The 57671-nt window shown below is 56.2% G+C and carries 35 protein-coding genes (2 of these 35 only partly in view); 14 read left to right on the plus strand and 21 right to left on the minus strand.

Annotated elements, in window-relative coordinates:
- The 4 genes from J5069_RS16310 to J5069_RS16325 form a co-directional block, all read right to left on the minus strand.
- Positions 1-404 carry the 5' portion of a DUF1987 domain-containing protein gene (locus tag J5069_RS16310; protein WP_264644877.1) on the minus strand. Its footprint begins 16 nt before the window's first position, so the window shows 404 of its 420 coding nt (coding positions 1-404); its start codon is at positions 402-404; the stop codon falls past the left edge of the window.
- Position 405: 1 nt separating this feature from the next.
- Positions 406-1014, minus strand: a complete 609-nt coding sequence (locus J5069_RS16315) for a SiaB family protein kinase (RefSeq protein ID WP_264644878.1) — start codon at positions 1012-1014, stop codon at positions 406-408.
- A 22-nt stretch (positions 1015-1036) separates the two neighbouring features.
- The gene (locus J5069_RS16320; protein WP_264644879.1) at positions 1037-2260 is read right to left on the minus strand and encodes a SpoIIE family protein phosphatase; all 1224 of its coding nucleotides are present in this window, start codon (positions 2258-2260) and stop codon (positions 1037-1039) included.
- Between the two features lie 97 nt (positions 2261-2357).
- Positions 2358-3575, minus strand: a complete 1218-nt coding sequence (locus J5069_RS16325; RefSeq protein ID WP_413542250.1) for an alpha/beta hydrolase — start codon at positions 3573-3575, stop codon at positions 2358-2360.
- Between the two features lie 307 nt (positions 3576-3882).
- Between J5069_RS16325 and J5069_RS16330 the strand changes: the two genes are divergently transcribed.
- The gene (locus J5069_RS16330; RefSeq protein ID WP_264644880.1) at positions 3883-4614 is read left to right on the plus strand and encodes an FCD domain-containing protein; all 732 of its coding nucleotides are present in this window, start codon (positions 3883-3885) and stop codon (positions 4612-4614) included.
- A gap of 119 nt (positions 4615-4733) precedes the next feature.
- On the opposite strand, the gene J5069_RS16335 is transcribed toward J5069_RS16330, so the two are convergent.
- Positions 4734-6218, minus strand: a complete 1485-nt coding sequence (locus J5069_RS16335; protein WP_264644881.1) for a mannitol dehydrogenase family protein — start codon at positions 6216-6218, stop codon at positions 4734-4736.
- 402 nt (positions 6219-6620) lie between these two features.
- Here J5069_RS16335 and uxuA point away from each other — a divergent pair, with 402 nt between their 5' ends.
- Complete coding sequence (uxuA, locus tag J5069_RS16340; RefSeq protein WP_264644882.1) at positions 6621-7811, plus strand: mannonate dehydratase; 1191 nt, start codon at positions 6621-6623, stop codon at positions 7809-7811.
- 136 nt (positions 7812-7947) lie between these two features.
- Here uxuA and J5069_RS16345 read toward each other — a convergent pair whose 3' ends face one another.
- From J5069_RS16345 to J5069_RS16360, 4 genes are all read right to left on the minus strand, one after another.
- Entirely contained in the window at positions 7948-9105 is a 1158-nt protein-coding gene (locus tag J5069_RS16345) for an HlyD family efflux transporter periplasmic adaptor subunit (RefSeq protein ID WP_264644883.1), read from the minus strand.
- 11 nt (positions 9106-9116) lie between these two features.
- On the minus strand, positions 9117-11255 hold the full coding sequence (locus J5069_RS16350; RefSeq protein ID WP_264644884.1) for a type I secretion system permease/ATPase: 2139 nt from the start codon (positions 11253-11255) through the stop codon (positions 9117-9119).
- A 77-nt stretch (positions 11256-11332) separates the two neighbouring features.
- Entirely contained in the window at positions 11333-12736 is a 1404-nt protein-coding gene (locus tag J5069_RS16355) for a TolC family outer membrane protein (protein ID WP_264644885.1), read from the minus strand.
- A gap of 70 nt (positions 12737-12806) precedes the next feature.
- Positions 12807-27425, minus strand: coding sequence for an Ig-like domain-containing protein (locus J5069_RS16360; RefSeq protein ID WP_264644886.1), 14619 nt, complete (start codon positions 27423-27425; stop codon positions 12807-12809).
- 744 nt (positions 27426-28169) lie between these two features.
- Here J5069_RS16360 and J5069_RS16365 point away from each other — a divergent pair.
- The 5 genes from J5069_RS16365 (at position 28170) to J5069_RS16385 (ending at position 34073) form a co-directional block, all read left to right on the plus strand.
- Positions 28170-29291 (plus strand): 5-methyltetrahydropteroyltriglutamate--homocysteine S-methyltransferase, encoded by a 1122-nt coding sequence (locus J5069_RS16365; protein WP_264644887.1) that lies wholly within the window; start codon positions 28170-28172, stop codon positions 29289-29291.
- Positions 29292-29611: 320 nt separating this feature from the next.
- Positions 29612-30661: a type II asparaginase gene (locus tag J5069_RS16370; RefSeq protein ID WP_264644889.1), complete on the plus strand. Its 1050-nt coding sequence runs from the start codon at positions 29612-29614 to the stop codon at positions 30659-30661.
- A 297-nt stretch (positions 30662-30958) separates the two neighbouring features.
- A complete protein-coding gene (gene aroL, locus J5069_RS16375; RefSeq protein ID WP_264644890.1) occupies positions 30959-31483 on the plus strand; it encodes a shikimate kinase AroL in 525 nt (174 codons plus the stop codon).
- Between the two features lie 55 nt (positions 31484-31538).
- The gene (gene ppnP / locus J5069_RS16380) at positions 31539-31823 is read left to right on the plus strand and encodes a pyrimidine/purine nucleoside phosphorylase (RefSeq protein WP_222158316.1); all 285 of its coding nucleotides are present in this window, start codon (positions 31539-31541) and stop codon (positions 31821-31823) included.
- Positions 31824-32282: 459 nt separating this feature from the next.
- Positions 32283-34073 carry a methyl-accepting chemotaxis protein gene (locus J5069_RS16385; RefSeq protein ID WP_264644891.1) on the plus strand — a complete coding sequence of 597 codons (1791 nt, stop codon included), beginning with the start codon at positions 32283-32285 and terminating at the stop codon, positions 34071-34073.
- A 45-nt stretch (positions 34074-34118) separates the two neighbouring features.
- Here the strand turns inward: J5069_RS16385 and mdtI are convergent, their stop codons facing one another.
- From mdtI to rdgC, 4 genes are all read right to left on the minus strand, one after another.
- Positions 34119-34448, minus strand: a complete 330-nt coding sequence (mdtI, locus tag J5069_RS16390; RefSeq protein ID WP_264628299.1) for a multidrug/spermidine efflux SMR transporter subunit MdtI — start codon at positions 34446-34448, stop codon at positions 34119-34121.
- On the minus strand, positions 34435-34803 hold the full coding sequence (gene mdtJ / locus J5069_RS16395) for a multidrug/spermidine efflux SMR transporter subunit MdtJ (protein WP_264644892.1): 369 nt from the start codon (positions 34801-34803) through the stop codon (positions 34435-34437). Before mdtJ ends, mdtI begins: the two co-directional genes overlap by 14 nt.
- Positions 34804-35285: 482 nt before the next feature.
- A complete protein-coding gene (locus J5069_RS16400) occupies positions 35286-35759 on the minus strand; it encodes an NUDIX hydrolase (RefSeq protein ID WP_264644893.1) in 474 nt (157 codons plus the stop codon).
- 24 nt (positions 35760-35783) lie between these two features.
- Positions 35784-36695, minus strand: a complete 912-nt coding sequence (gene rdgC / locus J5069_RS16405; RefSeq protein WP_264644894.1) for a recombination-associated protein RdgC — start codon at positions 36693-36695, stop codon at positions 35784-35786.
- 190 nt (positions 36696-36885) lie between these two features.
- Between rdgC and mak the strand changes: the two genes are divergently transcribed.
- Positions 36886-37794: a fructokinase gene (mak, locus tag J5069_RS16410; protein ID WP_264644895.1), complete on the plus strand. Its 909-nt coding sequence runs from the start codon at positions 36886-36888 to the stop codon at positions 37792-37794.
- Positions 37795-37824: 30 nt separating this feature from the next.
- Here mak and J5069_RS16415 read toward each other — a convergent pair whose 3' ends face one another.
- Positions 37825-41514, minus strand: coding sequence for an AAA family ATPase (locus J5069_RS16415; RefSeq protein WP_264644896.1), 3690 nt, complete (start codon positions 41512-41514; stop codon positions 37825-37827).
- A complete protein-coding gene (sbcD, locus tag J5069_RS16420; RefSeq protein WP_264644897.1) occupies positions 41511-42734 on the minus strand; it encodes an exonuclease subunit SbcD in 1224 nt (407 codons plus the stop codon). The genes J5069_RS16415 and sbcD overlap by 4 nt, the downstream gene beginning before the upstream one ends.
- Positions 42735-43008: 274 nt before the next feature.
- On the opposite strand from sbcD, the gene phoB reads away from it, so the two are divergent.
- The 6 genes from phoB to proY all read left to right on the plus strand — a co-directional run bounded on the left by phoB (position 43009) and on the right by proY (position 50777).
- Positions 43009-43698 (plus strand): phosphate response regulator transcription factor PhoB, encoded by a 690-nt coding sequence (gene phoB / locus J5069_RS16425; RefSeq protein WP_195315276.1) that lies wholly within the window; start codon positions 43009-43011, stop codon positions 43696-43698.
- A 66-nt stretch (positions 43699-43764) separates the two neighbouring features.
- The gene (gene phoR, locus J5069_RS16430) at positions 43765-45087 is read left to right on the plus strand and encodes a phosphate regulon sensor histidine kinase PhoR (protein WP_264644898.1); all 1323 of its coding nucleotides are present in this window, start codon (positions 43765-43767) and stop codon (positions 45085-45087) included.
- 14 nt (positions 45088-45101) lie between these two features.
- Positions 45102-46046, plus strand: coding sequence for a PstS family phosphate ABC transporter substrate-binding protein (locus J5069_RS16435; protein ID WP_264644899.1), 945 nt, complete (start codon positions 45102-45104; stop codon positions 46044-46046).
- A gap of 383 nt (positions 46047-46429) precedes the next feature.
- Entirely contained in the window at positions 46430-47542 is a 1113-nt protein-coding gene (locus J5069_RS16440) for a cobalamin-independent methionine synthase II family protein (RefSeq protein ID WP_264644900.1), read from the plus strand.
- Between the two features lie 464 nt (positions 47543-48006).
- Positions 48007-49326, plus strand: a complete 1320-nt coding sequence (gene brnQ, locus J5069_RS16445) for a branched-chain amino acid transport system II carrier protein (RefSeq protein ID WP_264644901.1) — start codon at positions 48007-48009, stop codon at positions 49324-49326.
- Between the two features lie 74 nt (positions 49327-49400).
- Positions 49401-50777, plus strand: a complete 1377-nt coding sequence (gene proY / locus J5069_RS16450) for a proline-specific permease ProY (protein ID WP_264644902.1) — start codon at positions 49401-49403, stop codon at positions 50775-50777.
- Between the two features lie 113 nt (positions 50778-50890).
- Here proY and J5069_RS16455 read toward each other — a convergent pair whose 3' ends face one another.
- The 6 genes in view from J5069_RS16455 to J5069_RS16480 are tightly spaced (at most 32 nt apart) and all read right to left on the minus strand, a layout consistent with a single transcriptional unit that may run on beyond the window.
- Positions 50891-52456, minus strand: a complete 1566-nt coding sequence (locus J5069_RS16455) for an ABC transporter ATP-binding protein (protein WP_264644903.1) — start codon at positions 52454-52456, stop codon at positions 50891-50893.
- Positions 52457-52488: 32 nt separating this feature from the next.
- Positions 52489-53550: an ABC transporter permease gene (locus J5069_RS16460; protein WP_264644904.1), complete on the minus strand. Its 1062-nt coding sequence runs from the start codon at positions 53548-53550 to the stop codon at positions 52489-52491.
- Positions 53547-54611, minus strand: coding sequence for a microcin C ABC transporter permease YejB (locus tag J5069_RS16465; RefSeq protein WP_264644905.1), 1065 nt, complete (start codon positions 54609-54611; stop codon positions 53547-53549). Before J5069_RS16465 ends, J5069_RS16460 begins: the two co-directional genes overlap by 4 nt.
- A complete protein-coding gene (locus J5069_RS16470; protein WP_264644906.1) occupies positions 54611-56494 on the minus strand; it encodes an extracellular solute-binding protein in 1884 nt (627 codons plus the stop codon). The genes J5069_RS16465 and J5069_RS16470 overlap by 1 nt, the downstream gene beginning before the upstream one ends.
- Positions 56481-56888, minus strand: a complete 408-nt coding sequence (locus tag J5069_RS16475; protein ID WP_264628538.1) for an ExbD/TolR family protein — start codon at positions 56886-56888, stop codon at positions 56481-56483. Before J5069_RS16475 ends, J5069_RS16470 begins: the two co-directional genes overlap by 14 nt.
- Positions 56888-57671: the 3' portion of a MotA/TolQ/ExbB proton channel family protein gene (locus J5069_RS16480; protein ID WP_264644907.1), read on the minus strand. 59 nt of this gene lie beyond the right edge of the window; the window shows 784 of its 843 coding nt (coding positions 60-843); the start codon falls outside the window, past its right edge; the stop codon is at positions 56888-56890. Before J5069_RS16480 ends, J5069_RS16475 begins: the two co-directional genes overlap by 1 nt.

A 57671-nucleotide genomic window follows, 5' to 3' on the forward strand; every position in this document is an offset into this window, starting at 1 on the left:
CCGTGAAAATCCAATGCGGGGAAGTCGATATGCAACTCTTCGCCAAACTCCTGCGCGATATCATCCTCACAATCGTGATACCAGTGCAGGGCGATGGCGAGCGTGTCCTGCGCCGCCAGGTGCAGCACGTTGAGCAAGCTGAACAGCATCTTGGTGCTGGAACTGTTGAAATAGCTCAGCGAAATATGCACTTCGATTTCGGTTGCGGGCGCATCATCGCGGTGCGATAGCTCAGTCAGGTAGGCTTCTACCTTCTCGATCAGCGGCCGGTAAAACGCGGCGGCGTTCTCTGGGTAAGATTCGCCGGAAAGGGATAACCGATGTGTGTCAAAACAAAAATCAACGCTGGGGGTGGATGCTGTCCCGGCGAGATGAACATTATCGATGCGAGTTATGTTTATCATTTCAGATGATCGCCTTCAGATAAAACGTGGATAACCCCGTTGATTCATCTGATTGAAAGGTGAATTGCAACGGTTCGCTGGCGTCTCGCGCCACGGTTAACAGCCCGATATCCGCACCTTTGCTCCATGCGGGGGCTTCCTGACGCAGTGAGGCTTTGTAGGCCACTTTGATTTCGTCTGCCGTCATGGCCCGCAGCGGTTCCAGCCGAACCCGCAGTTTCTCCATATCCTCGGGATGCACCGGGTTGGCGCACCACAGGAAATACTTTCCATCTTCCCACCCAAGGCAGACGGAGCCTTGTCGCGCTTCCTGCTGCTGGTCGGGCGTGGTTAACGGTAATGCGGAGTAACGGGTGATGTTTTGGCCCATTTCAATAAAGCTGGAGAACAATTTGCGGCGCACTGGGGAGGGCACCTCGGTTTTCTCAAGCTGGAGGCGTAGCGTTTCTGCCAGCGAGCTGATGATGCTCTGCGAGAAGTAGCCGATATAGTAGAGCGAGATATCGCGCGCCACGCCGGTGTGAAACAGCGCGCCGTTTGGGGATGCATACTCTCCTGGCGTATTGCCGGGAAAGGTGGAAGGTGAGGTGCCGTGGTGTTGAATAGCCATGGTCAAGGTCGCCTGGTTGTAATCACTGTCTAAAGCCCCAAAAGGTCAGGTCGTCCCGTCGGGGCTGCTGACCCTGGTAGCGTTGATGCTCTTGTTGTAATTGTTGGGCCAGTGCGGGCATCGGCAACGCGCGGTGGTGCAGCAGTGCGGCCTGAAGCCGACGTTTGCCAAACATGATGCGCCGCTCACCGCCAACCTGATCGGTTAATCCATCCGTGGTGGTGAAAAATAGGTCTCGATCTGCCAGGGTTAAGCGATGGTTAGTCCAGACATAGTCGTAGGGGGTATCGGTGTAGCCGACACCCATGCGATCGGCAGCCAGTGGGCGCACCTCGTTATCATCCTGTGCCAGCATAAATGCCGCCATGCGCGCGCTGGCCCAGGTCAGGCCACGTGTGGCCGTGTTCATGTGCACCGCGATGATGTCGCAACCATCGTTTGAGCCGCTGTCTCCGTTCTGCTGCTGTCCCAGCGTGTTTTTGATATAGCGGTTGATAATTTGCAGCAGCTGCGCCGGATCGTCGGGGGGGCAGGTAACCAGCGCGTGTTCCAGCGCCGAGGCAAAGATTAAGGTCATAAACGCGCCGGGCACACCGTGACCAGTGCAATCGATCACCACCGCCAGCCAGCCATCCGCCGTGGTTTTAAACGCGTAGCAATCGCCCCCCACGCAGTCGCGCGGTTGCCATGCCAGACACCAGTCGCTCAGCGTGACAGACATGGTTTGCGACGAGGTGGACATCATCGCCTGTTGGATAATGCTGGCGTACTCGATACTTTGCATCACCTGCTGATGTTGTTGCAGATGCATGTCCGATACCGCTTTAATCAGATCGATACCCAACCCAATGCCCAGATAGGTGCCTTCGCGGGTGATGATAAAACCATCGGTAAGCGATTTATCTCCGGAAATAACCGTTTGATCGGCAACGGTATTCAGCGATGCGTTGGCATCGACAATCAGCGGATTTTTGTCCATAAATGCGATGCAGCTTTTTTTGTCATACAGCTCGCGATAAAACGGACGCGACATTTGCGACAAAAAAATATGGCGGTTGATAAGCCCGAATGGTCTGCCTTTTTCTACCACTGGCAAGCTGACCAATTCTTTGTATTTATTGAAAAGCTGCAAGACCGTGGCGTTATCCGTTTCGGGGCTGGCCTCCGGCGTAGCAATGCACAAGTCGGCGGCCGTGGGTGCGCCTCGGTAGGGTCTGTTCAGCGATAACTCGGGTGTGGCGTCCATTGGGTCACTATCAGTCCAGTGTAGGGGGAACCGTATTCCCCCCACACTTTACCGGGTATTAATGACGCTATTGTGACGCCGATTTTTCTTGTCACGATCACGGTGCTGCGCTAACGGTCCCTTCGCTGCTCAATACGCTCGCCATGACCTGGTTTTGCCAGTCGAAATAGGGGTTAAAGGTTAAACGGATATGCGTTTTTCCTGGTTCCTGGTAGCCCCAGTCGGAATACCACACGTCCTCGCGTTGCTTGCAGTCATTGGCGGCGGGCGTGGTGGGGCCGTTAGAACACAGACGCAATGTCCCTGTCCGCCCATAGAGCGGATTATCGGGAGAAAACAGCACCGACATGTGGGAAAACTGGCTGATACGCCATTCCGGCAGGCGATCGGAACGCACCAGCACGCGCTCGGATACCGGCTGTGCCGGGGGATTACCGTACCAGATGACGCGACTGGCTGGGTGAGGGAACGCCTTGTCAAACTGCGCCAACATGGCGGCGGTGTCGAGCACCGAATCGTGCTGCGCCAGCACCATCAGCACCGGCTTGTCATAAGGGCTTTTTGCCAGCAAATGGCGCACATTGGCGCTGGAGTAATAAAATTGCGCGAAACCGTTGGTAGGCACGCGCAGATAGCGCGTGGCAATCTGCTGTGGCTGCCCCGGTCGCGGCGGGCGCAGCCAATCGGTCACGGAGGCCAGTAACGGAGCCAGAAAATCGAGCGGTTCATCGGAGCGGATGGCGGGCGAAAACAGCACCAGCCCCTGAATGTCCGGATGCTGTAAGGCGTATTCCAACACCAGATTACCGCCCGTCGAGAAGCCGCCCAGATAGACTTCGCCCACTTCTTGGTGCAGCAAGGCAGCCTGCTCAGCTACCACGCGCCGCCAGTCTTCCACCGACACCGGCATCAAGTCAGCGGGTTGTGTGCCATGGCCGGGCAAAAGCACGGTACGCACCAGAAACCCGCGTTGCGTCAGCGCCGGAATGATATCGGTAAACGAACCGGGGGAATCCCCCAGACCGTGCACCAGCAATATGCCTTTGCGCGCGGTACCTGCCGGTCGGGTTTCCGACGGCGTGTTCCAGGTTAATTCCAACGCCTTATCCAGCGTTTGAAAACGCCGATGCTCCTCAACCCAGCGTGTGGTTTCCTGCTGATAGCGGGCGAACGTTGGCTGCCCTAACGGGGTGATCGGCGGCGGCGTACGGCTACAGGCGCTCAAAAACGCCAGCAGTATCAACACACACAGGCCGCGCCAGTAGCGTGAGCCAGATAAAGGCGCAGAGCGCATCAATGCCATCGGTGAATCCATGTTTTTATCCGGTGAAAAGTGTTATCCGGTGAAATAAGCGCAGGAAGGCTATCGAACCGATAATAGAGAATGGCGGATTTTTCGGCAACGAATTTGCATGTGCTGGCAACAGTGGTCAACCGCCGTGGTAAGCGGTCAGCTAACTCAGGCGTGCTCTGCGCTGCGGAGGATGCGGTTTGCTAAAATGCGCACCCGGTGGCAATTTATGTGACAGCTTCATGTTATACTTGCGTCAGATTTGCGTATTTTTTATTCTTTGGTCAGGCCAATTTTGCGCCATCGTTGTTTGTGAAGGAAAAACAATAAGATGCGATTATATCAAGACATTGGTAACAAGATTCGGACAGATATTCTGGCCGGCAAATATCAGGTGGGTGATCGTCTTCCTCCCGAACGTGATATCGCAGAGGTTTTTTCCGTCAGCCGCAGTGTGGTGCGTGAAGCCTTGATCATGCTGGAACTTGAGAAGCTGATTGAAGTGCGTAAAGGCTCCGGCGTGTATGTGATTCAGATTCCGACCGAAGATAAGAACCGTAATGCGGATAGCGGTTACGGTCCGTTTGAGCTGATGCAGGCGCGTCAATTGCTCGAGAGCGAAGTGGCGGCGTTTGCAGCGATGCAGGCGACCAAGACCGATATTCTCAAGATGAAGCAGGCTATCGATCAGGAGCGGCAGGCGCTGGATAACGGCAGCGTAGACGAGAGTGCGGACGAGCTGTTTCACTGCCTGCTGGCACAATCGACGCAAAACAGCGTGCTGGCCAATATGGTTTATGAAGTGTGGCAGGCGCGTAAACGCAGTTCCATGTGGCGCGGCCTGCATTCGCACACGGTAGATTTCAGCTACCAGCGCCAATGGCTGGACGATCACCAGCGCATTCTGCGTGCGGTGACCCGTCGCGATGCCAAACAAGCGCGTCAGGAGATGTGGCAGCATCTGGAGAATGTGAAGCATAAACTGCTGGAAATTTCGGATGTCGACGATCCGGCGTTTGACGGTTATCTGTTTGAATCGGTGCCTGCGCCGCAGGAATCCTGATAACCAGGGTTCCAGCGCTTCCTGCAAGAGATTCCCTTACCGGCGGGGATCTCTTGCCAGGCTACAGGCGTTTCTTCTGTACCAGGTCCCCGGCCTACGCCGAGGACGACGATGGGATATTACAGCGTTGAGACCGCCGCTTTTGCGCCTTTCTCACTCAGCAGCAGGTACGCTTTGGTGACGCGGCGTACAAACTCTTCGTTGTTCGCCAGATCATCGCCAAAGATAGCCGTCAACCCTAACAGGCCCTGCACGCGTGCTGCACCGTCTTGCGTGGCATCGACGATAGCACGCAGTTGTGCTGCCATTGGGTCACGCACGTCAATGGTTTGACCCGCGTCATCCACGCCGCCCACATAGCGCATCCAACCGGCGATACCCAGCGTCAGGCAACTGTAATCGCTACCGTTTTGCAGGTGCCAGCGCACGGATTCGACCATACGCTGCGGCAGCTTCTGCGTGCCGTCCATGGCGATTTGCCAGGTGCGGTGTTTCAGCGCCGGGTTGGTGAAACGGGCAATCAACTGTGCGGCATAGCCCGGTAAATCCTCGTTAACGTGCAGCGTCGGTGCCTGTTCTTCCAGCATCAAGCGCTGAGTCGCACGACGGTAGTGGGCATCCGCCATACAGTCGTTAATGTGTTCGTAACCGGCCAGGTAGCCCAGATAGGCCAGGAAGGAGTGGCTGCCATTCAGCATGCGCAGTTTCATCTCTTCGAACGGCAGAACGTCATTCACCAGCTGTGCGCCGGCCACTTCCCACTGTGGGCGCCCCGCCACAAAGTTGTCTTCCACTACCCATTGAATAAAGGGTTCGCAGGCGATGCCTACCGGATCGGCGACGCCGATAGCCTGTTCCACTTCTGCCAGCGTTTCCGGCGTAGCGGCTGGCACGATACGGTCCACCATGGTGTTGGGGAAGGTGACATTGGCTGCGATCCACTCCGCCAGCTCAGCGCTGCGCAGACGAGCCAGCTCCAGTACCGCACGTTTCACCACGTTGCCGTTTTCCGGCATGTTATCGCAAGACAGCACGGTAAACGGTTTCAGGCCACGTTCACGACGCACGCGCAGTGCTTCCACCAGCAGACCCGGCGCAGACGCGGGCGCGGTCGGCAGTTCCAAATCTTGCTTGATCAGCGGGTTGTTGATGTCTACGCCACCGCTGGTGCGATCGATGCAGTAGCCTTTCTCGGTGACGGTCAGAGAAACGATGTTAACCTGCGGCTCTGCCAGTTTTTCCACCACGGCGTAGATGCCTTCCAGACGTGCATGCAACGATTCGTGGACCGAACCGATAACAATGGCCTGGCTGCCTTCAGCCCCTTTTTCCAGCACGGTGTAGCGGTGGTCTTGCTCACGCAATTGGCTAATCAGGCTTTCACCGCCAAACAGGATCACTTCACAGTAGCCCCAGTCACCGCCTTGTTGACTCAGAACACGGTCGGTAAGCAGTGCCTGATGCGCGCGGTGAAACGCGCCAAAACCGATGTGCACCATACGGCTTGTCAGTACATTACGATCGTACTGCGGCTGGCGCACGGCTTCTGGCAGCGGGGTGTTGGCAAGGGTGGCGTGATGCGTTGCGGTGGTCGACGTTGTCATAACAATATCCCTGAGTACGGTAGGCCATCATGCGTTAGCGCGTTCACTCGCCCTTGACGGTGGAGAGTGTAGGAGCGCAAGGTGAAAAGTGGCCTGACCAAATAATGTAAAAAGACGCTTTGGTATAAAGTTTCACGGCAAAACTGTACTTGTTTCCGAATAAAAAGCCAATTTGTTTGTCCAAAAAGCATTATTTTGGTGATATTGGTCAACCTATTTTGTTTTCTTGTTGGTGCTTTTCATCGGCTGGTGTAGGCTGTCATTGGAATGATAAACAAAATTGGTCGGCCTGTTCACCACTTTGGTTGATGAGATTGATGACCAGTCGCCCCGCAGCGATTGCCGTGGACCGGGAACAGCGCAAGAGATGATTTTACAAGTTATTGATTAAGGGTAATAAAGATGGAACAAACCTGGCGTTGGTATGGCCCGAACGATCCTGTCTCTCTGGACGATGTCCGTCAGGCGGGGGCGACGGGTGTGGTAACCGCATTACACCACATCGCGAATGGCGAAGTCTGGACAGTCGAAGAGATCGAAAAACGCAAAGCCGAATTGAAAGCCAAAGGTCTGGTGTGGTCGGTGGTTGAGAGTGTGCCGATCCACGAAGATATCAAAACGCAAACCGGTCGCTATCAGCACTATATTGCTAACTACCAGCAATCACTGCGCAATCTGGCGCAGTGCGGCATCGACACCGTGTGCTACAACTTTATGCCGATTCTGGACTGGACGCGTACCGATCTGGAATACCCACTGCCGGACGGCTCCAAAGCGCTGCGCTTTGATCAAATCGCGTTTGCGGCGTTTGAACTGCACATTCTCAAGCGTGACGGTGCAAAGAACGATTACACCGAGCAAGAGCAGGCGCAGGCTGCCGCTTACTTTGAAGCGATGACCGAAGCGGATATCGCGCGTTTGACCGGCAATATCATTGCCGGTCTGCCGGGTGCGGAAGAGGGTTATACCCTGGATCAGTTCCGCGCGCGTCTGGCGGAATATGACGGTATTGACCATGCCAAGCTGCGTGAACATCTGGGCTACTTCCTCAAGCAGATCGTACCGGTTGCCGAAGAAGCGGGTATCCGCATGGCGATCCATCCGGACGATCCGCCGCGTCCGATTTTGGGGCTGCCGCGCGTGGTATCCACCATTGAAGACATGCAGTGGATGAAAGAGACCGTGGATAATATCCACAACGGTTTCACCATGTGTACCGGTTCTTACGGCGTGCGTGCGGATAACGATCTGGTCAAGATGATCGAAACCTTTGGCGATCGTATTCACTTCACCCACCTGCGTGCGACCTGTCGCGAACAGAATCCGAAAACCTTCCACGAAGCAGCGCATCTGGGCGGCGACGTGAACATGGTGGCAGTGGTGAAAGCGATCCTGACGGAAGAATCACGCCGTAAAGCGGCGGGCGATCTGCGTCCGATTCCGATGCGCCCTGACCATGGTCATCAGATGCTCGACGATCTGAAGAAGAAAACCAACCCCGGTTACTCGGCTATCGGCCGTCTGAAAGGGCTGGCGGAAGTGCGCGGCGTTGAGTTGGCGCTCAAGCAAGTGTTCTTCCCTGAACTGCTGTAATATTTCCAAAACCTCCGTCATTCCCACGAAAGTGGGAATCTGTTGCAGGTGAAATGCGTTTCTTCTGACAGAGATCCCCGGCTTTCGCCGGGGATGACGAAGGATAAAGTGGCGTTTTTTGTCTTCTGATGAGGCGCTAGCGTTCACGCAGCGCCTCATTCACTTTATTGAGCGGCTTAATCAAGTAATCGAGCACGCTTTTTTGTCCGGTTTTAATCTCCACATTGGCCATCATGCCGGGAACAATGGCAAACCGGTCGCCGTTTTTATTGGTCAACCCACTCTCCAGCGTGCGCACATAAACCCGGTAATAATACTGATCGCGCCGCACCTCATCTTGCAACGTATCCGGCGAAACGCTTTCCACCTCACCGTTAAGATCGCCATAAATGGATGAATCATAGGCGGTAATTTTTACAATGGCAGGCAATCCAGGGCGGATATAGGCGATATCGCGCGGGTTGACGCGGGTTTCAATCAGCAGCTTGTCTTCCAGCGGTACGATTTCCATTAACTTGCCGCCGGGTTGCAGTACGCCACCGACGGTGGTGACCTGAATGTCTTTGACGATACCGCGCACCGGTGAAGTGAGAGTAGCACGCCGTAGCTGATCGGCCTTGCCGTTGACCACTTCCAGTTGTGCTTCCAGGTCGGCGTTATTTTTGACCTGCTCTTCGCGCGCTCTCACGGCATACAGATTGCGTGCTTCATCGATCTTGCCGCGAATTTCACTGATTTGCCGTCGCAGCCGGATCACTTCGACCGCACTGGCCGCGCCGCGTGCCACCAGCGGTTCAGTCATTTTCAATTCCTGCTCCACCAGTCGCATCGATTGTTGCAGGTTAAGCACCGTTTCATCACGGTTACGCAGGCGGGATTCATACAACTGACGTTCGCGCGCCGCCAGGTTGGGATCTTTCAATGTCCCTTCACTAAAGCGCAGCGGCTCTCCGCTCAGTTCCGCGCGCAACCGTTCCGCCGAGGCGCGCAGGGTGGTGACGCGTGAAAAGGCCTCTCCATAAACGGACTGGGCGCGATTGATGTCCAATTGTGCCAGCGTCTGGCCTTTTTCCACGATATTACCTTGCTGGACGTACAGATTATCGATGACACCACCATCAAGACTTTCAATCACTTGGGCTCGCGTGGAGGGGGTGACTTTGCCACTGCCGATGGTGACTTCATCAAGGATGGCAATTTTTGCCCAGACGAAAAATACCACCAACCCGAGCAGCGTCAGCCAAATCACTCTGGAGGAGGCTTTCCCTTTTGCGCTGAACAGCGTCTTGTTCATATTTCTCTCCCTCAGGCGACCTGCTGCGCGTTATCCAGCGGCTTGCTGACCGCCTTGAGTATCTGTTCTTTGGGGCCATCGGCAATAATGCGCCCGTTGTCGATGACGATCAGCCTGTCAACCAGCTTGAGCAAGGCTGGGCGGTGCGTCACCAGCACCAGCGTGCGTCCTTCCAGCCAGCTTTTCATCTGGCGTATAACCTGTTCTTCCAGTTGCTCATCCATCGAGGCCGTAGGTTCATCCATTAGCACGATCTGCGGGTTGCGCAGGATAAGACGGCTCAACAGCACCATCTGACGCTGCCCGCCGGACAGGCCGCGTCCGCCTTCCTGAATGATGCGCTCAAGGCTGGAGGCATCCTGCTGCACCATGCTGAGCGCCCCGCTGATACGCAGCGCTGCCAGTAATTCCTGCTCGCTGGCGTGGGGGTTACCCAGCATCAGGTTTTGCCTGAGACTGCCAAAGAACAGCCGGGAATCCTGAGAAAGAAAGCCTACCTGGCGGCGCATGTCTGCCGGGTCGATGTGCGCCATGTCGACGCCGTCCAACGTCACTTTGCCGCGCGTTGCGGTCGCCTGCCCGGCGAGCAATTTGAGCAGCGTGGATTTTCCGCTGCCGACCTTGCCCAATATCGCCACGCGTTCGGCGGGTTTGATATCCAGCGTGTTGATAAACACCGCGTTATTTCCCTTTTCCGGGTCGTAGCTGTACTGCGCTTGCGTCACCTGATAGTGCCCTTGCAGCACCGGGCAGTGGGCGATTTCTTGCGCCTCAGGCCGGTCGAGCGGTTTTTGCAGCAGTTCATCCAGGCCGGTCAGGGCATTTTTGGCGTGCTGCCAGCGCGAGAACACCATGGTCAGTTGCATCAGCGGGGCGATGGTGCGTGATGACAATAGGCTACACGCCACCAGCGTACCGGTGGTGATGTCGCCAGCCAATACCTGATAGCTGCCGAACACTAACATGCCGGCATAGGTAAGCTGCTGTACCGTTGACGCCCATCCGGTCAGACGCGCGCCCCACAGACGCTGCTTCATGCCGACGGCGGCGCTTACCTCGTGAGTTTGCTCCCACTGCCGTTGGAAATAGGGTTCCGCCTGAAGTGCCTTGATGTCTTCGACGCCTTCAATGGATTCCACCAGCACCGCGTTGCGCAGCGCGCTCTCGCGCATGCCGTCTTTAGCCAGTTTCGCCATCGGCCATTGCAGCAAGATGCCGGGGATGACAATCAGCGGGATTGCCAGCATGGGAATAAACACCAGAGGACCGCCAATAAACGACATCAGCGCCAGAAACAGCAGCACAAAAGGCATGTCTGCCGCCGCGCCGACGGTGGTTGAAGTCAGTAATTCACGTACCTGATCGATTTCTCGTAGCTGGGAAATAAACGAGCCGGTGGATTTGGGGCGCGCTTCATTCTTGATCGCCAACGCGCGGGCGAACAGCATACCGGAAACACGCAGGTCGATCTGCTTGCCCATCAAATCGGAGATCACGGTGCGGGATAAACGAATCGCGTATTCAATGGCGGCTGCCAGCAGCACGCCGCCAAACAGCACCCACAGCGTGGGCATCGACTGCGAAGGGATAACGCGATCGTAGACCTGCATCGAAAAGAGAATGCCCGCCAGTGCCAGCACATTGCCGATGATAGAGGCCAGCGCCACTTCGCCAATCTGCCGTTTGGCATGGGCAAAGTGCTGCCAGAACCAGTGCTTACGGTAGGGTTTGACGAAATCATCGATGCGGGCATCGCGGCCGCGCTCGGCAATGCCCGTGAGCACCAGCGTGTCCTGAATCTGCGATTGCAACGTATCCTTGTCGATTTTGCGCTGCAAATCGCCGCCGTCGCTGCGCCAGTACAGCAGATTCTGGTCTTCGTCGATGGCTTCGATCACCAGCACGCTGCCGTCATGGGCGGCGGCCAGCACCGGAAGAATGCTGGGGCTCCAGCGCAAGCGATCCCAGCGGCACAGACTGGTGTGCAGACCCATCAGGCGTGCTATCTGTTCCAGCTTGCGCGCCAGCGGCAGTTGTTCATGCCAGCGCATCTGTTGTGCAACAGTGCGCACATCAATCACGTGCCCATAATGAGCGGCTGTTCTTGCCAGTGCGGCGATCCATATTTCTGTGGTGGCAGACGCAGTCATGCAATCTCCTGTGAATAAACACGTGGTTAACAGCCACTTGTTACGTCATTACCCTTGATGCCATGACAACGACACCCTTACAGCGATGGCAGCCGATCGCCATTGGCTTTTTCTCGTTCGATGCCAAGCATATCCAGCAGATTATCGACGGCCGCCGCGTAGTTGACCGTGGCATCCCAGCCGTCAAACTGCGCCGTGGCGCGGGCGTTTTCAGCCTGAAGCACGTCCTGCTCCACGCTCAGCAGGTCGTTAAGGCTGCGTTTGCTCAGGCGATATTCGTCGCGATAGACATCGCGGGTATAGTTGGCGCTGGTGAGCTGGCGTTCGCTGGCGGCCTGGCGTTGCTGCGCGCCGATCATATCGGCATAGGAGGTGGCCGCGCGCTGGTTGATATCCAGCTTGGCGGCTTCCACCTCTGCCTGTGCGGCTTCGCGGGCATGTTGGGCGGCATCAATCTGTGCGCTGATGGCACCGCCCTGATAGATAGGCGCTTCCACCAGCAGTCGCACCTGATCGTCCCAGTAGGCGCGGTTGCGGGTATCGTTGCGGGCGCGTGCCGCCTGCACCGAGAAACTGGGCCAATGTTTGGCTTCTGCCTGCCTGATACGCTGGCGGGCCGCTTCCTGACGCGACTGTGCGCTGCGCACCAGCGCGCTTTGCTCGTAGGGTAACGCCTGTAAGGTGACCTGCTGCTGTAGCAGCGTCTGCGGCAAATCCGGTAGGCGCGCGGGCACCACGCCGGTTAACACGGTCAATTGCGCCAGTGCGGAGCGCTGCTGTGCACGATATTGCTCAAGTGTGGCGACGGTGCCCGCAATACGCGTCTCGGCCTGCAACACATCGGATTGAGAATTGAGTCCGGCTTGCGCGCGCATTTGTGCGATGGCTTTCACGGCTTCCAGCGAGGTGATATGCCGCTCCGCCGAGGCCGATAGCGTTTGATAGCGCTTGACCTGTAAATAGGCCAGCAGCGTTTGTTGACCGACGCCGGTCATGATGCTGTAGAGCTGGTAGCGATAAGCCTCCGAGAGGTGATGCTGTTCGTCTATGCTACTGCCGGTTTTACCGAAATCGTAGATAAGCTGGGTTAACGAGACGCCCGCCGAGGTGGTACGGCCGCGCGTGCCGAGGCTATCACTTTGATTTTGTCGACCAACGCCGCCGTTCAGCCCAATCTGTGGCATCCAGGCGCTTTCGGCCAGTTTCAGTTCGCTGGCACCGATACGGATTTGTGCTGCTGCCTGGGCGATTTGTGGATTTCGGGCAAAGGCACGCAGAATAGCCTGCTCCAGGCTGAGACTGTCGATCTGCTGTTCACTGGGGGCTGCCTGCCAGGTCACTCCCAGTTGTTGTGCCAACGCAGGCGTTCCCCCTAGCGTGGCGGTGAAAAGAAAAAGCAGGCTCAGACGGCGTAAGGCTGTCCCTGAGTATGGCTGTAAAATGTCATTCCTGACAAAAAAAGAGCGCTTAATTTTCAACATTATCAACACCCTGACCGTCATGTGCACCACAGGCACCGGCGTGCCTGTGGTGGCTGCTTCCATTTTGTTATTAGACGATGTTGACGTGCAGACCTTGCTGCACCAGCACATCTCCCAGTGTGTTGCCGCTCTCTAACGCCGAGTTGTGATACACATCGAACATCATGCCATCCAGCGCCCGTTGCCCGGTGAAGGCCCAGGTGCCGCTGGCATCTGGGATCAAATTGACCTCGTTGCCCGCTGCGCCAAGGATGCGCAAATCGTCTTCAGGTTTATCGGTGACCGACAGCGCACGCGCCAAATCGAGCGTGATGCTGTTGGTGCCGGAAGTCCCGAGATCGAAGATTTCGATGTTGTCGATGCTTAATCCCAGCGCAGTGAGATCGAGCGCCAGATGTTCGCCATTCAGTGCCAGCGTATCGGTGCCTGCGCCGCCGTCGATATGCAGCGCGTCCAGTGCGGAAATCTGAAGCAGGTCATCGCCCTCACTGCCGGTCAACGTGTTGCTGTCAGTCGGCGCGATAGCCACGCCGCCGATGCTGTAACTGATCTCGCTCGGCGTGGTGACCGTGGCGCTGGCGCCGGTACTTTGCATCTCGTGCAGGCTGGCGAGCGTCAAGGTGCTGTCGTCATGCGCCGTGCTCGTGTCGTGACTGGTCGCCGCAGTGTGGCTGGTTTCCAGCGAGGCGCCGCTCTCCTCAAGGGCCAGGCTGTGGCTCTCAAGGCTTGCGAGCGTAAGCGGGAGTGAAATACCGGTAGTCAGTCCGGCAGAAACGCCGACGCTGTTACCTGCAATATCCTTGACGGATGCTTCTACCAGCGTGCCGGTCAATACGCCAAGGATGTTAAACACCGTCAGCCCCAGCGTCGCGAGTAGCGAGCTTTCCAACCGTGCGGTCCAACTGCCATCGGCTTGCACCGTGCCGGTCAGGCTAATGCCGTTAAGCACCGAGTTGGTTTTGAGCAGAGAAACGGACACCTGCGCACCCGCTTGCACATTGCGACTTTCGCCGTGAATAGCCAGGCCGTTGGTGATAATACTCAGCGCACTCAGCAGCGTGGTCGGGTCGATACCCAATTGCGGCAGCGCATGGGTTTTGACAATCGCCGTGCCGCTGGCACTTGTGGTGTTGCCATAGCGGTCGGTCACTGTGACACCCACGTTCAGGTTGCCATCGAGAATATTGAGCAGGTTCTCCTTCGGTACGCTTACGCTCCAACTGCCATTGGCGGCAACCGGGACGGTCAGCACCAATCCGCCGACGTTGACGCGGATGCTGCCGCCTACGGCGTTACTGACGGTCCCACTGATGGTTTGATTGACCTGCGCTTCCGTCAGATTGAGATAGCCATCACCGAATAGGGAACCCAACGACAGCGTCGGCAGGTTATGGATACCGATGCCCACGCCAGTACTGATGCTGACATTCTTGCCCGCCGGGTTGGTGAGCGCTACGCCCAGCGTCAGATTGCCATCGGTCAGTGCAGTGAGATCGGTGGCGGACAAACCGACCGACCAGGTGCCATCGCTTTGTACCACGGTCGTCAGGGTTCTGCTGCCTAACGTGACGCGCAGCGTTGAACCCACGGCGTTGGTGGTGGTACCGCTGATGATCGGATTGGTCACCGCCTCCACCGCATTTAGCAAACCATCGCCGCCAAATAGCGGATTGAGCGTGATGGTCGGTGCGGCATTGATGGCAACCGTTACCAGGCTGTTTTGGCTGATGCTGTTACCTGCGGTATTGGTCAGTTGGGCATTCACGGTGAGAGAGCCGTCTGCCAAGGCTTGCAGATCCGTTGTCGGCAGGTTCAATGACCAACTGCCACCCGCGTTGATGGTGGTGGTGTAGGTTTTTCCTCCGAGCGTTAACGTCAGGGTGGTGCCTGCTGCCGCCTGTGTGGAGGTACCGCTCAGGATTTGTGTGCTGAGCAGGTCGTTCAAATCCAGAATGCCATTGCCAAACAACGGGTTGAAGGTGATGGTTGGCGGCGTGAGTGCCACCGTCAGGCCTGCGCTGGTGCTGTTGCTGTTGCCTGCGCTATCGGTCACCGTTGCGTTGACGGTCAGGTTGCCGTTGACCAAAGATTGCAATTGCGTTGATGACAACGGGATGCTCCACACGCCCCCGGCACCCACGGTGGTGTCCAGTGAGAGTCCACCTATTGTGACCGTTACCTTCGATCCCACCGCCGCCTTGGTTGTGATACCGCTCAGCGTTTGGCCCAGCGCCGCTTCCGCCACGTTGAGATAGCCATCGCCGCTAAACAGCGAATTAAGGCTGATGGTCGGCAAGTTTTTGGTGATGGCCGTAATGGTTTGGCTGATTGAACCGGTGTTACCGCTGGCGTTAGTCACCTCCACCTTGACCGAGACGCTGCCATCGACCAATGCCGCGAGATCGGAAGGTTGCAAGGTCAGACTGTAGGCCCCGGCGGCACCCACCGTGGTTTGGAAGGTTTTGCTGCCCAGCGTCACGGTAACCTGCGAGCCGACCGCGGCGTTGGTGACCACCCCACTCAAGGTTTGAGCGACCAAGGCTTCTGCGGCATTGAGGAAGCCATCGCCACCAAAAATGGGGCTCAGCGTAACCACGGGCTGGGAGAAGCCCAGCGTTAAGCCACCGCCAAGTGACACGCTGTTGCCCACGCTGTCGCTGGCGTTCACCGTGACGGTAACATTGCCGTTGCCCAGATTTTGTAGCAGTGCTAATGCATCGGTGCCGACGCTGGCACTCCACTTGCCGTCGGCTCCGACCGTTGCGGTCAGCGATCGTACGCCGGCCAAATCAATCGTCAGTTGCGTGCCCGCTACCAGATTCAGCGCGGTGCCGCTTATCGTCTGGTTGTTGAGCAGATCGCCGAGATTGAGCAGTCCATCACCGAATATCGGATCGAGCGTCAGGCTGGGCAGGTTATTGATGATCGCCGGAACGTTCACAGTTTTGCTGACCACGTTGCCGCCGTAATCGGTAACGCTGACGCCGAGCGCCAGCGTGCCGTCCTGCAAGGCTTTCAAATCCAGCGTGGGGACAGAGAGGCTCCACGCGCCGCCAGCCCCTACGGTAGTGGTGTAGGTTTTGGTGCCCAGCGTGACGGCGATGTTAAAGGCCCCTTTGGTCAGATCGATGTTACCGACCACACCGCTGATGGTTTGATTGACAGCGGCTTCAAGCGCATTCAGGCCATTATTGCCGAAGGCAAGGACCGAATCGATCGTTGGCACAGCGCGTAACACATCGATATTGATTAGCTTATTCTTGCTGTTGCCATTGACGTCAACGATGTCGACTTCCACTTGCAGCAGTCCGTCGGAAAGCCCGGAAAGCAGCGAGGGCGGGAATGACACGCTCCAGGCTCCGCCCGCACCGACGGTAGCCTCCAGCGTGGTGCCTGCGAGGGTGACACTGACTTTGGCACCGAGAGAACTGCCGGTGGCGTGACCGCTGATCACCTGTGTTATCAGTGATTCGGCATAGTTGAGGATGCCGTTGTTACCGAAAATATCGTCAACGCCTGCGCCCAGCGTCTGGTTGAGCGCCACGTTTAAGGTCACGGTGGTACTGCTGCTGTTACCAGCGGCGTCAGTAATGGTCAGTCCGATCACCTGCGGACCATCGGTGAGTGTGGTCAGGTCGACGGTGGTAAAGGGAATCTGCCAGTTTCCATCGTTATCTACATTTACCGGGATGCTGGTGAGCGGGCCCGCCGTCAGCGTTACCGTGGCCCCTTTCTCACCTTTACCACTCAGAATTTGCCCCAGCAGCGCTTCGGCCATCGTGAGGATATTGTTGCCTGCAAAGGCATCGATGGTCAGCAGCGGGATTTCCGTATCGACGATGATATCGAGCGGTGTTGCGTTGGTGGAGTTGCCTGCGGCATCTTTCAGGGTGGCGGTGATGACCTGCGGCCCTTGAGGAAGGTTGTTCAGATCGGCCGTGGGTACGCTAACCGACCAGATACCGCCCGTGCCGCTGCCATTATCGAGCACTTGCGCCTGATAGATTTTCCCGTTCAGCGTCACGGAAACAAAGCGCCCGACCTCCGCAAAGGAGGCGGTACCCGTGATGGCTTGCGCCGTTGCCAGTTCGCTGTTGTCCAGCGTGTTATCCCCGGCGAAGGTGAGGATGGTGACCGTCGGCGCAGTGACGTCGACCTGAACGTTGGTGCTGGCACTGATGAGGTTACCGCCTACGTCGGTGCTTGCGGTTATTTCCACGGTGCCATCGACAATAAAGGCGGCATAAGGTGCAGGAATATCCACGCTCCAGACGCCATTGGCATCGGTTGTGATACTTGCCGCTAACGGGACGTTATCAATTAGCACAGCAATGGTTTGCGGATTCGTACCGTGATGCACTACCCCGGAAACGGTGATGGTAGCTTGTGATTCACCGACGTTGATAATGTTGTCATCGGCAATGGCATTAATCACCATTGTTGGATCCGGTGGCAGGACAATATTCACCGGGACATCCAGCGTTTCATTAACGATGTTTCCGGCTTTATCTTGCGCTTGAATGGCGATCTCAGTTGGATTGGTGAACTGCTGCAACTCCGAGGCCGGAATTAACACCGACCAACTCCCCCCGACGCCAATATTGGTGTCATAGTCGTGGCCGTTTACCGTGACGGTCACTTTTTGCCCGACTTCCAGTCCGGTGGAGGTGCCGCTCAAGGTTTGCGCACTGCGACTTTCTACATAGTTCAGCCCATCGCCGCCGACAAAAGCATCGAAAGCAATCGTTGGCAGCGTATTGACCACAATATGCACCTGACCGCCGACGCTGGCACTGTTGCCTGCGGCATCGGTCGCGGTGACCGTCAGGGTTTGCGTGCCATCGGTCAACCCGCCCAACTGGGCCGCGTTAAGCGACCATTGGCCGTTAGTCACCGTGGCCTCAATCGGTGGATTATTACCAATGGTGACCATGACCCGCGTGGCATCACCGGCATTACCGCTCAGTGCGGCAATTTCTGTCGCATTCAGATAGCCGTCGCCAAACGGGGTATCGAGCGTAACGGCGGGTGCATGAAAGTCGTTTTCGAAGGTAACCGTGTCTTTAGCTGTGTTGCCCGCCTGATCTCTGGCGGTCACCTCTAGGGTGTGGTTGTTACCTTCGATGAGTGAACTCAGTGCGTTGGCCGGCAGGGTGACGCTCCAGGTGTTACCCGTGACCACGGCCTGATAAATTACGCCGTTAAGGTCAATCTCGACACTGATGTTTTGTGCAACGCCGGTGCTATTGGTGGTGCCTGTAATGGTCAGCGGGCCGCTGGCTTCCGCGATGTTGAGGATGTTATCGCTGCCAAATAAGGGTTCGGTGATGTCAGGTGTGGGCAGCGTCAATGCCGCAGTAACGTTAACGCTGGCGCTGCTGGGGTTGCCCGCTTTGTCGGTGACGGTCACCAGTAACGTATGCCCACCTTCGGTAAATGCCGCCAGTTGCGTGGAGGTCAGGGGCAGTGACCAGCCGCCCAAACCGTCTACTTGCACGCCAGTGAACACTTGCTGGTTTGCGGTTCCGGCATCCAGCGTCACCGTCACCGTTTGCCCGCTGCCGCTGATCCCGGTTTTACCGCTCAGCGTCTGCGGTTTATTTGACTCTTCCAGATTAAGGTAGCCATCGCCGAAAGGCAGCACTAACGTGGCGCTTGGCAAGGTATGGAATAGCACCTCTGCGCTGCCTAGGGTGGTGCTGCTGTTACCCACGCTATCCGTTACCGTGACACTCACGTTAATCGTGCCATCCGGCAACGCTGACAAGTCGGCGCTGGCGAGCGGCAATGTCCAACTGCCGTTGGCATTCACGGTGGCGTTGTAGACCGTGCCGTTGATGCTGACGCTGACGGTTTGTCCGCTGTTGCTGGCAAGCCCGGTTTGCCCGTTGAGGGTCACGCCGGTCTGGACTTCGCTGGCGCTGAGATATCCATCCGTGAATAACAGCCCGGTAATGCTCGCTGCTGGCACGCCCTCCACGATACTGCTAAATCCACCGTTGATGGGCGCGCTGGGATTACCGGCTTTGTCTTGTGCGGTGACGATCAGCGTGTGAGCGCCATCGTTCAGGCCTTGAAGATCGGCGGCGGGTAACGTAACGCTCCACAAACCGGTCTCCGTCACGGTCGCGACATAAGGTTTACCATCGATGGTTACCGTGACCTTTTGTCCCGCACCGTTAACGCCGGTGCTGCCGCTCAGCACCTGATCCACGCCCGCCTCTGAGGCATTGAGTTTGCCGTCAATAAACGGGGTATTCAATGTCACGTTGAACGTGGTGTGCGTGACGATATCCAGGGTGCCGCTGGCGCTGGCGGGGTTTCCGGCGCTGTCCGCAGCGCTGATGCTGACCTGTACGCTGCCATCATTCAAACTTGCCAGCGCATTGGCAGGAATAGTTGCACTCCACAGCCCGCCCGCTAAGGTGGTGCCGGTGGTGGTGTAGCTGCCAATGGTGATGGTGAGCGTGGTGTTGGCGGGCAGGTTGGTGTAGCTGCCGCCGATGGTACCGCCAGCTTGCAGTTCAGCCAGATTGAGCTGGTTGTCGGTAAACAGGGTGTTCACGGTAAGCGTGGGCAGCGCCTGGGTTTTCAACGCAATATTCAGCGTATCGCTGCTGCTGTTACCCGCACTGTCGGTGGTTTTGGCGGTCAGAGTGGCGGTGCCATCCCCCAGCGCCAGCAGATCGCTGGCGGAGAGCGTGGTTTGCCAGACGCCGTTGCTGTTGGTGACGACGGTGTAAACGCTGTTGCCCACGGTGAGGGTAACGTGCAACCCCGCTTCCCCTTTACCGCTGATCGGTACACCCGCCAATGCGGTTGCCAGACCGATATCGCCGGGCGTGACCAGCGCATCAATTTCCAGCAGCGGCGGTGTGGTGTCCACGGTGATGCTGTGGCTGTTGCTGGCCGGGTTTTGTGCAATATCACTCACGTTGGCGCTAATGGATTGCTGCCCCTGTGGCAGTGCCTGTACATCGTTGGCGGGCACCGTGGTGCTCCAGGTACCGTCGCTGCCAACCGTGGCCAGATAGGTTTTGCCATTCAGCGATACGCTGACGCTACGTCCCGGTGTGACATGGGCGGTTGAGCCGCTGATGGTCATTGGGCTGCCAGCATCCTGCGCGTTGATCACATCGTCTCCAGAAACGGTGGAGATAGCGATGGTGGGCAGATCCGCCGGTTGTGCGATCACATTCAGCGTATGGCTGTTGCTGGCCGGGTTACCGCCCTTGTCGCTGACGCTGGCGCTGACCGTGAGCTTGCCATCCGGCAGTTCGCTAACGTCCAACGCAGGGACTTGAACACTCCAACTGCCATTTGCCTGTACCGTGGCGCTGTAGGGTTTACCATTTAACGTCAGCGTGACGGTTTGGTCTGGTTCAATGTGGGTGGTGGTGCCGCTTAAGGTCAGCGCTTGCGTGGCTTCTTGTGCATTGAGGTAATCATCGTTTGACAAGGTACCGATAGTCACGGTGGGGGCTTGTGTGAAATCGGTATCCAGCGTGACATCGCGCGTGGCGCTGCCGCTATTGCCTGCTGCATCAACCATGCTCGCGACGACGGTGGTGATCCCGTTGGCACTGCCGGCCAGATCGCCTGCGGGAACGGTGATTTGCCAGGAGCCATCGCTCAGCGCTGTGCCCTGATAGATTTGCCCGTTGAAGGTGATACGCACCACCACGGTTTGACCACTGTCATTAACGGGAGAGGTACCGCTGATCACCAGCGGTTGCAGACTGTCGGCGATGTTGATGATGTCATCACTGCTGATCGCATTGATGGTCAGTACCGGAGGTGTCAAATCAATGTTGGCGCTGCCGCTAACCGTCGAGGTATTGCCCGCCGCATCACTGACGGTGACGGAAATCGCTGTCACGCCGTCGCTGAGTAGGGTCAGGACGTTGGCCGGTAACGGTAATTGCCAGTGACCGTTGCTGTTCACTGTGCCAGTAAAGGTTTGGGTACCGATGGTCACGCTCACGGTTTGGCCGGCACCGCTGATGCCGGTGCTGCCTGTCAGCGTTTGTCCGGCTTGTGCTTCGCTCTGGTTGAGGTAGCCGTTGCCAAAAGGTGCGTCCAAGGTGGCGCTCGGCAGTTGATTAATACTGACCTGCACGGTTTGGCTGCTGGTAACGGTTTTCCCGACCTGGTCGGTAGCAATGGCGCTGACGTTGAGCGGACCATCGCTCAGTGCGGTCAGGTCGGTACCGGAGATCGTTGCCGTTTGCCAACTGCCGTTTGCCTGCACGGTGGCGGAATAGGCTTTGCCGTTGAGCAGTACGGTGATGCTGGTTCCGGCGGCGATATTACTGCTGCTGCCGCTGATAATAATACCGTCCGCCGCTTCCTGGGCATTGAGCCGGTTATCCCCGGTGATGGCGGCTATCGCAAGCCCGCTGGTGTTGGTGTTGATGGTAATCGGCTGGCTGGCGCTGGCCGTGTTGCCGGAGGTGTCGGAAACGCTGGCGCTCAAGGTCTGGGTTCCGTTAACCAGTTGGCTCATGTCCTGCAACGGAATAGTGGTGCTCCAGGTGCCGTTGGACTGCACGATGGCGCTGTAGGGTTTACCGTTAAACGTCAGCGTCACCGTTTGCCCGGCTTCCACATTGAGTGTGGTGCCGCTGAGCGTCTGGCTGCTTTGAATCTCGGCGCCATCAATGATGTTATCAAACGCCACATTGCCCAGGGTGATGCGCGGGGCGTGTTGTGCGCTGGCATCCACCGTGATGGTTCGCGTTGCCGTGCTGCTGTTACCTGCGGCATCGCTCAACGTGGCGCTCAGCGTGTAAGTGCCATCGCTCAACGCGCCCAGATCGGCAGCGCTCAGGGCGACAGACCAACTACCATTACTGCCGACCACCCCTGTATAGGATTTGCCGTTAAACGTGACGGTGACGGTACGGCCTGCTTCCGAGGTGGACGCACTGCCTGTGAGAGTTTGTGCCGTCAGAACCTCGCTTTGGTTGAGGATATTATCCGTGGCGAGATTGCCCAGTGTTAACGTCGGCGGGGTACGATCGACGGTCACGGTCTGCGTCAGGGTACTTTGATTACCTGCGGCATCTTTGACGACAATGGATACGGGGCTGCTGCCGTCGGGCAGCGCCTGCAACGCTGAAGGCGGTAGCGACACGCTCCAGCTTCCGGTCGGCGTTACGGTTGCGGCATGTTCTGTTCCGCCAAGCGTTACCGTCACCGTTTGTCCGGGCGTGGTAAGTCCGGTCGTGCCGCTCAGGGTTTGCGCACTGCCTGCCTCTGCCGCATTCAGCACACCGTCACCAAACACTGGGTTAAGCGTGGCGCTGGGCAGCGTGTGGATAAACACGCCGATCGCGTGGCTGCCGCTGAGCGTATTGCCAGCGCTGTCCACCGTGCTGAAGGTAATAGTGGCCGTGCCGTCAACCAGCTGTTGCAGGTCGGCGGCGGGAAGCAGGACGCTCCATTTCCCGTCAGCGGTGGTGCTGCCGGTGTAGGTTTTTCCGTGCAGGCTAAGGATAACAGGCGTGCCTGCCGCGACATTTTGGCTGGAGCCGGTAACGGTGATGTTTTGCGCCACCTCGCTCAGGTTAAGCTTGTCATCACCGGTGACCGGATCGATAGCGATGCCACTCAACGCGGTATTCACAGTGAATGCGTGGGTCGCCGCTGAGGGGTTGCCGCTTTTGTCCTGTGCGCTGACTTCCAGTGTGTGCTGCCCTTGCGCCAACTGTGCCAGGTCTATCGCAGACACGCTGACCTGCCAGTGCCCCTGGCTGTCTACGGTGGTGAGGTAGGTTTTGCCATTCAGGGTGGCGGTAACCGTTTGTCCTGCCTCAAGATTGAGGCTGGACCCACTCAGAATTTGCGCTGCCTTGATTTCAGCGCCGTCGATGATGTTATTCCCGGTAACCGCATTAACGGTCAGCACAGGCAGGTTGGCGGCGTTGGCGTCCAGGGTGACCTGTCCGCTGGCGGTGGTGCTGTTGCCTGCGGTGTCGGAGACGGTGGCGCTGTAGGTGTAGGTGCCATCGGCCATCGCTTGCAGATCGGCGCTCTGCACCGTCACGCGCCAACTTCCATCGGCCTGCACGATTGCAGAGTATTGCTTGCCGTTGAATGTCACCAGCACGCTACGCCCGGCTTCTGTCAGTGAGGCGTTACCGGATATCACCTGGTCGCTCAGGCTTTCTGCGTGGTTGATGATCCCGTCGAGGGTGAGCGGTTTTAGCGTCAGGGTGGGCGGCACCCGATCCACGGTGACGGTACTGGAGATTTCGCTGCTGTTGCCTGCAACATCGGTGGCAGTAACCCGCAGCGGTTGTGCCCCGGCAGAGAGCACTTGAAGATCGGCGGCGGGAAGGTCGGCGCGCCAGTTCCCTTGTGCATCCACTGTCGCCTGATAGGTTTTGCCGTTGAGGGTGATCACCACGCTCTGTCCACTACCGCTCACGCCGGTTTTGCCGATCACTGTCTGGCCGCTGGCGGCTTCGGTGGCGTTGAGCACATTATCCCCAAAGGGCGTTTCCATTGAGGGTTGCGGCAGGTTGTGGATGTGTACATCCAGATTGCGCTGGGCGGTGACCGGAACGTCATTCGGGTTGGCAACGCTGGCATGGATCACTGCTGTGCCATCTTGCAGCGCGAACAGTGCCTCACTGGGAATGGATAGGCTCCAACTGCCGTCCGCCGCCGTGGTGGTGGTGTAGGTTTTTCCGTTCAAGGTCACGGTAACGGTTTGACCGATGGTCACGTTTACCGTGATGCCACTGATGGTGAGCGGCTGTGATGCCTCTACCCGGTTCAGTTGGTTATCCATGGCGATAATGCTGATGGAGATGCTGTCGTTGCTGATATCGACATCGCTCCAGGCGGTGCCACTGCCTTCGTTGCCCGCTTTATCGCTCACCGTCGTGCTGATCGCGATCGGCCCATCCGGCAGCTCTGCCATATGCTCCGCCGGAACGCTTACCCACCACTTGCCTTCACCGTTGACCGTCGTGAAGTAGGTCTTGGTGTGTAACTGCACGGTGATGCTTTGTCCCGCTTCCACGTTGGTGGTGGAGCCGCTCAAAATCTGGCTGACCTTGGTGTCCGCTGCGCTGATGGTGTTGTCTTCCGACACAAAGGCATTCACGGTGACCGTGGGACGCATCGCGCTGTCGGCGTCCAATCCAATGGCTTTCGTCACTTGCGTCACGTTGCCCGTGGCGTCGGTCAGGCTGGCTACCAGTGAATAAACACCGTTAGGCAGCGAGGCGAGGGCATGGGACGGTAAATCGATGCTCCAGTTACCGTCGTTACCCACCTTGCCGGTGTAGAACTGCCCGCCCAAAGACACGGTGACGGTTCTTCCCGCTTCGCTGACCGAGGCGGTGCCGTTGAGCGTTTGCGTGCTTTGCGCTTCCTGAATATTGATGATGTCGTCGGTGGCAATGGTGCCTAACGTCAGGGTCGGGGGCGTGACATCGACCAGGCTGCTAAAGCTGCTCGCGCCGTGGTTGCCCGCGATATCCGTTGCGGTAACCTGAAGGGGCGCATTGCCTTCCGGTAGCTGTTGCAGATCGGCGGCGGGAAGGGTGGCATGCCAGTTACCGTTGGTATCCACCGTGGCGTCGTAGGTTTTTCCCCCCAGCGTCACCACCACGGTTTGCCCGTTACCGCTGATACCGGTTTTACCGCTCACGGTTTGATCGCTGTGCGTTTCGTTGAGATTTAATGAACCGTTGCCAAACGGTGTGTCGATGGTTGGCGCGGGCACTGCATGAATATGCACACCCACATTGTGCTGATCGCTGGCGGTTTGGCCTTGAGCATCGCTGACCGTGGCGGTTACCGTGGCATTGCCATCGCTGAGTGCCTGAAGGTCTGCACTGGGGATCTGAAGCGTCCAGGCGCCATCGGCCTGAACCTGCGTGGTATAGCTCTTGCCATTCAGCGTGATGGTAACGGTTTGCCCCGTAGGCACGTTGGCCGTATTGCCGCTGATAGCCAGTGGTTGAGTGGCTTCTGCCTTGTTGATCAGATCGTCGCTGGCAATAATATTAATGGCGATGGCATTACCCGCGGTATCCACCTCAATCGCTTTGTTGGCGCTGGTGTTGTAACCGGATTGGTTGCTGACGTTCGCCGTGATGCTCGACGGGCCGCTTGGCAGTAACGCCATGTCGGCGCTCGGAACGGTGACGTGCCAGGTGCCGCCGCTTTCCACCACTGCGAAATAGGTTTTGCCGTGCAGCGTCAGTGTGACGGTGCGGCCCGCTTCAACGTGGGTTGTGGTGCCGCTGAGCGAGTGGCTGACCTTGCTTTCTGCACCATTGACAACGTCATCACCGGCGAAGGGATTAATGGTTATCGTCGGCAAAGAAGCTACGCCGTTATCGACGGTAAAGGTATGGGTCAGGGTGCTGGTGTTTCCGGCCTTGTCACTCAGGGTGGCCGTGAGGGTGTGGGAGCCATTGGTCAGGTTGCTCAAGTCGCCAGTGGGCAGGGTGATTTGCCAGTTACCGCTGGAATCGACAAGGGCGGTGTAGTTTTTGCCGTTCAGCGTTACGGTGACGGTACGATTGGCTTCGCTGACAGAGGCCGTGCCGTTGAGGGTTTGATTTACGCCCAGTTCGCTGTTGTTAAGGATGTCATCCTGCCCGACCGGGGAAAGGGTCAACGTGGGCGGGGTGGTATCTACCGGCACGGGTTTGCTCAGCACATTTTTATTGCCTGCGGCGTCGCTCACTTCCACCGTTACGGTGCTGTCGCTGCCGGAAGGTAAATTTTGCAAGCCGCTGCTGGGGATCTTCACCTGCCAGTTGCCGCTGTTATCCACGGTGCCGGTATAGGACTGGCCGCCGATGCTGACGGTTACGCTCTGGCCCGGCCCGGTTACGCCCGTGGTGCCTTTCAGCGTTTGCTCCTGACCCGCTTCCGTGCCGTTAAGCACGCCGTCGTTAAACGGGGGTTCCAGCGTCGCGACGGGCAGCGTGTTGACCACCACCGTGATGGGATGGGTTGTCGTCAGCGTGGCGCCGCTCAGGCCTGTCACGCTGGCACTGACGTTATAGCTGCTATCGGTGATAAATACCAAATCGCTACTGGGGACGCTGAAACTCCAACTGCCGTTGCTGGTGGTGGTCGTGGTGTAAACATGCCCATTGAAGGTAATGGTGACGGTTTGGTTCGCCGCCACGTTCGCTGTAGTTCCGGAGAGTAACAACGGCTGCGTCGCTTCAACGGCGTTCAAGCGATCGTCCCCGGAAACGGTGTTGATGTTAATGGCTTCCGCCGCGCTGTCCACGGTGATGGTCTGTGCTGGCAGCGTGGTGGTATTGCCTGCTTTATCGGTAATGGATGCTACCAAGGGGTAGCTGCCGTTGGTGAGTGCCTGCAAATCTGCGCTGGGCAGTGAAATTTGCCAGGAACCGTCACTATTGACGGTGCCACTGTACGTTTTGCCGTTCAAGGTGACGGTAACGGTCTGTCCCGCCTCACTGGGTGAGGTGGTGCCAGACAACGTTTGTGCACTTTTTACCTCATCGGCCGTGAGTAAATCATCGCCGGTGAGCTTCTGTACTGTAAGGGTTGGCGGCGTAGTATCAACAATCAGTTCGCGGGTGATGCTGGTGCTGTTACCCGCTTTATCCACCGTCACGATAGTCATGGTGTTTGCGCCTTCGCTCAGCGCTTGCAGGTCTGCGCTGGAGAGTGGCAACTGCCATTTACCGTCATTATCGACAGTGGTGGTGTAGGTCTTGCCGTTGAGTGTCACGGTGACGGTGAGCCCCGCTTCACCGCGGCCACTTAGCGTTTGAGGTTGCGCTTGTTCTGCCGCCGTCAGGATGTTGTCTCCCGTGAGCATATTTTCTGTCAGGAACGGCGGTAATGTGTCTATTCCCAGCGCTACGTTTTGTTGATGTGTGCTGCCCTGAGCATCCGTCACGCTGACCTGAAGCGGGTAAGTGCCATCTTCCAGTCCGGCAAATACGCTGGCTGGCAAGGTGATTTTCCAGGTGCCATCCTGTTCGACCCGCGTGGTATAGGTCAGGCCGTTAAACGTGATTGTTACCACCGATCCAGGTGTCACATCTCGGGTGCTACCACTGAGCACCTGTGATTGACCGAACTCCTCACGATTCAGGACATTGTCATTTGCCAGTGGGTTTACAGTAAGCGACGCGGGTGTTGCGGGGGGCGTCGACGGCCTGTTGTCATCGTTGCTGTTGGAGGCGGCTGCGGCAATTACGCCGCCACCGAGCGCCACGGCACCGAGAATGCCACCGAGGGCTGCGGCTGAGAGCCCACTGGTGCTAGTGCTGTGTAACAGCAGTGAGGTAATGTCGGTGATAACATCATATTCGGGAATAAGGGTGACCGTTTCCCCGGCGCTGAGCGCCGCTGCTTCGCCAGGAGCGCTGGAAAAATGGATATGCGTCAGGCGGGTACCATCATCAAACACCAGTTCGCTGTGGTAGCCCTCGGCATCGACCAAAAAGAAGCGCTGGTAGCGCACAACAGTACCATCCTGCATATGCAAGATGAGATCGTCGCCCTGGCGTTCGTAGCGAGCAACGCGGTCTGGTGAACCGGGAATTCGAACCGTGCTGCTGTGCTGCAATACGATATCCGTTGCGTCGGGCGAAACGTGCTGAATGACATTTCCACTGCCGCGGCGATCAGTGATACCGATATACCCTTGGACAACGTTGCTCTCTGCCATGATTCACCTTCTTCTCGCTCGTCACTGAGGTTTGAACGGGTATATACGCAGATATGACCCGTTCAATGCGGGGCTCCGGGAAAAGGGGAGCGCTAAAGCATTACCTGGTGGAGAAAGGGTGAAACAAAACCACGCCAACAGCGTGCGCGCGTCAGGTGATGACGTGCGAGAAAATGTGCTTATCGCTTATTTTTGATTGCTTTTTGTTATGTGTTGCTGGTGTTTTTATGTATCTGAGTAATAGGTATAGGAGTGCTTTTTGTAAAGATCCACACGCTTGGACATGTTTTGACATGGAAATGTAAGTTATTTCTTAAGATAACGCTGAGCGGCTTTGTGGGTGCATTTCTATCTTTGATGTGTTTTTTTCAATTAATTCATTTTGTTAGTTATGTATTAGCGCTCACGGCATTCGTGTTATGAAAATGTTTCTATAACTAACGCTAATATTTATTTATTGTTAATTTTTTATTTCTATTTTGTCATCTTCAAGAAACCTGCCTGACGGGGTGATTATCTGCATTGGGCTTGCTGTTTCGTCTTGGATTCTACGTTGATACTGCTACTTGCTGAAATTTGATGCAATATGCATTTTTTTTGCATGAAAAGTGAAGTTTGCATTTGCTGCTCTGAGGGGAGCATGGTAGGAATGATGCCGTTTGTGTGCAGCCACCTTTGCACACGCCAAGGTCGTAGCAACAGACGTTTGGAAGAAGCGTTATTCGAATAACAGGATCCGTTATCATGCGTCGTACAATACAAAAATACCCGCCGTTTCATGCCGATCATGTTGGGAGCCTGCTGCGCCCTGCCTGCTTGCAGCGCGCACGCTCGGCGTTTGTGGCAGGCAAGCTGACGCGTCCCCAACTGACACAAGTGGAAGACGATGAAGTGAGACGCGTCGTGGAGCAGCAAAAGGCCTGCGGTATTCATGTGATTACCGATGGCGTGCTGCGCCGTACCGGGGGGCATTACGACTTTTTTTCCCACCTGCACGGTATTGCCGGTCCGCTGGAGGAACAGAATTATTGTATTACGCGGCAAGAGATGGCGGCCTGTCACCTTCAGGTGGTGGGGCCGGTCTCTTTTAATCCCGAACATCCCTTTTTGGCACATTACCGCTTTCTGCATCAGGCCGTGGGTGACGATCCCCAGGCCGTCGCCAAGCAGACGCTGCCAAGCCCCTGCATGTTGATGTACCGCTCGTTGCGCCGAAATGGTGTTTATCAGGCGTTAGATAACTACTGCGACGATTTGGCGCAGGTATACGTTCAGGCGCTGCACGCGTTTTATGCCCAAGGGTGCCGCTATCTGCAACTGGATGATACGTTCTGGAGCCTGTTTGGCGATGTCGCCGCGATCCGTGCCGAGCTGGATGATGACACCGATCCCTATCAGCTCATTGAGCACTGCGTTTCTTTGCTTAACCGCATCATGCAGGATAAGCCGAAGGATATGTATATCAGCCTGCACGTGTGCAGTGGCGATCTGGATACCAAAGTCCTGCACCGCAATCCCTTTGCCGATGTTATTGCCAAAGCACTCGGTCGCCTGAATGTGAATAGCCTCTTTCTGGAGTATGCGGATGCGCATTTCAGCGGATTGGAAACACTGCGCGCTATCGGAACGCAAACGGTGGTACTCGGTGTTATCACCTCCGAAACCGGAGAACTGGAGGATGCGCGCAGCATCAAACGTCGCATTAATGACGCCTCACTCTATTTACCGCTAAACCAATTGGCATTGAGCCCGATGTGCGGATTTGCTTCAGCAGAGAGTGCCGAATGGCTGACTGAGGAGCAGCAATGGAACAAACTGCGCCACGTGGTCGATCTTGCCCATGAAATCTGGGTGATGTCAGAGTAACGCGTTTCACTCCCTCCGCTATCTGCTTGTGCTCTGTAGCAGATGCCTTTCTCTTTCCCTCAGGCGCAACCCTTGACGTGCGCCTTGCATATTTACTTTCTTTTGCATTTTTTTCATTGGGTTATTGTCGTTTTGCGATCCCGCAAACGATACCTTTTCCTTCGCTCGGGCAAGATGATTTACCGCAGAATAACGGAGAGGTAAATACCAGTCCAGGCAACGTTTATACGCGATAACTACATAAAACCTATAGGAAAATGCTGCTGTGGCAGGCAGTAGTGGCATTTTATTGTTGATGCACTGAAGAGTGGATAATCGTGATGAAAAGGATAGTGAAATCGCTGTTAGTGGTAGTAGTGGTGTGGTTTTCCGCGTTAGCGGGTGCGGCGGAAAAATTACCCCATATCGTGATCCTGGCAACTGGCGGCACCATTGCCGGTTCTGCTGCGGCAAACACGCAAACGACCGGATACAAGGCCGGTGCATTGGGGGTTGATACCCTGATTAACGCTGTACCTGAGTTAAAAACCTTGGCAACCATCAGCGGTGAGCAGGTGGCGAACATTGGCAGTGAGAACATGACCAGCGAGGTGTTGCTGACGCTGAGCCAGCGTGTCAATGCGCTGTTGGCGCGCGACGATGTGGATGGCGTAGTTGTTACGCACGGCACGGATACCTTGGATGAATCCCCCTATTTTCTGCAACTGACGGTGAAAAGTGACAAACCGGTGGTGTTCGTGGCAGCGATGCGTCCTGCTACTGCCATCAGCGCGGATGGTCCGATGAACCTGTACGGTGCCGTTAAAGTGGCGGCGGATAAAAATGCGCGCGGTCGCGGGGTGATGGTGGTGTTGAACGATCGCATCGGCTCTGCGCGTTTTATCAGTAAAACCAATGCGTCGACGCTGGATACCTTCAAAGCGCCCGAAGAGGGGTATTTAGGTACGATCGTCGGCGATCGCGTTTACTTCAACAACCGTTTGGACAAAATCCACACAACGCGCTCGGTGTTCGATCTCACCGGCGTTAAAACACTGCCTCGTGTTGATATTATCTACGGTTATCAAGACGACCCCGAGTATATGTACGATGCAGCCATGGCACACGGCGTGCAAGGTATCGTCTACGCCGGAATGGGTGCAGGCAGCGTTTCCAAACGCAGCGATGCGGGCATTCGTAAAGCGCTTACTAAAGGGATTGTGGTGGTACGATCCACGCGTACCGGCAGTGGTGTTGTCCCACCCGATGCCAGCCAGCCTGGCTTGGTTTCTGATTCGCTCAACCCGGCAAAATCGCGCATTCTGCTGATGTTGGCCTTAAGCAAAACACACAATGCCGATGTGATTCAGGAATATTTCCATACCTACTGATGCCTGAGTCGCACGCGAAAAATATACCGCGCCGTCGCTCCTGATATGCGCACAGCAGGCTGCCACCCCTGTGGATGGCAGCCTTTCCTGCTCTTCCCTTTGCTGTCTATTTCATTAAATCGTGCATTTAACCCGAAATAACACACAACGTGGCAGTGATGTAAGGGAAATCCGGATAGATATGCGGATTAGCCTCCAGAGGCTTTCTTGTTGTCATGCTTTATCGGTATGATGCCTGCTGATATCGATTAATGCGTCCCGGAAGCTGCCGGGAAAGTGAGAAGGGTAGGTCATTACATGTCACAGCCCATTTTTATGGTTGGGGCCAGAGGATGCGGTAAAACCACGGTCGGCAACGCGCTGGCTCGTGCGTTAGGTTATCAGTTTGCCGATACCGATCTGTTTATGCAGCAAACCAGCAAAATGAGCGTGGCGGACGTGGTCGCTAATGAAGGGTGGCACGGTTTTCGCCAGCGCGAAAGCGTCGCCCTGCAACAGGTGACACAGTCGCGCTGTGTGATCGCCACGGGCGGAGGTATGGTGCTTTCGCCGCAAAACCGTCAGTTTATGCGCTCGCAGGGGATCGTCATCTACCTGTTTGCTTCAGCGACGCTGTTGGGCGATCGTCTGGAAGCCTGTCCTGAAGCGCACCAACGCCCTACCTTAACGGGACGTCCGATTGTTGACGAGATGGCCGACGTGCTGGCAGCGCGCGAGACGTTGTACCGCGATGTGGCGCACCACGTGGTCGCTGCCTCTGCAATACCGGATGTTATCGTGACAGAGATCCTGCAAATGTTACGTGTTTCAGCCGCCTCATAAGCGGTTTTCGTCTGTTATTTCTTTCTTCTCGTTTCTGATCACAGGTGCTGTACTTATGTTGAATGTTAATGAATATTTTTCTGGAAAAGTGAAATCTATCGGTTTTGACAGTGACTCCATCGGCCGTGCCAGCGTGGGCGTGATGGAAGCGGGAGAGTACACCTTTGGTACTGGACAGCCGGAAGAGATGACCGTGGTGAGCGGCGCGCTGACGGTAAAACTGCCGGGCAGCGATGAATGGCAAGTTTTCGGACCCGGAGCCGTATTCTCTGTGCCGGGCAACAGTGAGTTCTACTTGCAAGTTGCTGAGCCGACCTCTTATCTGTGCAAGTACCTCTGAGTTATCGCCCCTGCATGCAGGGGCAACCCCGCCTCGTTAACCGTAGCAAAGCACCTTCATCTTGAAAAAATGCCCATAGTCAGGTTTTTATTCGGCCGCAGTTCCGTTGATCTTGTCGTCGAAGAAACGCGTGTGGTGCCGTATGGAAATTATCACCCTGTGCGCCAAACCATTAATTGACTGGGTAAATAGCGAATAACTCGCGCAAGACTCATATCTTTTTCTTATATCTGTTAATAAGCACACTATCCCGGTGATATCATTTTATTTGATGAAATAAACTGTTTTTTTATGCCAATCTGGTAATGAACGGCGAAGTGCATGCCTGAATGAGTGAAAAATATCATACTAAGTTCTATTTTCCTGTTATACATCTTCTTTAGCGCCACAATCCGCGCTCAAGTTTGATTTTATTCTGTCGTTATAGAATATATAGCTATCTTCTACTAAGAGTGATTTATGCTGAAAACAACGCGAGCGCGCATATTGGCGGTGTGTGCGTCTATTGTGGTTTTTTCCCTCGCCGTAAATACCTACCTGAATTACACCATTGCCAATAATGCGAATGAGTCTTCCATCGAAGATACGCTGGATTCGGTAACCAGTAGCCACAGTCTGGCCATCAGTGACTGGGTGTCGTCAAAAATTCAGATGATCTCCTCCATGAACGACTGGGTATTGACTCATGAGGATCCGATTCCGCTGTTTAAACAGATGGTGTCGGCGGGGAAATTCCTGAACGTGTACATGGGGTACGCTGATGGTACGGCAAAATTTGCCGATCCGGGCGGTATTCCGGCGGATTACAACCCGACAGTACGCCCCTGGTACAAGCAGGCCGTGCAGGTGGGTAAACCGGTTGCCACCACCCCGTATATTGATATGGTGACCAACAAACTGGTGGTGTCTTTTGTGTCTCCGGTGGTTGCTGGTTCCAGCGTTAAAGGCGTGTTGGGCAGTGACGTGACGATGGAAAATGTGATCGCCAACGTGCGTTCCATCAACCCGACGCCAGCCAGTTTTGGCGTGTTGATAGACAAAACCGGCGTGATCATTGCCCATCCGGATGAAAAACTGACGCTGAAAAATATCACGGATATTGCACCGGGCATCGTGCTCAGCGAATTGCTGACCGCTCAGCATCCGGTGACCGTGGAGATGGGCGGCGCGGAACGTATGGTGCGCGCCTCCCCAATTGCGGGCACCGACTGGTACATTCTGGTGGCGCTCGACCGGGCAGAAGCCAAGGCGGGCATGCGTTCACTGCTGACCACCTCGGTGATAACGCTGGTGATTATCTCACTGCTCGGCTCGCTGATCGTTGGCGTCATCATCACAAAAACCCTTAAACGCCTGCTGCAAGTGCGGGATGCGATGGATGACATCAGCAATGGCAACAACGATTTGAGTCGGCGTTTGCCCGACGAAGGCCATGATGAAGTGGCGCAGATTGCCCGTTCATTTAACGTCTTTATCGACAAACTCAGCATGGTGATGATTCAGATTCGTGATATCAGCGCCTCGGTGAAAGTCGCCGTGGATGAAATTTCGTTAGGCAACAACGATCTTTCTGCGCGCACAGAATCAGCGGCGGCAAGCATTCAACAAACTGCCGCCTCGCTGGAACAAATCTCGGCGGCGGTCACCGAATCAGCCAGTTCGGCACAGCATGTGAACAGTCAGGCGCGCATCCTGTCTGAAGATGCCAGCATCGGCGGTAAAGTGGTTTCGGACGTGATTGTGACCATGGAAGACATTGTCGCTGCGTCTGGCAAGATTGGCGATATTATCGGCGTGATTGACGGCATTGCCTTCCAGACTAATATTCTGGCGCTGAATGCGGCGGTGGAAGCTGCCAGGGCGGGTGAGCAGGGGCGTGGTTTTGCCGTGGTCGCTTCTGAAGTGCGCGCGCTGGCACAACGTAGTGCGCAGGCAGCCAAAGAGATCAAAACCCTGATTGAAGCGACCGTGGTCGGCGTGACCTCCGGCTCTACGCAAGTGCGTCAGGCCAGCAATACCATGCAGGAGATTGTTGGCGGCGTTTCTACCGTGACCACCGTGATGTCCGAAATTACTCACGCGGCGAATGAGCAGATGCGCGGCATTCAGGAGATCAACAAGGCGATGGCGCAGTTGGATTCCATGGTGCAGCAAAACGCGGCGCTGGTGCAGGAATCCACGGCGGCCACCGAAGCGTTGCTGGCGCAAACGGAAGAGCTGCACTCTACGGTCGGGCACTTCAAGGTGTAACGCCTGAAGAGAACAACATGAAGAGCGCCGTAAGGCGCTCTTTTTTTATGCCAATTTAATCAGCACCATACCCAGCAATAACAGCCCCAATCCAACCCAGCCGCTTTTGTTCAGACGCTGGCCGAACAATATCCACCCGGCTGCCACGGTGGCTGCAATGCCAAACCCGCCCCACAGCGCGTAAGCGACCGTGAGATCGATGCCCTTTACCGCTTGCGCCAGTGCGCTAAACGCTGCCAATACGCTTATCAGCGATAACATTCCTAGCCACACCTTGCGAAAGCCGTCCGACAATTTAAGGAAAATGTTGGCGGCAATCTCCAACACAATCGCTAAAGCCAGGAACGCCGCATGCTGCCACTCAAACGGTAACATGATGGTTTCCTCGCGTTGCGCTGGCCGCAGGGGTTTTACGCACGCCCGATTTCACCAGCAGGATACCCACTAACAATATTGCCAGCCCGATGACTTTTAACACCGAAAGGGATTCATCAAACAGCATGACGCTAAACAACGTGATAAAGATAATGCCGATACCTTCCCACAGGGCGTAAGCCACGCCCATCGCCACGCGCTTTATGGCAATTGATAGCAACAGGTAGGAGAGTGCAATCATGCCATACATCACCAGATGGCCCAGCGGGCTACCGTTGAGGCTGGCGTATTTCATGCTTAACGTGCCAATAATTTCTGCCGCAATTGCGCAGGCTAAAAAGATCCAGTAAATCATTATTTTTCTCCCTGAAAGGGTTATTCGTAGCATAGGGGTAATGCCCGGCGATGCCCGTGAAAAGCAGGCACAGCGAGACCGGCCCATGTGCGATAAATAGGGGGATCAGCAGACAAACGCGCAGACATGCGCTGCCATCGCTGAATTCAGAGAGAGACCTAAAGTTCGCTACACCAGTGATGTTCACTGGCAAGAATGGCTGAAAGGAATAGCATGTAGATGGAAGTAATGATGGTTTTGTTTTGTATTTTCTTCATGATGATTCTGTATTACCCGCCGCAAATAATGCGATTTGTCCACATTCCTCGGAATTAAAAGAATATTACGCTGGAGTATTTGTAGCATGCCTCATGGGGGAAAGCAAACCAGTACTCGGCTTGCGTGTGCGCCATTGGGTGTTGGTTTAGCAAGCGGTGCAGACAGATTCTGCACCGCTGTTGTGAACAAACGGGCTATGCCACTGGGGCTCACTGGGATAGGTGCTAAGCGCCCAACGGCATCCGCAGCAGCGGATGGGGCTGTTGTTCGGCAAAGTAGCGGTGAATGTGATGCAGGATGTCGCGCTGGCCGGGGAAGGGTAACATCCTGGCCGCTTCTTCAAACGTTGCCCAATGGAATTCGCTGTGCTCAGCGTTAAGCACAATGTCAGCGTCCGCAGCCACATAAGCCACGAACACTGGCACCAGCGTGAGGCCATTGTTATCAGCCTCGTAAAACTGCTCGCAGCGATCCGCGGAGTAGAGATCGGTTAACTGCAATCCCGTCTCTTCTTCCGCTTCACGTCGCGCCGTTTGCCAGGCGGTTTCGCCAGCCTCAATGCCACCGGCTATCTGGCACCACTGCCCCGGCTGGGTATGGCCGTTGCGGCGCAGCAGCAGGACTTGGTAGCCTGTCTGCACCGGGCGCAGTACATAAAGCGCGATGGAAAAGCAGCGGACCGGAATCTCATGTCGCATAACGCACTCTCTTCCCTGTTTGGTTTAGCGCTGCGCTTCGCCACCCAGTGCTTCCACCAGATTGGTGGTTAACGCGGAAAGCTCGCTGGTCATCAGAATAAAATCGGCATCAAAGCGCTGAGCCACATCGTCCCTGTCGATATCGTCGTTCTGCTCGCGCAGCGTGTCGGCGAACTTCAGGCGTTTCAGCGTACCATCCTCAGCCAGTATCAGTTGGATGCGTTCCTGCCAGTCGAGGGCCAGTTTGGTGACCACTTTGCCTTTTTCGATATGCACGGCGATTTCATCACTCACCAGATCTTGCTTCTTACAGCGGATCACCCCGCCGTCTTCCAGAATCGCTTTCAATTCGGCTTCGTCTTGCAAGGTGAAACCCGCAGGCACATCGCCAGAACGCACCCATTCGGTCAGCGTCAGCTCGATAGGATGTTCCAGCGCCAGGGGCACGACCGGCAGCGAACCCAGGGTTTTGCGCAACAGCGCCAGCGTATCTTCAGCTTTTTTGGCGCTGGCGGCATCGACCATAATCAACTGATTAACGGTATCAATCCATAGCCACACCTGACTGAAACGGCTGAACGCGCGCGGCAGCAGCGTATGCAGCACTTCATCCTTCAGGGTGTCTTTTTCGGTTTTTTTCAGTTTGCGGTGCTGTTCGGCTTCCAGCTTGTCGATCTTGGCCTGGAGCGCCTGCTTGATCACCGGAGACGGCAGCATCTTTTCTTCTTTGCGCGCGCAGAGAATCAGTTGGCCGTTGACGCTGTGGGTCAGTGCATCGCTGTGGGTGCCCATCGGAGATACCCAACCGGTGCGAGAAAGATCCTGGCTTCCGCAGGGGGTAAAGGCGAACTCACTCAACTGCTTTTCTAACGCATCAGTGGAAAGTGAAATATCGCGGTTCAGGCGATAAATAATAACATTTTTAAACCACAGCATGGTGTTATCCCTGGCGGTGCGTGCCTGGCACGCGGATGGAAAAGGGGAGGGACGCATGATAGCGGATTTGGCGCGCGAGTGCAGCGCGTTATGGTGGTTCCCTATACACTAAAGTAAAGTTACTCTGTGCCAGGTGTGTGAGAAATGTGATATTTATTCATACATTATGGGAATTTTTTGAGGAGGCGCTGTGCGTATTGGAATTGATTTGGGTGGCACCAAAACGGAGGTCATCGCGCTGGGCGATAACGGTGAAACGCTGTTCCGCCATCGTCTGCCGACCCCCCGTGATGACTATCAGGCAACGTTGCAAACCATTGTTACGCTGGTCAATGAAGCCGAAAAGGCTACCGGCATGAATGGGAGCGTCGGCGTGGGGATTCCCGGTACCCTGTCGCCACTGTCCCACCATGTAAAAAACGCCAATTCGGTATGGTTGAACGACCAACCGTTGGATAACGATCTCTCCGTGCTGTTACAGCGCCCGGTGCGCCTCGCCAATGACGCCAACTGTCTGGCGGTGTCTGAAGCGGTGGACGGTGCCGGTGCCGGACTTGATGTGGTATTTGCCATTATTATCGGCACTGGGTGTGGTGCGGGTATCGCGCTCAACGGACGTGCTCATGCCGGACGCAACGGCATCGCTGGCGAATGGGGCCATAACCCCTTGCCCTGGCAGAATGAGCAGGAGCGCCAGTTCGCGCAAGCCGTGCCCTGCTATTGTGGTCAACGCGGGTGCATTGAAACCTTTATTTCCGGCACCGGTTTCGCCGCCGACTATCGTCATGTCACGGGCCACGCCTGCAACGGGGAAACCATTGTCTCACTGGCGCGTCAGGGGGATAGCGCCGCAGAACAGGCGCTGAAACGCTATGAGCAACGCCTGGCAAAATCCATCGCACACGTGATCAATTTAGTGGATCCGGACGTGGTGGTGCTGGGCGGCGGGATGAGCAATGTCCCGCGTTTTTATCAGACGCTGCCCGCGCTGATCGCACCGTGGATCTTCGGTAGGGAGTGCACCACGCCGATTCGTCAGGCCACGCACGGTGACTCCAGCGGTGTGCGCGGTGCCGCCTGGCTGTGGCCGGCGGCGTAACGCGCCGACGCATAGCCTGTCAGCAGAGCGCTACAGAGCGTAGCGCTCGTCAAGTTGGCTGACGCCCAACCCATTCACCTTTTTAACCTTGATTTGCGTAGAGATACGCGCTTTTATCGCTTCCACGTGACTGATGACACCAATGGTTTTGCCGGTCGCATTGAGGTTATCCAGCGCATCCAACGCGCTGTCCAGGGTATCCGCGTCCAGCGTGCCGAACCCTTCATCCAGAAACAGCGAGTCGATGCGGGTTTTGTTGCTCACCAGATCGGAGAGCGCCAAGGCTAGCGCCAGACTGACCAAAAAGCTTTCACCGCCCGACAGGGTGCGGGTGTCGCGCACCGCGTCGGCTTGCCAGGTGTCGAGCACATGCAGGCCGAGTTCATCATCGGTTTTACGCTGTAGCTGATAACGACCGTGCAGGCGGGCGAGGCGCAGGTTGGCGAGATACACCAGATGATCGAGCGTTAGCCCCTGAGCGAACTTGCGGAATTTATCACCGCTTTGCGAACCAATCAGATCGTTGAGACAGCTCCAGTCGGCATACTGCAGGCTCTGCTGCTCGATCTCCTGGAGCAGCGCCTGCTGTTTATCCCGTTGCATCTCATCGTTGCGCAGCCGTTGCTGGTATTCACCTTGTTGATAAAGATTGGTTTTCAGTGCGCTATCAAGCTGCTCCAGCCGTTGTTCAGGCGTTGTGGCCTCGTCGTCGTCCGGCCCGGTTGCCGGGCGCTGTGCCAGATGCGTGCTCAACGCGGCGGTGGCCTGCTGTAGCAGTGCTTTGGTTTCCGTGATGGCCTGGCGCACGGCGTCGAGTTTGCTGCGTAGCGCCTGACGCGTATCGTCATCCAACAGCGCCTGCTGGAAGGCGGCTTCATCGATGAAGGGACTGCGCGCCAAGGCTGTGGCAAACTGGGCTGCGGATTGCTGTTCCGCGTCGACACAGTGTTCGCGGTGTGCGCGCTGTCCGGCCAATTCCCCCGCCACTGTGGCAAGCTGTGCCGCTGCTTGTTGCTGCGTGACGGCTAACTTGTCAACGGTCTGCTGATGCTGTTCGCTGTGCTGCCGCCATTCCTGTCGCACCTGCTGTGTGTCGCGATCGCCAAACAGGGCGTGGCGTTGCACACGCAAGTCTGCCAGCTGTTTTTCCCCGTCCTGCCATTGTGTCTGCTGTAGTGTGGCGCTGGCGTCGAGTGCCTGTACTGTTTTTTCCCGCTCCTGCACGGTGGCATGCAGTGAAGCCAGCGCGTTGTCATCGTGCTGCAACTGCTGTTCGGTGGTTTTCCAACGTTCTGCTTCGGCGGCACGTTCTGCCAGCCAGTGCTGTTGTTCGGCAAGGGCAGGCGGAACCAGCGCGTAGGGCGCGAGCGCAGCGGTGAGTGTCTCTTGCTGTGTTGTCAGCGCAGCGGTGAGCTGTTGCTGTTTGTGCGTTGCCTCTGCAAGTCCTTCCCGGTGCGCTTGAATACGTTGTTGCAGCAGGGCAAGCTGCTGGTCCGTTTCCTGACGCTGCTGCTGCGCCGTAGTCAGTGAATCCTTACTTTCTTGCCAACTGCGTTGCCGTTTTTCTTGCGCTTCTATCTGGCTAAACAGGGTATCGGCTTCGCGATCGCTGGCGGTCAGCCACTCGGCAATCTCTTGTTCCTGCTCGGGCGTGAAGGTTACGTGTAAATGCTCACTCACCTGCTGCCAGTCGCTATAGCGCGTTTGGTACCGCTTTTCCTGTTCGGCCCGCTCGGCCTGAAGTTCGTCACGCTGTTTTGCCAATGCGGCGAGCGCCCCCTCGCGCTGTGCCAATGCACTGCGCGCCTGCTGGCACTGCGTGCGCAGTTGCGCCATACGCACTTGTGTCTCGGACGCGGTTTGCGCCAGCGTTTGATACTCTGCAATCGCCGGATGGTGCGTGGATCCACACAGTGGGCAGGCCTCTCCCGGTTGTAACTGTGCGCGTTCAGCCTCCAACTTGACGATGCGCTGTTCCAACCCGACGCGCTGTTCGACATCGTTCAACTGCTGCTCCAGACGCTGACAGTCGGCGCGCTGTGCGTTGTTGCTCTGCGTGTCGGTCTGGAAACGTTGGTCCAGCGCGAGCCATTTGCTGGCGCTATTTTGCTGCTGTTGACGCAGGTTGCTGAGTGCTTGTGTCAATTCCCCAAGCTGGCGTCGCGCTTGTCGTGCATGCTGGTGCGCCGCGTAACGCTCACGCAAACCGGCAATCGGATTCGCGGTTTCTGCCTGTTGCCACACCTGTTGCTGCTGCTCGCACTGGTGCTGCAAGGCGTCGTAGCGCTGCTGTTGTGCGCTTCGTTGTTCATTCAACTCCACCTGCTGACGCGCCATCTGTTGTTCATCGTGGGTCAGGCGCTGTTGCTGCGTATCCACCGCAGCCAGCTCCCCAGAAAGGCGCTGCTGTTCCTGGAATGCTGCACGCCACGCGCCGAGCTGTTCGCTCCAGTGACGGTGATGGGGATGCTGCTGCTGGTAGTGGAGTCGGGTTTCACGCTGGGTTTGCAAGGTATCGCGCTGGCGAAGCAACTCGGCCAGTTGCTGCTGCTCGTTCTCGCGCTGCGTTTGCGTTTGGGTCAACGCAGAGAGATGCTGGGCGCAGCGCTCCCCTTGACGGGCTATGTGCTGATCGAGCGGTATGACGTGTTGCTCGATCAGCGTTTCTTCCTGCTGGCGTGCGGCACTGTGTTGCTGCTGTGCCTGTTGCGCTTGCAGGAACAACTGCTGTTGCTGCTGATGTGCGGTCTGGCTGACGGTGTGCTGCTGGGCTAACTCGGTTTCCCGCGTTTGCGCAGCAACCCGTGCCAATTGAGTACGCTCGCGCTCTCGCAGCAAGGGACGCAATTTTTCGGCGGGCTCGTCACGTTCCAGACGTAATCGATCGGGCTCGGCGTCACGTTGCGCCTGCTCGGCCGCCTCGGCTTGCTGCTGCTTGTGGCGCAAGTCTTGTTGCAAATGCCGCTCTTGCGCCAGCCATTGCTGGTGTGTCAGCGCTTGCTCACGTTTTTCCCGTAACCCTTGTTCTTCCTGCTGTAGCTGCGTCAATGCTGCCAATACGCTTTGTCGCTCGCCGTCATCCAACAGTGCGATAGCCGACGCGCGTGCTTGTAGCGCATCCAATGCCAGCTTTACGGCTTTATGCCGCTCATAGATGCGGCTGGAGATCTCGCCATAGATCACCGTACCGGTCAGCTCTTCCAGCAGTTCTGCGCGTTTGTTCTGTTCGGCGTTGAGAAAGGCGGCAAATTGCCCCTGTGAGAGCATCATCGATCGGGTAAAACGCTCAAAGTCCAGCCCGGTAATACGGACGGTGTAAGCCAGCTTTTCGGACAGTTTTTGCGTGAGGATCTTGCCGTCTTCGATCAGCGCCAGTTCGGCTTTCGGGGTTTGCAGGTTGCCATCCGCCGCATCTTTGGCGCGGCGTTGGCTCCAAAACGCACGATAGCCGACGCCTTTGACCTCAAATTCCACCTCGGCCAGACAGTCGGCGGTGTTACGCGTCATCAGTTCGTTCTGCGTGGCGGAGAGCGTATTCAGTCGCGGCGTCTGGTGATACAGCGCCAGACAGATGGCATCCAGCAGCGTGGTTTTACCCGCGCCGGTTGGGCCGGTGATGGCAAACAGCCCGTTGCTGGCAAACGGCTCCTGCGTAAAATCAATCTTCCATTCACCTTTGAGCGAGTTGAGGTTTTTTAACCGTAAGCTCAGGATTTTCATGCTTGCGGCGCTCCTTCGGTGACGTCTCGGACCATTTCATCAAACAGCGGGCGTAACCGCGCTTGTTGTTCTTGCGCCATATCGGTCAGCGCCAGTTTGCGTTCGAAAACGTCCTGTGGAGATAATTCGTCCAGCGTCTCTTTCTTTTCGCGCGCAATGGCCTGCAAGCGCTGCTCACGGTTGCGCCGCAACAGCAACACGTCGACGGGTAATGTGTGCGTTAGCTGCTGTATGCGCTGCTGCATGTCGCTGAGGTAGGTGTCGGTGGCGATCTCGATGTCCAGCCAGATACGCTGCCCGGTTTCGGGAGCGGGGAGGCTGTGCAACTGCTGCTCTATTTCCGTCAGATTGCCTTTGATGAGGCGCATCGGTTGCGTCACGGGAACGGGCAGCAGCGTTATCTCCGGGGGCGCACTTGGCGGGAAGTCGATCAACGCGACCGATTTTTCACTGCCAAGCTCATCAAAACTCAGAGCAATCGGTGAGCCGCTGTAACGGATATGCTCGCTGTGTCCCACGCGCTGCGGGCGGTGGATATGCCCAAGGGCGATATAGTCGGCAGGCGGAAAAGCCTGCACCGGGTAGGCATCGAGCGAGCCGATGTAGATCTCGCGCACCGCTTCCGAGGCGGTAACCCCAACGGTGGTCAGGTGTCCGGTGGCGATAATCGGCAGGGGCAATGCCAGCGTGTCGCGTAAATCGCAGGCGTACTGGTAGCATTGCGCATAGTGTCCGCTGATGGCGTCTTGCAAGGCGAGCTGTTTTTCCTCGCCGGATTGACCCGCCAGGCTGCGCAGGATGTCGCGCGGACGCAGAAAAGGAATGGCGCACAGCATCGCGCCGGGCGCGCCTTGGCGGGTATTGAGTGCCAATACCTGCTGCGTCACATCCTCGGCGGCGTTGGCGATAACACGGGTATTAAGGCACGCCAGCAGATCGCGCGATTCATTCAGGGTCGCCACTGCATCGTGGTTGCCGGCCAGCAACACCAACTGGCATCCGGTGGGGCGCAATGCCACCACAAACCGGTTGAGCATTTCGCGCGCATAGCTGGGCGGCGAACCGTTATCAAAAATATCACCCGCCACAATCAGCGCATCGACCTGATGTTCGGTTATCTGCTCGATGAGCCAGTCGAGAAACGCTTGATGCTCCGGTGCGCGACTTTTAGTATAAAAATATTGGCCCAGATGCCAGTCTGCGGTGTGAATGATACGCATGGCGTTTCCTGTTAGACGTGCTATCTACTGTAGGGCGATTATAAGCAGTGTGGGCGGTGGCTGTCGTTATCGCCGCGAAAATTTTGGAAACAACCGCTAAACAGGGTGTTACCTTCAGCGTTGATTTTCATAAATCTGTCATAAAACTGACGCATACTGCTTTCGCCCGCAGAAGATGAGCCACTCAGGCGCCTGTTGTTTAGGTAAAGTGGGCAATCGTGATATTTCGTTATTGTTGACGCGTTTCATACGCTGACTAACGGCAGGATGAACAATGGCAAGACGCATACTGGTCGTAGAGGATGAAGCGCCGATTCGTGAAATGGTGTGCTTCGTGTTAGAGCAAAACGGCTATCAGTCCGTTGAAGCGGAAGATTATGACAGCGCAGTGACGCGTTTGTCCGAACCCTATCCGGATCTGGTGCTGCTGGACTGGATGCTGCCAGGTGGCTCGGGGTTGCAGTTTATCAAGCACATGAAGCGCGAAGCGCTGACGCGGGATATTCCGGTCATGATGCTGACGGCGCGCGGCGAAGAGGAAGATCGCGTGCGCGGGCTTGAGGTTGGCGCGGATGATTACATCACCAAGCCGTTTTCGCCCAAAGAGCTGGTAGCACGTATCAAGGCGGTAATGCGCCGCATTTCACCGATGGCGGTGGAAGAAGTGATTGAAATGCGGGGGTTGAGTCTGGACCCCACCTCTCATCGCGTCACCACAGAACAGCACGCGCTGGAGATGGGACCGACCGAATTCAAGCTGCTGCATTTCTTTATGACGCACGCTGAGCGTGTTTACAGTCGCGAGCAGTTGCTCAATAACGTTTGGGGAACTAACGTTTATGTTGAGGATCGTACTGTGGACGTGCATATTCGTCGCTTGCGCAAGGCGCTGGAAACCAGCGGACACGATAAAATGGTGCAAACGGTCCGGGGAACGGGGTACCGTTTTTCTACGCGTTATTGATGTGTGCGTTAGCCATAGCGTGCGCGACATCGTGGCTGAATACCGCCAAAGCGGAGAATTTTTAACGTGTTAGAACGTCTTTCGTGGAAAAAGCTGGCATTGGAGCTGGCTTTTTTTTGCTTGCCCGCCCTGTTGTTGGGCCTGATTTTCGGCTACCTGCCCTGGTTTATGCTGGTGGCTGTGTTGGTGGTGCTTGGCTGGAACTATTACAACCAGCTTAAACTCTCCTATTGGCTGTGGGTCGATCGCAGCATGACGCCGCCGCCCGGGCGCTGGAGTTGGGAGCCGCTGTTTTACGGGCTGTATCAAATGCAACTGCGTAATCGGCGGCGGCGGCGCGAGCTGGCCTTGCTGATCAAACGATTTCGCAGCGGTGCCGAGTCGCTGCCCGACGGTGTGGTGATCACCACCGAGGAGGGCACCATCATCTGGTGCAACGGCCTGTCGCAGCATTTGCTCAGCCTGCGTTGGCCGGAAGATAACGGCCAGAATATCCTCAATTTGCTGCGCTATCCCGAGTTCACGCAATACATGCGCCAGCAGGATTTCACCCGCGCCTTGACCCTGCAACTGATCAATTCACACCATGTCGAATTCCGCGTTATGCCTTACTCGGAAGGGCAATTGTTGATGGTGGTGCGCGACATCACCCAAATGCACCAATTGGAAGGCGCGCGGCGCAATTTCTTTGCCAACGTCAGCCATGAATTACGCACTCCGCTCACCGTGCTGCAAGGCTATCTGGAGATGATGCAGGACGACTCGCTGGATAGCCCGCTGCGTAACAAAGCGCTCTCTACCATGCAGGAACAGACGCGGCGTATGGATGGGCTGGTGAAACAGTTGCTCACGTTATCGAAAATCGAAGCGGCAGCGCCGATCAATCTGGCGGAAAAAGTCGATGTGCCACGCATGCTGCGCATCCTGCAACGTGAAGCACAGACGCTGAGCCAGGAGCGCCACGAAATTGTGTTCCGCATTAACGATGGGCTGAGCGTTTATGGCAATGAAGAGCAGTTGCACAGCGCCTTCTCCAATCTGGTGTACAACGCGGTTAATCACACGCCGGAAGGCACGCGCATTGAAGTGTGCTGGCAAAAAATCACGCAGGGCGCGCAGTTTCAGGTCAGCGATAATGGCCCCGGTATTGCCGCAGAGCACATTCCTCGCCTGACCGAGCGTTTTTACCGCGTGGATAAAGCCCGTTCGCGCCAAACGGGCGGCAGCGGGTTGGGGCTCGCCATCGTCAAGCATGCGCTCAGCCATCATGATTCGCGATTGGAGATCCTCAGTGAACCGGGTGCCGGAGCGCGTTTTATGTTTACGCTTCCTAACCGGTTGATTGTCCCTGCCTCTCTGTCGGAGAATAGCACTACCCCTTCGGCCTGATGGACAGTTGACCTATGATGCCAGCCCCGCGTTTTTCGGGTTTCTTGCTCTGTACTGCGCTGCTACTCAGTGGCTGGAGCCACACTGCGCGCAGCGAGCAAATGCTGGCGGGGAATCTCTCCAGCGCAGGCTCTGATACCCTGGCGACGCTGATGGCGTTTTGGGCTGCCGATTTCAACCAACATTATCCCAGCGTTAACGTGCAGATGCAGGCGGCGGGATCGTCATCGGCACCCACGGCACTCGCTTCCGGTGCGGCACAGCTTGGCCCGATGAGCCGTGCCATGAAGGCGAGTGAGATTGAGGCGTTTGTGCAGCGCTACGGGTATCCTCCCTTGGCCGTTCCGGTGGCGATGGATGCGCTGGTGGTGTTAGTGAATCAGGATAACCCGCTGCCGGGGTTGAACGTGCAACAGCTCGATGCGCTGTTCTCCATTACCCATCGCTGCGGGGCCACGCAAACCGTTACCCATTGGCGCGATCTCGGGCTGACCGGTGAATGGGCACCGCGTCGCGTGCTGCGCTACGGGCGCAACTCCGCGTCAGGCACCTATGGCTTTTTTAAGCAGCAAGCGCTGTGCGGCGGGGATTTCTTGCCGCTGGTGAATGAGCTACCGGGCTCGGCGTCGGTAGTGCAGGCCGTAGCCACCTCCACACAGGCCATTGGCTATGCCAGCATCGGTTTTCGCGCCAGCGGGGTGAAAATGTTGCCGCTGGCGGCGCAGGGAAGCGACTACGTTGCGCCGACGGTGGACAATATTCGCAGTGGCCGTTATCCCTACGCGCGCTATCTCTATATTTATGTCAATAAAGCGCCAGAGCATGCGCTGGATAGCCTGACCGCCGCCTTTATGGATCGGGTGTTGTCTACCGCCGGGCAAAATCTGGTGAGTCAGGATGGCTATCTTCCCTTGCCTGAGCCTGTGCTGGTTAACGCACGCCAGCAGCTCGGTCTGTAGCACGCTATCATTCTCATCCATCACCGTCATTCCCGCGAAGGCGGGAACCTCGTGCAGGTGAAACGCGTTCATTCTGGCGGAGATCCCCGGCTTTCGCCGAGGATGACGAGAGGGAAGGCCGAGGACGACGAGAGGGGAAAGTGACTTTGTCATCAGTCTGACGTGAATTTTATTCATGTTTGTCGCGGAAAGTGAAAATTATTCTATTGCCCTCAACCTGCTGCCATGACAGGATTTACCCACCTTCTAGCCGTCCAGATGTCTAAATAAGTATAAGGCGTGATTACTGTACGGCGTGACTATTCATTTTGAAACTATTTTGCAATGCCGCTTGTCTCGTGCCGTGTCGGGAGGGGGGGGTTGCGAAAGATCAGGAGTTTACCATGGCTAAAGTACTTCCCCCTTTCCGCGCTGACGTGGTCGGCAGCCTGTTACGTCCCGCTGCAATCAAAGAAGCGCGCGTGCAATTCCAGTCCGGTGCCATTAATGCGGAGCAACTGCGCACCGTTGAAGATGCAGAAATCCTGCGCGCGGTTGAGCTGCAACGTGAAGCCGGGCTTCAGGTTGTCACCGACGGTGAATTCCGTCGCGCCTGGTGGCACTTCGACTTTTTCGAAGGCTTGAACGGGGTGGAAGCTTTCGAAGCGGACCACGGCATTCAGTTTAACGGTATCCAAACCAAATCTCGTGCCATCAAAGTGACGAGCAAGGTCAGCTTTAACCCGCAGCACCCGATGCTGGCGCATTTTCGCTACCTGAACAGCATCGCGGGTGATGTGACCGCCAAGATGACGATTCCCAGCCCGAGCGTGTTCCATTTCCGTGGCGGACGCAAGGCCATCGACAGTCAGGTTTATCCCACGCTGGATGCTTATTTCGACGATCTGGCGCAGACCTGGCACGATGCGATTCACGCTTTCTACGCCGCAGGCTGCCGCTATCTGCAACTGGATGATACCGTATGGGCTTACCTGTGCTCTGACGATCAAAAACGCCAAATTCGCGAACGCGGTGAAGATCCGGAGCAACTGGCGCGTACCTACGCCGACGTGCTGAATAAAGCCCTGGTGGGTAAACCTGCCGATCTGACCATCGGTTTGCACGTATGTCGCGGTAACTTCCGCTCTACCTGGATTTCTGAAGGCGGGTATGAGCCGGTGGCATCGATCCTGTTTGGCGAAGTCAATGTGGACGAGTTTTTCCTCGAATACGATAACGATCGCTCAGGTGGCTTCGAGCCGCTGCGTTTCATCAAACCGGGACATCAGCAAGTGGTGCTGGGTCTGGTGACCACCAAAAACGGCGAGTTGGAAGATCCGGCCTTGCTGAAAGCGCGCATCGCGGAAGCGGCGAAATATGTCGATATCAACCAGCTTTGCCTCAGCCCGCAGTGTGGGTTTGCCTCCACGGAAGAGGGCAACAGCCTGACGGAAGCGCAGCAGTGGGCCAAGCTGCGTCTGGTTGTGGATACCGCTGCCGCCGTGTGGGGCAAGTAACACACGAGCGCATAACGCCGGGGGAGCGCTGATGCGCTATCCCCGGTGTATTCTCGACGCCCCGCTGTGGGGCGTCAAAATCGGCAAACCCTTTCATACCGCTTACCGCGTAATCCCCTGCCACTTGCCCCTTCTTGCAGCAAAAAGCGCTTCTTATGCTGAAGCACTGCCTCTTTTATGTCCATTTTGCGCGTATTACGCGTTTTTATACTGGTTTTATTGCAAGGCAAAGGCACTAAATGCACAAATCATGTGCGGAAGGTTGTGTGAGTGGTGATATTATCTGCTAACTATTGTTGTTAGGTTGGCGTAATACTTCGCATTTTGGATCACTACTTGTCTTTTATTGCTATAAACGTTTTACTTAGCGCCCTATAACGTCTGCGCGATAAGAATAATTTATACCACGCCGCGGTTCGTCTTCTCATTTTGTCGCATTTATATACAGGCAACACAACATAACTATGAGTCATCGTTTAGCATCCAAAGATATCGTGGCGCTGGGGTTTATGACCTTTGCGCTGTTTGTCGGGGCGGGGAACATCATTTTCCCGCCAATCGTGGGTTTGCAGGCGGGTGAACACGTCTGGACCGCAGCGCTTGGTTTTCTGCTTACCGCTGTTGGCCTACCGGTGTTGACCGTGGTCGCGCTGGCGCGTGTGGGCGGTGGTGTCGATGCGCTGAGCTCCCCCATCGGCCAGAAAGCCGGCGTCCTGCTGGCGACCGTGTGTTATCTGGCCGTCGGACCGCTGTTCGCGACGCCGCGTACCGCCACGGTATCGTTCGAAGTGGGATTGGCTCCGCTGTTTGGCGATTCCGCCACGCCGTTGCTGATCTATAGCGTGGTCTATTTCGTGCTGGTGATCGGCATTTCGCTCTACCCGGGGCGTCTGCTGGATACGGTCGGCCACGTGCTGGCTCCGTTAAAAATTCTGGCGCTGGCGGTGCTGGGATTGGCGGCGGTGATGTGGCCTGCGGGCTCGCCGATCCCGGCGACCGACGTCTATCAAAGCGTGCCGTTTTCTAACGGTTTTGTGAACGGTTACCTGACCATGGATACCTTGGGTGCCATGGTGTTCGGGATCGTTATCGTCAATGCGGCCCGTTCACGCGGCGTGACCGATGCCACGCTGCTGACCCGTTATACCATTTGGGCCGGTTTGATTGCCGGCGTCGGGTTGACGTTGGTCTATCTGAGCCTGTTCAAATTGGGCTCTGTGAGCGGCGAACTGATTCCTCACGCGCAAAATGGGGCCGAAATCCTGCATGCCTACGTACAGCACACCTTCGGCAGCATGGGCAGCGGCTTCCTGGCGCTGTTGATTTTTATCGCCTGCATGGTCACTGCGGTTGGCCTGACCTGCGCCTGCGCCGAATTTTTCTCCCAGTATTTGCCATTTTCCTACCGCACGCTGGTGTTTGTGCTGGGCGGCTTCTCTGCGTTAGTCGCCAATCTGGGGTTGAGCCATCTGATTCAGCTTTCCATTCCGGTGCTGACAGCCATCTATCCGCCCTGTATCATTCTGGTTTTGCTGAGTTTTACTCTGCGCTGGTGGAATCAGGCTTCGCGTATTGTGGCCCCGGTCATGTTAATCAGCCTGTTATTCGGCCTGATTGATGGGGTAAAATCATCGACCTTTGCGTCATTGCTGCCAGCCTGGAGCCTGAACTTGCCGTTGGGCGAACAGGGATTGGCCTGGCTGCCACCGTCGCTGGTGGTGCTGCTGGCTGCGGTTATTTATGACCGGCTGAGCGGGCGTCAGGAAGTGACGGCGCACCAATAACGCAGTAACGCGGTATTTTTCACCACAGGCGGTCGCCTGTGGTTTTTCATTTGTAAGACAGGGCTGCTTAATTTATGGAACAACAATCCGCTAAGCTAAAGCGTGGGTTAAGCACGCGGCACATCCGCTTCATTGCACTCGGATCGGCGATTGGTACTGGGCTGTTCTATGGCTCGGCCAGTGCCATTCAGATGGCAGGGCCAAGCGTGCTGTTGGCTTATATCATCGGTGGCGTTATCGCTTATATCATTATGCGGGCGCTGGGAGAGATGTCCGTTAATAACCCGCAGGCCAGCTCCTTTTCCCGCTACGCGCAGGATTATCTGGGGCCGATGGCAGGTTATATCACCGGATGGACCTACTGCTTTGAGATCCTCATCGTTGCCATCGCCGATGTGACCGCGTTTGGTATCTACATGAGCGTCTGGTTCCCTGACGTGCCGCATTGGATTTGGGTGCTGAGCGTGGTGCTGATTATTGGTGCCATCAACCTGATGAGCGTGAAGGTGTTCGGTGAGCTGGAGTTTTGGCTCTCGTTCTTCAAGGTTGCCACCATCATCATCATGATCGTGGCGGGTATCGGGATTATCGTGTGGGGTATCGGTAACGGCGGCCAACCAACCGGAATCAGTAACCTGTGGAGTCACGGCGGTTTCTTCAGTAACGGCGTGATGGGCATGGTGCTGTCGCTGCAACTGGTGATGTTTGCCTACGGCGGTATCGAAATCATTGGTATCACTGCTGGCGAAGCCAAAGATCCGCATAAATCCATTCCGCGTGCGATTAACTCGGTGCCGTGGCGCATTCTGGTATTCTACGTGGGCACGCTGTTTGTCATTATGTCGATCTACCCGTGGAATCAAGTGGGCACCGAAGGCAGCCCGTTTGTGCTGACCTTCCAGCACCTTGGCATCACGGCAGCCGCAGGCATTCTCAATTTTGTGGTGATTACCGCTTCCCTGTCTGCGATTAACAGCGACGTGTTTGGCGTGGGCCGCATGATGCACGGTATGGCCGAGCAGGGCAACGCGCCCAAGGTCTTTGCCAAAGTGTCACAGCGCGGTATTCCGTGGGTCACGGTGGTGGTGATGATGGCGGCACTGTTGGTGGCGGTTTATCTGAACTACATCATGCCGGGCAAAGTGTTTTTGGTGATTGCGTCGCTGGCAACCTTCGCCACCGTGTGGGTGTGGATCATGATCCTCTGTTCACAAATTGCGTTCCGTCGTCGTTTGAGTGAGAACGAGGTGAAAGCATTGGCGTTCCCGCTGCCGGGTGGCGTGGCGTCTTCGGTAGTCGGTATCGTGTTCCTGGTGTTTATTATCGGGCTGATTGGCTACTTCGAAGAAACACGCATTTCCCTCTACGTGGGCGTGCTGTGGATTGCGCTGCTGCTGTTGGGCTATGCCTTTAAACAGAAATGTCAGAAGCTGGCGAATAACCACGCGTAAGCGTGGTTGAGCGCGAACAGCGTGCTGATGCGGTCAACGCATCAGCCTGATGGGACGTATTCAGGCGAACACACGCTGTGCGCCTGAAGAAACAACCGGTTAATCCGGGCTCATCAACGCTCGACCAACCTGCGGGTATAGCTGGATTGAGGGTGGTGGAACAGGTTGTGCGTATTGCCTTGTTCCACAACCTGTCCCGCTTTTAACACCAGCACCCGGTGTGCCAGCGCTTTGACCACGGACAGATCGTGGCTAATGAACAAATAGCTCAGGCCATATTCCACCTGTAAGTCGCGTAATAGCGCGATCAGTTTTTTTTGCACCAATCTGTCGAGTGCTGCGGTAGGTTCATCCAGGATCAGCAGTGCAGGATTGAGGATCAACACGCGCGCCAAGGCAATACGCGCGCGCTGCCCGCCAGATAACTCATTCGGGTAGCGTGCGGCAAAGGTTTCGTTTAATTCTACGTCCTGTAGTACCTTGCTCACACGCTGATGCACCTGTTCAAGGGAAAGGTGCGGTTGTTGATAGCGTAGCCCTTCGCTGACAATATCAAACACACTCATGCGCGGTGACAGTGCGCCGTAAGGGTCTTGAAACACATACTGTAGCTTATTGCGCAAAGCCCCCCAGCCATACAACGACCAGCGATCGACGCGTTGGCCGAGAAAGACGATTTTTCCCTCTCCCGGTTGCAACCCCAGTATGGTTTTTGCCAATGTCGATTTACCGGAGCCGGATTCCCCAACAACCCCCAGGGTTTCCCCTTGCTTCACGGTTAGGCTGATATTTGTCAGCGTAGGGGAGGTGGGGGGGGCTTTTCTGAACCAGCGGCGTTGGGCAGGGTAGGTGACGCTCAGATTTTCAATGGACAGTACCTCTCTTGCTTGAGGTTCGACGGGGTGGGGGCATCCTTCGGGTTCGGCGGCAATCAACTCGCGGGTATAGTGGGTTGCTGGTGCAGCAAGCACCTGTTGTACTGTCCCTTGTTCGATGCATTTTCCTGCCCGCATCACGCTGACATTATCGGCATAACGCCTGACCAGATTAAGATCGTGCGTGATCAGCAATAACCCCATACCTTCACTGTTTTTTATCTCATCAAGCAAGTCGAGAATGTCCCGCGCCACCGTGACATCCAGTGCCGTGGTGGGTTCATCGGCAATCAACAGCGAGGGACGGTTAGCCATTGCCATCGCGATCATCACCCGCTGGCGTTGCCCGCCGGAAAGCGTATGTGGAAAAGCCTCGAACCAGCGCGGTGAGGCGCCCAGTTTTACGCGGTCCAACAGTGCCATCGCCTCATGACGCAATTGCGGCGTTGTCCGCTTGCGGTGCAACGCAATGGCTTCCATCACTTGCTTGCCGATGGTGTGTAACGGATTGAGTGAGGTCATCGGCTCCTGAAAAATAAAACTGGCGGTTTGGCCTCGATGGCGGATGAGAGTGCGCTCATCCAGCAGTGACAGATCCATCCCGTCGAGTGTGATGCTGCCGCTGACCTGCAAGCTACGAGGGAGCAGGCCGAGTAGTGACAGGGCGCTGATGGATTTGCCTGAGCCTGATTCTCCTACCAAAGCATGGGTTTCACCGCGTTGCACGTGAAGGTCAAGCCCGTCTACCAGGCAGCGATCCGCGTGGGTGATGCGCAGTTGTGTGACGTCAAGTAAGTGTTGCACGGAGTGCCTCCTTGGGCTGTGGCGAGCGTGATTTACTGACGACGCTCATAACGGGGATCGAAGGCATCACGTAATCCTTCCCCGATAAATACCATCAGGGAGAGGAGCAACGTCAGTGAGAAAAACGCGGTGACCGCCAGCCAGGTGGCCTGCGGGTTGTTGCGTGCCTGATTGATCAACTCCCCCAGAGAGGCGGAGCCCGGTGGCAGCCCAAAACCGAGAAAATCCAGTGATGTCAGCGTGGTGATAGCCCCGGTAAAGGTGAAGGGTAGAAATGTCAGGGTCGAGATCATGGCGTTGGGCAATATATGACGCCACATCACCGTTCTGGCTGGCAGGCCCATCAGCGTAGCGGCCACCACGTAATCCTGATTGCGCGTGCGTAAGAATTCAGCGCGCACGATATCCACCAGGCTCAGCCAGGAAAACATCACCATCGTCAGAGTCAACCAGCCCAAACTGGGGGTGACCATGCTTGAAAGGATCATCAGCATAAACAGGGTGGGAAGCCCGGCCCATATCTCAATAAAACGCTGCCCATAGAGATCGACCCGTCCGCCCCAGTACCCTTGTATGCCACCGATCAGGGTGCCGAGCACAACGGCTCCGGTACTGACAATCATGGCGAACAGTAGCGAGATGCGAATACCGTAAATGACTCTGGCCAGCACATCGCGACCGGCGTCATCAGTGCCCAACCAGTGGCGACTCGAGGGCGGGGAAGGCACCGTCTGTGTATTGGCAATGTCGATCGTTTCCCATGTCCAGGGAACCGGGGCCCGAACCCAATACCCTTTACTCAATATCCAGTGTTGTACCTGGGGATCGCTGTAATTAGCCAGCGTAGGTAATGTGCCGCCAAAGGTGGTTTCCGGATAATCAAACAATAAGGGAAAGTAAAAGTTTCCATCGTATTTAAGCAACCAGGGTTTATCCGTGGCGATCGCATCGGCAAATAATCCGATGACAATTAATAGCAGCCATAAAACACAGGCAATAACCACTTTACGGTTAGAGAAAAAAAGTCGTGCGCGACGCTGTGTTAATGGAGAAAAACGTGTGGGTTGATAAATAGCCACGGTTTCATTTGTCATGATCTGCCCTCAAAATGAATACGGGGATCGATCCATGAATAAAGCAGGTCACTCATGATTTTTACCAGTAAATGGATCAGGGTGAATAAATACAGCGTGCCAAAAATAACCGGATAATCTCGCGTCAGAATCGCTTCATAACCCAGAAAGCCCATTCCCTCCAAAGAGAACATATATTCAATCAACAACGAGCCACTGATAAAAATAGCGGCAATGGACCCCGGTAAACCGGCCACTACAATCAGCATGGCATTGCGAAAAACATGGCCATACAACACTTGCCGGTTGTTGGCACCTTTAGCGCGTGCGGTCAGCACATATTGACGATGAATTTCATCCAGAAAGCTGTTTTTGGTCAGCAGCGTCAGTGCAGCAAAACTGCCCACCGTATTCGCCAGCACCGGCAGTGCAATATGATGAAAATAGTCGGCAATTCTACCCCAGGTGGACAGCGATTCGGCATTTCCCGACGTCAACCCGCGTAATGGGAACCAGTGGAAGTATTGTCCACCGGCAAAAAAAGTGATCAACAGTGAGGCGAACAGAAAACCGGGTACCGCATAACCGATAATAATGATGCTGGATGTCAGGCTATCGAAGCGCGAACCGTGCTTGACTGCCTTGGCAATGCCGAGTGGAATGGACACCAGATACATCAATAGCATGGTCCATAACCCGAGAGAGACCGTGACCGGAAGCCGCTCCTGAATCAAGGTTGCCACGCTGACACCACGAAAAAAACTGTCGCCGAAATCGAATTGAAGGTAATCGCCAACCATTTTGGCAAAGCGTTGCCACCAGGGTTTGTCAAAGCCAAACTGGTGGTTGAGCTGATTGATAAAAACCTGATCCAGCCCCTCACTGTGTGCGGTGTCGGATTGGGAGACCCCATCATTATTGCCACCGAAGAGACTGCGTTCGGCACCCAATGTGTTCATGCGCGCCAGCATTTGCTCCACCGGCCCGCCCGGTGCAGATTGAATGATGGCAAAATTGAGCAACAAGATGCCGAGCAGGGTGGGCACCATCAGCAACAAGCGGCGAACCAGATAGTGCATCATCAGCGTGTCTCTCCAGCACCCGGCGTGAGCCACCAGGATTCTATGTCAACACCGTAGCGGGGTTGGCGCTCCGGTCGGTTAAGCCGCCGTGACAGCGCCATGTTATAGCCCGCCGCGTGGTATAACGGCACCACATAGGCATTGAAACGCAACAGCCGATCCAACGCGCGGGTAGCCGCCAACAGTTCCTCCCGCGTCTCGGCTCTGATCAAGGCGTCAACCAGCGCATCAATCGCGGGGTTTTTGATGCCTGGCGTATTGTTACTTTCCGGCACATCGGCATAGTCACTGGTCCAGTAATAGCGTTGCTCATTGCCCGGACTGTTGGATTGACCAAAAACGTCATGGATCATATCGAAACGGTGTTGCTGAAGCCGGATTTGGTACTGGGCGGGATCGATAACGCTGATCCGGGCCTGAATACCGAGTCGGGCCAGATTCTGCACGTAGGGCAATGCAAGGCGCTGTAACCCACTGTCGGAGAGCAACAGTTCAAACGTGAAGGCGTTGCCACTGGCATCCACTAACCGTTGCTGTTTGATGTGGTAGCCCGCCTGTTGCAGCAGGCGGAATGCTTTATCCAAACGCTGGTAACGATGTAATGCCGCGTCATCGGGCAGCGCGGTATCAATTACCGCTGACGGAATTTTTGTGCCCAAGGTGCGTAGCAGCGCCAGTTCATTGCCCCGAGGGCTGCCCGTGGCTCCCATGTCCGAGTCCTCAAAAAAACTCTGTGTCCGCCGGTAAAGTTGGTAGAAAAACAGGCGGTTGACGGTATCGAAATCGAAAGCCAGCGCCAACGCTTCTCGAACCCGTTTATCCTGAAACATCGGATTGCGCAGGTTCATTACCCACGCTTGCATCGGGGCGGGAGATCCCCGCTTCACGGTGATTTTCTGAATATCGCCCCGTGCCACTGCCGGGCCGCGATAGTCGTTCATCCAGCGTGATGATGAGGTTTCCAGCCGGTAATCCACCTGACCCGCAAGAAATGCCTCCAGTGCGACGCTATCGTCACGGTAGTAGTCGTAGATGATGCGGTCAGGGTTGTAACGCCCCCGATTGACGGGCCGATCGCGGCCCCAATATTCCGGGTTACGCTGGTATTCAATCTGTGACCCCGGAGAGACTTTGGTGACACGATATGGGCCGGAGCCAATGGGAATATCCAGCGTTGGCCGGGTGAAGTCACGGCCACGCCAGATATGGGCAGGCAATATGGGGAATTGCCCCAGAATAAGCGGCAACTCGCGTGAGTTGTTCTCCGCCAGTGCGAAGCGCACCGTGTTGGGATGGGGGAGCGTGACGTCCAGTACATCAGCGTAGTAACCACGATACAAGGGTAACCCCTGCTGGCGTAACAGCTCGAAGCTGAATTTTACATCGGCTGCGGTCACCGGGACGCCATCGCTGAAGCGGGCGTCAGGATGAATATCAAACTCAATCCATCGGCGCGCCGGATCCAGCCGAATGCCGGAGGCGATCAGGCCATACTCGGTAAAGGGCTCATCCGCGCTATGCACCATCAGTGACTCATACACCAACCCGCTGCCCAATGCCTTCAACCCCGCGGCGGCGGTGCCGGTGATAATCATGGGGTTGGTGGAATCGAAACTGCCCTGTACGGAACGTACCAGCGTACCGCCTTTCGGCGCACGGGGATTGACGTAAGGAAAGTGATCAAAATCAGCGGGCAGCATTGGATTATCGTAAAGCGCCAGCCCGTGTACCGTTGGCACGGTTGCCTGTGCCAACGGTATCAGCGCCAACATCAAGGCGCCGCCGAGCGCACATCTCCCCACCGCCACCTTACGCTGGACATCGCCTGGGGTGGCCGTCAGGGTGCACTTCAGGCGCTGATAGAGTGACTTAACCATTCGCATCGGTAATGACCGCCAAACGAGTAATACCGGTTTTTTGAATCGCCGCCATCGCTTTGGCTACGTGCTCATACACCACCTGGCTGTCTGCCCGCAGTTGCACGGCGCGCTGTTCATCCTGTTGATGGGCGGCGCTAACCGCGAGGCTGATTTGCTCCAGGGGCATCTGCTGGCGATCGATATAGTAGTTGCCTTCCTTGTCAACGCTGACCACCAGTGGTTTTGGCTGATTCGGTGGCGCAACGCTGGCAGTGCTGGGCAGCTTGAGCGGGATGGCATTGGTTAGTAACGGGGCGGTGACGATAAACACCACCAACAGCACCAGCATGACATCCACCAGGGGCGTCACGTTCATTTCACTCAGTATTTCGTCGTCTTGATGATGAGATATCGCCATTAGATCCCGCTCCCATCATGCTGTAGCTCCGTGGAGAAGCCGGTTTCCTGCGCCAGACTGTAAAACTCTTCGGCGAAGGCTTCCATATCGCCGCTGGCGAGTTTGAAACGGCGGACAAAGTAGTTGTAAACCAGCACGGCGGGCACGGCGGCGGCGATACCGATACCGGTGGCGATGAGCGCGTGCCCAATCGGGCCAGCAACGCTGTCCAGCCCGGCTTCACCGGTAATGCCGATGCGCACCAGCGCTTCCATAATGCCCCACACGGTTCCGAACAACCCGATAAAAGGCGCGGTGCTGCCAATGCTGGCGACAATGGCTAATCCACTCTCCAATACCCGCCGTTCACGCAAAATTTGTTGACGCAGGCTGCGCTCCAATCGTTCGCCCCGGTTAATTTTGCGTGCGAGCTCGCGGCGATGCGTGGAGATATCGTTTCCGCTGATGACATCCAGACCCACCCGTGCGATGCGTGCGAGAGAACCCTGGCTCTGCCGCGCAACCTGACCGCCTTCCAACAGGTCAGGCGATTTCCAGAATTGATAGGAAAAATGCTTGTTTTGCCTGCGAAAACGAGAGAACTGTACCCCCTTGATCAACAGCGCGGCCCAGGTTACCACCGAGAAGAATATCAACACGCTAAGCACCGTGGGGACAACCAGCGAACTGAGCGGGCTGGAAAGCAATTCATTGCCAAACAGCGCCGTCTCGGGCTGAGAAGGCACGGCTGTCTCGGCCGTGGTCGGTGACGTCGACGGGGTGGGCGCCGCTAAAGAGGGGGAC

Origin of the sequence: Candidatus Symbiopectobacterium sp. NZEC127, from assembly GCF_025962675.1 — a bacterium.
Lineage (GTDB): Bacteria > Pseudomonadota > Gammaproteobacteria > Enterobacterales > Enterobacteriaceae > Symbiopectobacterium.

Excerpts from the sequence above, each read along its gene's own strand:
- J5069_RS16315 (WP_264644878.1), bottom strand. The coding sequence starts at position 1,014 with ATGGCTATTCAACACCACGGCACCTCACCTTCCACCTTTCCCGGCAAT.
- J5069_RS16320 (WP_264644879.1), bottom strand. The coding sequence starts at position 2,260 with ATGGACGCCACACCCGAGTTATCGCTGAACAGACCCTACCGAGGCGCA.
- J5069_RS16325 (WP_413542250.1), bottom strand. The coding sequence starts at position 3,575 with ATGGATTCACCGATGGCATTGATGCGCTCTGCGCCTTTATCTGGCTCA.
- J5069_RS16330 (WP_264644880.1), top strand. The coding sequence starts at position 3,883 with ATGCGATTATATCAAGACATTGGTAACAAGATTCGGACAGATATTCTG.
- J5069_RS16335 (WP_264644881.1), bottom strand. The coding sequence starts at position 6,218 with ATGACAACGTCGACCACCGCAACGCATCACGCCACCCTTGCCAACACC.
- uxuA (WP_264644882.1), top strand. The coding sequence starts at position 6,621 with ATGGAACAAACCTGGCGTTGGTATGGCCCGAACGATCCTGTCTCTCTG.
- J5069_RS16345 (WP_264644883.1), bottom strand. The coding sequence starts at position 9,105 with ATGAACAAGACGCTGTTCAGCGCAAAAGGGAAAGCCTCCTCCAGAGTG.
- J5069_RS16350 (WP_264644884.1), bottom strand. The coding sequence starts at position 11,255 with ATGACTGCGTCTGCCACCACAGAAATATGGATCGCCGCACTGGCAAGA.
- J5069_RS16355 (WP_264644885.1), bottom strand. The coding sequence starts at position 12,736 with ATGTTGAAAATTAAGCGCTCTTTTTTTGTCAGGAATGACATTTTACAG.
- J5069_RS16360 (WP_264644886.1), bottom strand. The coding sequence starts at position 27,425 with ATGGCAGAGAGCAACGTTGTCCAAGGGTATATCGGTATCACTGATCGC.
- J5069_RS16365 (WP_264644887.1), top strand. The coding sequence starts at position 28,170 with ATGCGTCGTACAATACAAAAATACCCGCCGTTTCATGCCGATCATGTT.
- J5069_RS16370 (WP_264644889.1), top strand. The coding sequence starts at position 29,612 with ATGAAAAGGATAGTGAAATCGCTGTTAGTGGTAGTAGTGGTGTGGTTT.
- aroL (WP_264644890.1), top strand. The coding sequence starts at position 30,959 with ATGTCACAGCCCATTTTTATGGTTGGGGCCAGAGGATGCGGTAAAACC.
- ppnP (WP_222158316.1), top strand. The coding sequence starts at position 31,539 with ATGTTGAATGTTAATGAATATTTTTCTGGAAAAGTGAAATCTATCGGT.
- J5069_RS16385 (WP_264644891.1), top strand. The coding sequence starts at position 32,283 with ATGCTGAAAACAACGCGAGCGCGCATATTGGCGGTGTGTGCGTCTATT.
- mdtI (WP_264628299.1), bottom strand. The coding sequence starts at position 34,448 with ATGTTACCGTTTGAGTGGCAGCATGCGGCGTTCCTGGCTTTAGCGATT.
- mdtJ (WP_264644892.1), bottom strand. The coding sequence starts at position 34,803 with ATGATTTACTGGATCTTTTTAGCCTGCGCAATTGCGGCAGAAATTATT.
- J5069_RS16400 (WP_264644893.1), bottom strand. The coding sequence starts at position 35,759 with ATGCGACATGAGATTCCGGTCCGCTGCTTTTCCATCGCGCTTTATGTA.
- rdgC (WP_264644894.1), bottom strand. The coding sequence starts at position 36,695 with ATGCTGTGGTTTAAAAATGTTATTATTTATCGCCTGAACCGCGATATT.
- J5069_RS16415 (WP_264644896.1), bottom strand. The coding sequence starts at position 41,514 with ATGAAAATCCTGAGCTTACGGTTAAAAAACCTCAACTCGCTCAAAGGT.
- sbcD (WP_264644897.1), bottom strand. The coding sequence starts at position 42,734 with ATGCGTATCATTCACACCGCAGACTGGCATCTGGGCCAATATTTTTAT.
- phoB (WP_195315276.1), top strand. The coding sequence starts at position 43,009 with ATGGCAAGACGCATACTGGTCGTAGAGGATGAAGCGCCGATTCGTGAA.
- J5069_RS16435 (WP_264644899.1), top strand. The coding sequence starts at position 45,102 with ATGATGCCAGCCCCGCGTTTTTCGGGTTTCTTGCTCTGTACTGCGCTG.
- J5069_RS16440 (WP_264644900.1), top strand. The coding sequence starts at position 46,430 with ATGGCTAAAGTACTTCCCCCTTTCCGCGCTGACGTGGTCGGCAGCCTG.
- brnQ (WP_264644901.1), top strand. The coding sequence starts at position 48,007 with ATGAGTCATCGTTTAGCATCCAAAGATATCGTGGCGCTGGGGTTTATG.
- proY (WP_264644902.1), top strand. The coding sequence starts at position 49,401 with ATGGAACAACAATCCGCTAAGCTAAAGCGTGGGTTAAGCACGCGGCAC.
- J5069_RS16460 (WP_264644904.1), bottom strand. The coding sequence starts at position 53,550 with ATGACAAATGAAACCGTGGCTATTTATCAACCCACACGTTTTTCTCCA.
- J5069_RS16465 (WP_264644905.1), bottom strand. The coding sequence starts at position 54,611 with ATGATGCACTATCTGGTTCGCCGCTTGTTGCTGATGGTGCCCACCCTG.
- J5069_RS16470 (WP_264644906.1), bottom strand. The coding sequence starts at position 56,494 with ATGCGAATGGTTAAGTCACTCTATCAGCGCCTGAAGTGCACCCTGACG.
- J5069_RS16475 (WP_264628538.1), bottom strand. The coding sequence starts at position 56,888 with ATGGCGATATCTCATCATCAAGACGACGAAATACTGAGTGAAATGAAC.